This is a genomic window from Desulfobaculum xiamenense (genome assembly GCF_011927665.1).
Lineage (GTDB): Bacteria > Desulfobacterota > Desulfovibrionia > Desulfovibrionales > Desulfovibrionaceae > Desulfobaculum > Desulfobaculum xiamenense.
The window spans coordinates 1-56926 of sequence record NZ_JAATJA010000003.1 but is presented as its reverse complement, the minus strand read 5'-3'; the positions used below and the strand labels follow the sequence as shown (position 1 = coordinate 56926).

At 65.2% G+C, this 56926-nt stretch carries 47 protein-coding genes (1 of these 47 cut by a window edge); 21 read left to right on the top strand and 26 right to left on the bottom strand.

From position 1 onward, the window contains the following. Nucleotides 1-30 carry the final stretch of a Ros/MucR family transcriptional regulator gene (locus GGQ74_RS13125; RefSeq protein ID WP_167942223.1) on the top strand. It extends 378 nt beyond the left edge of the window, so only the last 30 of its 408 coding nucleotides appear in the window; its start codon lies off the left edge, out of view; it ends in the stop codon at nucleotides 28-30. A 105-nt stretch (nucleotides 31-135) separates the two neighbouring features. Here GGQ74_RS13125 and fcl read toward each other — a convergent pair whose 3' ends face one another. From fcl to GGQ74_RS13085, 8 genes are all read right to left on the bottom strand, one after another. Next, nucleotides 136-1074: a GDP-L-fucose synthase gene (gene fcl / locus GGQ74_RS13120; RefSeq protein ID WP_167942050.1), complete on the bottom strand. Its 939-nt coding sequence runs from the start codon at nucleotides 1072-1074 to the stop codon at nucleotides 136-138. A gap of 14 nt (nucleotides 1075-1088) precedes the next feature. Continuing rightward, nucleotides 1089-1346 carry a DUF6899 family protein gene (locus GGQ74_RS13115; protein ID WP_167942049.1) on the bottom strand — a complete coding sequence of 86 codons (258 nt, stop codon included), beginning with the start codon at nucleotides 1344-1346 and terminating at the stop codon, nucleotides 1089-1091. A gap of 13 nt (nucleotides 1347-1359) precedes the next feature. Continuing rightward, nucleotides 1360-4860 (bottom strand): YhaN family protein, encoded by a 3501-nt coding sequence (locus tag GGQ74_RS13110; RefSeq protein ID WP_167942048.1) that lies wholly within the window; start codon nucleotides 4858-4860, stop codon nucleotides 1360-1362. Beyond that, nucleotides 4857-6113: a metallophosphoesterase family protein gene (locus GGQ74_RS13105; RefSeq protein ID WP_167942047.1), complete on the bottom strand. Its 1257-nt coding sequence runs from the start codon at nucleotides 6111-6113 to the stop codon at nucleotides 4857-4859. The genes GGQ74_RS13110 and GGQ74_RS13105 overlap by 4 nt, the downstream gene beginning before the upstream one ends. 553 nt (nucleotides 6114-6666) lie before the next feature. Continuing rightward, entirely contained in the window at nucleotides 6667-7740 is a 1074-nt protein-coding gene (locus tag GGQ74_RS13100) for an SO_0444 family Cu/Zn efflux transporter (protein WP_167942046.1), read from the bottom strand. A 28-nt stretch (nucleotides 7741-7768) separates the two neighbouring features. After that, nucleotides 7769-8146: an ArsR/SmtB family transcription factor gene (locus GGQ74_RS13095; RefSeq protein ID WP_167942045.1), complete on the bottom strand. Its 378-nt coding sequence runs from the start codon at nucleotides 8144-8146 to the stop codon at nucleotides 7769-7771. A 297-nt stretch (nucleotides 8147-8443) separates the two neighbouring features. After that, nucleotides 8444-9352 (bottom strand): DMT family transporter, encoded by a 909-nt coding sequence (locus tag GGQ74_RS13090; RefSeq protein WP_167942044.1) that lies wholly within the window; start codon nucleotides 9350-9352, stop codon nucleotides 8444-8446. A 66-nt stretch (nucleotides 9353-9418) separates the two neighbouring features. Next, nucleotides 9419-9604, bottom strand: coding sequence for a hypothetical protein (locus GGQ74_RS13085; RefSeq protein WP_167942043.1), 186 nt, complete (start codon nucleotides 9602-9604; stop codon nucleotides 9419-9421). Between the two features lie 325 nt (nucleotides 9605-9929). Here GGQ74_RS13085 and GGQ74_RS13080 point away from each other — a divergent pair, with 325 nt between their 5' ends. Beyond that, nucleotides 9930-12095 carry a sensor domain-containing diguanylate cyclase gene (locus GGQ74_RS13080; protein WP_245168309.1) on the top strand — a complete coding sequence of 722 codons (2166 nt, stop codon included), beginning with the start codon at nucleotides 9930-9932 and terminating at the stop codon, nucleotides 12093-12095. Nucleotides 12096-12221: 126 nt separating this feature from the next. Here the strand turns inward: GGQ74_RS13080 and epsC are convergent, their stop codons facing one another. The 10 genes from epsC to GGQ74_RS13030 all read right to left on the bottom strand — a co-directional run bounded on the left by epsC (nucleotide 12222) and on the right by GGQ74_RS13030 (nucleotide 24898). Then, complete coding sequence (gene epsC / locus GGQ74_RS13075; protein ID WP_167942041.1) at nucleotides 12222-13103, bottom strand: serine O-acetyltransferase EpsC; 882 nt, start codon at nucleotides 13101-13103, stop codon at nucleotides 12222-12224. A gap of 14 nt (nucleotides 13104-13117) precedes the next feature. Then, nucleotides 13118-14056, bottom strand: a complete 939-nt coding sequence (cysK, locus tag GGQ74_RS13070) for a cysteine synthase A (protein ID WP_167942040.1) — start codon at nucleotides 14054-14056, stop codon at nucleotides 13118-13120. 13 nt (nucleotides 14057-14069) lie between these two features. Beyond that, complete coding sequence (gene nifS / locus GGQ74_RS13065) at nucleotides 14070-15263, bottom strand: cysteine desulfurase NifS (RefSeq protein WP_167942039.1); 1194 nt, start codon at nucleotides 15261-15263, stop codon at nucleotides 14070-14072. After that, nucleotides 15260-16096 (bottom strand): Fe-S cluster assembly protein NifU, encoded by an 837-nt coding sequence (nifU, locus tag GGQ74_RS13060; RefSeq protein ID WP_167942038.1) that lies wholly within the window; start codon nucleotides 16094-16096, stop codon nucleotides 15260-15262. The genes nifS and nifU overlap by 4 nt, the downstream gene beginning before the upstream one ends. Before the next feature lie 104 nt (nucleotides 16097-16200). Then, entirely contained in the window at nucleotides 16201-18129 is a 1929-nt protein-coding gene (gene asnB, locus GGQ74_RS13055) for an asparagine synthase (glutamine-hydrolyzing) (protein ID WP_167942037.1), read from the bottom strand. A gap of 1 nt (nucleotide 18130) precedes the next feature. Further along, nucleotides 18131-19099 (bottom strand): glycosyltransferase, encoded by a 969-nt coding sequence (locus GGQ74_RS13050; RefSeq protein WP_167942036.1) that lies wholly within the window; start codon nucleotides 19097-19099, stop codon nucleotides 18131-18133. Beyond that, entirely contained in the window at nucleotides 19096-20058 is a 963-nt protein-coding gene (locus GGQ74_RS13045; protein ID WP_167942035.1) for a class I SAM-dependent methyltransferase, read from the bottom strand. The genes GGQ74_RS13050 and GGQ74_RS13045 overlap by 4 nt, the downstream gene beginning before the upstream one ends. Continuing rightward, on the bottom strand, nucleotides 20051-21352 hold the full coding sequence (locus GGQ74_RS13040; protein WP_167942034.1) for a lipid II flippase MurJ: 1302 nt from the start codon (nucleotides 21350-21352) through the stop codon (nucleotides 20051-20053). Before GGQ74_RS13040 ends, GGQ74_RS13045 begins: the two co-directional genes overlap by 8 nt. A gap of 230 nt (nucleotides 21353-21582) precedes the next feature. After that, entirely contained in the window at nucleotides 21583-23481 is a 1899-nt protein-coding gene (gene htpG, locus GGQ74_RS13035) for a molecular chaperone HtpG (RefSeq protein WP_209280202.1), read from the bottom strand. A 157-nt stretch (nucleotides 23482-23638) separates the two neighbouring features. Next, nucleotides 23639-24898 (bottom strand): glycosyltransferase family 2 protein, encoded by a 1260-nt coding sequence (locus GGQ74_RS13030; protein WP_167942033.1) that lies wholly within the window; start codon nucleotides 24896-24898, stop codon nucleotides 23639-23641. Nucleotides 24899-25181: 283 nt separating this feature from the next. On the opposite strand from GGQ74_RS13030, the gene GGQ74_RS13025 reads away from it, so the two are divergent. The 3 genes from GGQ74_RS13025 to GGQ74_RS13015 all read left to right on the top strand — a co-directional run bounded on the left by GGQ74_RS13025 (nucleotide 25182) and on the right by GGQ74_RS13015 (nucleotide 29976). Beyond that, complete coding sequence (locus tag GGQ74_RS13025) at nucleotides 25182-25646, top strand: MarR family winged helix-turn-helix transcriptional regulator (protein WP_167942032.1); 465 nt, start codon at nucleotides 25182-25184, stop codon at nucleotides 25644-25646. 30 nt (nucleotides 25647-25676) lie between these two features. After that, complete coding sequence (locus tag GGQ74_RS13020) at nucleotides 25677-26744, top strand: efflux RND transporter periplasmic adaptor subunit (RefSeq protein WP_167942031.1); 1068 nt, start codon at nucleotides 25677-25679, stop codon at nucleotides 26742-26744. A 79-nt stretch (nucleotides 26745-26823) separates the two neighbouring features. After that, nucleotides 26824-29976 (top strand): efflux RND transporter permease subunit, encoded by a 3153-nt coding sequence (locus GGQ74_RS13015; protein ID WP_167942030.1) that lies wholly within the window; start codon nucleotides 26824-26826, stop codon nucleotides 29974-29976. A 123-nt stretch (nucleotides 29977-30099) separates the two neighbouring features. Here the strand turns inward: GGQ74_RS13015 and GGQ74_RS13010 are convergent, their stop codons facing one another. Continuing rightward, the gene (locus GGQ74_RS13010; RefSeq protein WP_167942029.1) at nucleotides 30100-32097 is read right to left on the bottom strand and encodes a methyl-accepting chemotaxis protein; all 1998 of its coding nucleotides are present in this window, start codon (nucleotides 32095-32097) and stop codon (nucleotides 30100-30102) included. A 121-nt stretch (nucleotides 32098-32218) separates the two neighbouring features. Continuing rightward, nucleotides 32219-32728: a Crp/Fnr family transcriptional regulator gene (locus tag GGQ74_RS13005; protein WP_167942028.1), complete on the bottom strand. Its 510-nt coding sequence runs from the start codon at nucleotides 32726-32728 to the stop codon at nucleotides 32219-32221. A 201-nt stretch (nucleotides 32729-32929) separates the two neighbouring features. Here GGQ74_RS13005 and GGQ74_RS13000 point away from each other — a divergent pair, with 201 nt between their 5' ends. From GGQ74_RS13000 to GGQ74_RS12990, 3 genes are all read left to right on the top strand, one after another. After that, nucleotides 32930-33745, top strand: coding sequence for a tetratricopeptide repeat protein (locus tag GGQ74_RS13000; protein WP_167942027.1), 816 nt, complete (start codon nucleotides 32930-32932; stop codon nucleotides 33743-33745). A 121-nt stretch (nucleotides 33746-33866) separates the two neighbouring features. Continuing rightward, nucleotides 33867-34226, top strand: a complete 360-nt coding sequence (locus tag GGQ74_RS12995; protein WP_167942026.1) for a hypothetical protein — start codon at nucleotides 33867-33869, stop codon at nucleotides 34224-34226. Between the two features lie 131 nt (nucleotides 34227-34357). Next, nucleotides 34358-37033, top strand: a complete 2676-nt coding sequence (locus GGQ74_RS12990; protein ID WP_167942025.1) for a TIGR03960 family B12-binding radical SAM protein — start codon at nucleotides 34358-34360, stop codon at nucleotides 37031-37033. A gap of 90 nt (nucleotides 37034-37123) precedes the next feature. Here GGQ74_RS12990 and GGQ74_RS12985 read toward each other — a convergent pair whose 3' ends face one another. Further along, nucleotides 37124-39577, bottom strand: a complete 2454-nt coding sequence (locus tag GGQ74_RS12985; protein WP_167942024.1) for a tetratricopeptide repeat protein — start codon at nucleotides 39575-39577, stop codon at nucleotides 37124-37126. A 381-nt stretch (nucleotides 39578-39958) separates the two neighbouring features. On the opposite strand from GGQ74_RS12985, the gene GGQ74_RS12980 reads away from it, so the two are divergent. Together GGQ74_RS12980 and GGQ74_RS12975 are read left to right on the top strand one after the other, a co-directional pair. After that, nucleotides 39959-40480, top strand: a complete 522-nt coding sequence (locus GGQ74_RS12980; RefSeq protein WP_167942023.1) for a nitroreductase family protein — start codon at nucleotides 39959-39961, stop codon at nucleotides 40478-40480. Then, nucleotides 40480-41118: an MBL fold metallo-hydrolase gene (locus GGQ74_RS12975; RefSeq protein ID WP_167942022.1), complete on the top strand. Its 639-nt coding sequence runs from the start codon at nucleotides 40480-40482 to the stop codon at nucleotides 41116-41118. Before GGQ74_RS12980 ends, GGQ74_RS12975 begins: the two co-directional genes overlap by 1 nt. Here GGQ74_RS12975 and GGQ74_RS12970 read toward each other — a convergent pair. Beyond that, nucleotides 41115-41324, bottom strand: coding sequence for a hypothetical protein (locus GGQ74_RS12970; RefSeq protein WP_167942021.1), 210 nt, complete (start codon nucleotides 41322-41324; stop codon nucleotides 41115-41117). The two genes, GGQ74_RS12975 and GGQ74_RS12970, sit on opposite strands and share 4 nt — an antisense overlap. Nucleotides 41325-41361: 37 nt before the next feature. On the opposite strand from GGQ74_RS12970, the gene GGQ74_RS12965 reads away from it, so the two are divergent. The 9 genes from GGQ74_RS12965 (at nucleotide 41362) to GGQ74_RS12925 (ending at nucleotide 48460) form a co-directional block, all read left to right on the top strand. Beyond that, on the top strand, nucleotides 41362-42000 hold the full coding sequence (locus GGQ74_RS12965; protein ID WP_167942020.1) for a flavodoxin family protein: 639 nt from the start codon (nucleotides 41362-41364) through the stop codon (nucleotides 41998-42000). After that, nucleotides 42000-42767 (top strand): phosphoribosyltransferase family protein, encoded by a 768-nt coding sequence (locus GGQ74_RS12960; RefSeq protein WP_167942019.1) that lies wholly within the window; start codon nucleotides 42000-42002, stop codon nucleotides 42765-42767. Before GGQ74_RS12965 ends, GGQ74_RS12960 begins: the two co-directional genes overlap by 1 nt. A 126-nt stretch (nucleotides 42768-42893) precedes the next feature. Next, a complete protein-coding gene (locus GGQ74_RS16525; protein WP_167942018.1) occupies nucleotides 42894-43901 on the top strand; it encodes a diguanylate cyclase in 1008 nt (335 codons plus the stop codon). A gap of 80 nt (nucleotides 43902-43981) precedes the next feature. After that, nucleotides 43982-44293 carry a 50S ribosomal protein L21 gene (rplU, locus tag GGQ74_RS12950; RefSeq protein ID WP_167942017.1) on the top strand — a complete coding sequence of 104 codons (312 nt, stop codon included), beginning with the start codon at nucleotides 43982-43984 and terminating at the stop codon, nucleotides 44291-44293. 21 nt (nucleotides 44294-44314) lie between these two features. Further along, nucleotides 44315-44584 carry a 50S ribosomal protein L27 gene (gene rpmA, locus GGQ74_RS12945; RefSeq protein ID WP_167942016.1) on the top strand — a complete coding sequence of 90 codons (270 nt, stop codon included), beginning with the start codon at nucleotides 44315-44317 and terminating at the stop codon, nucleotides 44582-44584. An 88-nt stretch (nucleotides 44585-44672) separates the two neighbouring features. After that, nucleotides 44673-45689: a GTPase ObgE gene (gene obgE, locus GGQ74_RS12940; RefSeq protein ID WP_167942015.1), complete on the top strand. Its 1017-nt coding sequence runs from the start codon at nucleotides 44673-44675 to the stop codon at nucleotides 45687-45689. A gap of 69 nt (nucleotides 45690-45758) precedes the next feature. Beyond that, on the top strand, nucleotides 45759-46895 hold the full coding sequence (gene proB, locus GGQ74_RS12935) for a glutamate 5-kinase (protein WP_167942014.1): 1137 nt from the start codon (nucleotides 45759-45761) through the stop codon (nucleotides 46893-46895). A 189-nt stretch (nucleotides 46896-47084) separates the two neighbouring features. Then, nucleotides 47085-48047 carry a chemotaxis protein gene (locus GGQ74_RS12930; RefSeq protein ID WP_167942013.1) on the top strand — a complete coding sequence of 321 codons (963 nt, stop codon included), beginning with the start codon at nucleotides 47085-47087 and terminating at the stop codon, nucleotides 48045-48047. Then, nucleotides 48044-48460, top strand: coding sequence for an Hpt domain-containing protein (locus tag GGQ74_RS12925; RefSeq protein WP_167942012.1), 417 nt, complete (start codon nucleotides 48044-48046; stop codon nucleotides 48458-48460). Before GGQ74_RS12930 ends, GGQ74_RS12925 begins: the two co-directional genes overlap by 4 nt. 1 nt (nucleotide 48461) lies before the next feature. Here GGQ74_RS12925 and GGQ74_RS12920 read toward each other — a convergent pair whose 3' ends face one another. The 4 genes from GGQ74_RS12920 to GGQ74_RS12905 all read right to left on the bottom strand — a co-directional run bounded on the left by GGQ74_RS12920 (nucleotide 48462) and on the right by GGQ74_RS12905 (nucleotide 53859). Then, on the bottom strand, nucleotides 48462-49892 hold the full coding sequence (locus tag GGQ74_RS12920; RefSeq protein WP_167942011.1) for a DNA integrity scanning protein DisA nucleotide-binding domain protein: 1431 nt from the start codon (nucleotides 49890-49892) through the stop codon (nucleotides 48462-48464). A gap of 119 nt (nucleotides 49893-50011) precedes the next feature. Further along, a complete protein-coding gene (locus GGQ74_RS12915; protein WP_167942010.1) occupies nucleotides 50012-52171 on the bottom strand; it encodes a sensor histidine kinase in 2160 nt (719 codons plus the stop codon). Nucleotides 52172-52312: 141 nt separating this feature from the next. After that, nucleotides 52313-52834, bottom strand: coding sequence for a GNAT family N-acetyltransferase (locus GGQ74_RS12910; protein WP_167942009.1), 522 nt, complete (start codon nucleotides 52832-52834; stop codon nucleotides 52313-52315). 35 nt (nucleotides 52835-52869) lie between these two features. After that, nucleotides 52870-53859, bottom strand: a complete 990-nt coding sequence (locus tag GGQ74_RS12905; RefSeq protein WP_167942008.1) for a YheT family hydrolase — start codon at nucleotides 53857-53859, stop codon at nucleotides 52870-52872. A 218-nt stretch (nucleotides 53860-54077) separates the two neighbouring features. Here GGQ74_RS12905 and GGQ74_RS12900 point away from each other — a divergent pair, with 218 nt between their 5' ends. Next, the gene (locus tag GGQ74_RS12900) at nucleotides 54078-54560 is read left to right on the top strand and encodes an adenosine-specific kinase (RefSeq protein WP_167942007.1); all 483 of its coding nucleotides are present in this window, start codon (nucleotides 54078-54080) and stop codon (nucleotides 54558-54560) included. 124 nt (nucleotides 54561-54684) lie between these two features. Beyond that, nucleotides 54685-56346, top strand: coding sequence for a YcaO-like family protein (locus GGQ74_RS12895; RefSeq protein WP_167942006.1), 1662 nt, complete (start codon nucleotides 54685-54687; stop codon nucleotides 56344-56346). Nucleotides 56347-56926: the final 580 nt, after the last annotated feature.

Sequence of the window (56926 nt, the reverse complement as noted above, 5' to 3'; positions counted from 1 at the left end):
AGGAAGGAAGCCCGTCGCGGCAAGAAATAGCCTCCTCCCGTCGTAGGACACAGGGAAGAAACCCCCGCCATTGGCGGGGGTTTTTGTTTGGACCAGGGACGGGATGCCCCGTGTGGGCTGCTGTGTAGCGGGGGCCTAGGCGCGGGACGCGGCGTTGGCCGTGAACCATGCGTAGGTTTCGGCGAGCCCCTCGCGGAGGTCGCGCGCTGGGTGCCAGCCAAGCGCCGTGAGCCTCGACACGTCGAGGAGTTTTTGCGGCGTGCCGTCGGGGCGGGAGGCGTCGAAGACGATGTCTCCGTCGAAGCCGACGATGTCGCGGATCATCTCTGCCAGTTCGCGGATGCTCATGTCGCGACCGGTGCCGACGTTGACGATGTCCTCGCCGGAGTAGTTGCGCATGAGGAACACGCAGGCTTCGGCGAGGTCGTCCACGTGCAGGAATTCGCGCCGGGGCGTGCCGGTGCCCCATACCGAGGCCTGCTTCGCGCCCAAGGCCTTGGCCTCGTGGAACTTGCGGATGAGGGCGGGCACCACGTGGGAGCTCACCGGGTCGAAGTTGTCGGCGGGGCCATAGAGGTTGGTCGGCATGAGGCTTATGGCGTCGAACCCGTACTGGCGGCGATAGGCCTGACACATCTTGATGCCCGCTATCTTGGCGATGGCGTACCACTCGTTGGTGGATTCCAGCGGTCCCGTGAGCAGGTGCTCCTCGCGCATGGGCTGCGGAGCGAGGCGCGGATAGATGCACGACGAGCCGAGGAACAGGAATTTGCGGACGCCGCTGGCCCATGCCTCGTGGATGATATTTGTTTCGATGGCGAGGTTGTCGCGGATGAATTCCGCCGGGCGGGTGTCGTTGGCGAGGATGCCGCCCACGCGCGCCGCGGCCATAAAGACGTATTCCGGCTTGTGCAGGGCGAGGAAGTCGCGCACGGCGGCCTGTTCGGTGAGGTCGCACTGGGCGTGGGTGGCGGTTATGATGTTGCCGTATCCGGCGCGGCCGAGGGCGCGGACGATGGCCGAGCCGACAAGGCCCCGGTGTCCGGCGACGTAGATTTTCGAGTCCCTGTGCATGGCGGCTCCGTGTGTCAGCGAATGTCGCCGTTTTCGGCGATCTTGCGGTCTTCGTAGGGGGCGAGATGCCTGCGGTACCATTCGAGCTTGGCGTGTTCCATGGCGCTCGAACACATGGCGAGCTTGGCGTAGCTTTCGCCCGTGCGCTCGACCACCAGCGAGGCCAGCCTGTAGATGCAGTAGTTCATTTCCCCTTCGCTCTCGACATTGGCCGCGAGCTGTTCGAGAAGGTCGTCGAAGGCTTCGCGGCGGTCCTGCGTGATGTATGGCATCGCGTGCTCCTTTCTAGCATCCGGGAAGATTCAGTTCGAGAAGAAGATCGTGGGGAACGGCGTCGCGGGCCAGTTCGCACAGGCGCGTGTGGTGGGTGAAGAAGATCACCTGCGTCCGGCGCGCCAGTTCCGCGAGAACGCCAAGCGTCGCGCGGGAGCGGTCGTCGTCGAAATGCACGAGGATGTCGTCCACCACAAAGGGCAGCGGCGGATTGGCGTCCAGATAGTGGGAGAGCGCGGCAAGCCGCAGGCTCAGGTAGAGCTGGTCGCGCGTGCCGTCGCTCATGGCGGCGACCTCGATGCGTTGGTCGCCGTTGCGCGTGCCCATGAGCACCGGCTCGTCGCCCTCGCCGATGTCGGCCCGTAGGCCGTCGAAGGAGCCGAGGGTCAGCGTGCTGAAGAGCTTTGCGGCGCGGGTCAGCACGGGGTTCTGGTGTTCGCGGCGGTAGCGTTCGATTTCGGTGGTCAGCACGGCGGAGGCCAGCCGCAGCCGTACGAGGCGGTCCACGTCGGTCTGCATGCCTGCCAGCACCTGTTCCGCTTCCTCCGCGCAGGTCGCCGCGCGGGAGCGCCCGTCCAGCGCGTCGAGGCGGGTCTTCAGGCTGCCGATTTCGCGGTCCAGCGCGGTGCGCTGTTCTTCGGCCCTGTCGCGCTCCGTGGTGAGGCGGGCCAGTTCGGCGTTGGCGGCGTCGGGGTCGGTGTCTGTGACCTCGTCGGCAAAGGCCGTGGGGTCATCCGTTCCGGTGAAGGTCAGAATCTGGTTTTCCGCTTCGCGCAGGGCCTTTTCAGTCTCCCTGCGGCGGGCGGAGGCTGTTTCGGCTTTGGGGAGCGCGTCGGCGGTGGTCACGTTGGCCTCGGCGCACATGGCGCGAAGGTGCGCCTCGGCGCGGGCGATGGCCGTTTCCGTTTCGCCGAGTGCCGAGCGGGCGTCCGCAAGTTGAGCGGAGAGGAGGGCGCGTTTTTCGGCATTGGCCCGTGTCTGATTGAGGCGCACCCCAAGCTGCGATGCGGCGTCCTCGGGGCGAAGTGTGGTCAGCTCCGGCGCGAGGGCTGCGGTCAGCGCGTTCACCTCGGTGGAGAATGCGGCGAATTCCCGGTCGATGTCGTCGATGCGCGTGCGGCGCGAGGCCGCCTCGTCCAGCGCTACGAAGAGGTCCGTGATGTCGTCGAGGGCGGCGAAGGCCTCGCGCGGTGCGGGGATGCTGGCGAGGCCGAGGGGAGCAATGGCCTGTTTCCAGTCCAGACGGGCTTTTTCGTGCAGAGTCGCGGCGTCCTCGGCTACGGCCTTGGCAGTCTGCGCTTCGGCGGCGAGGCGACGGATTTCCCGCTCCATGTCGCAGCGCGTCTGGCGTGTGGTTTCGGCGTCGCGCACGAGCGCCTCGGCGCGGGCGATGGCGTTTTGGAGGCGCGTATCCGCGTCGAGGGGCTGGGCGAGGGCCGTCATGCATGCGGTGATGTCGTCGATGCAGGCGCGGACGGTGTCCCCGATGCCGTCCATGGTCTGGCGTCTGGAACGCAGGGTTTCGGCGTGGCGTAGGGCTTCGGCGCGCATGCCCAGCCAGCCGCGCATGCCTGCGGGGTCGAGGGGCGTTATGCCGCAGGGGTTCCACAACGCGGCCCAGCGCGCGGTGAAGTCCTCGCGTTCGCGCTCAAGCCGTTTTTTCTGGTCAGTGAGCTGCGTAAGTTCGGCGTCGATGCGGCGCAGGTCGCTCTGGGCGGTTTCGCGCAGGGTGACGCGCTCGGCGTGGCGGAACATGTCGTCCGCGGTGGCGTCGCCCTCGTGCAGGCGGCGGTCGAACGTGTCGGCAAGGGCTGTGGGGGTTTCGAATTCGGCACGGTAGGCGTCGCTTTTCTCGCACCACGCCTCGCGCACGAGCCGCCATGTCCGGTCGCGCTCGCTGCGGGCGGCGGCGAGTTCGGCGTGGTCGGGCACCGTGCCGCCGGAACTGGCCTGTTCGAGGTCGGCCGCGCGGCGCAGGCGTTCGTGGCGCAGGCGGTCGATGTCCGTATCGAGAGTGCGGGCCGCATCGTCGAGGCGCTGTGCGTCGGCCTCGGCGGTGCGGACGGACTCCTCGGGCGGGACGGGAAGGGCCGTCAGTTTGTCGATGTCTCCCTGCCATAGGGGGAGGCGATCGAGGAGCGTTTGCACGTCCTTTTGGGCCGTCTGATGTTCCTTGAGGGCCTCGGCGTAGCGCGTGCGCAGGTCGCCGAAGGACTGGGCGCGGGTGATGGTGGCCGCGAGTTCAGTGACGTCGGGAGCGGCGGGAAGCGCGTCGAGAGCCGTGCGGGCCGTGTCGAGGGCGCGGGTGGTGTCCCGCTGGGCCTGTTCGGCCGCGCTTTGGCGGTCCGTGGCGCGGGTGAGCTGTTCCCCGGCGCTACGGATGGTTTCGCGCTGGGGTCTGTTCAGGCGCAGGCATCCCGCGTCGGCGAGGTCGAGGTCCGGGCGCAGTCCGGCCAGCAGGCGCGTGGCACGGGTGCGGAATTCGGCACATTCGCCCTCGATGCGGGGGCGGTCCAGCTGGGCCTTGCGATGGGCGCTTTCGGTCGTCGCCACTTTTTCCACGCGCGCGGCCATGTCGAGAAGCGCCTCGGGCACGTCGAGGGCGGCGATGTCGGTGGTGAGCCGTGACACGTCGCCAGCGAGCCGCGCGCGAAGGGCGCTCTGCTCGGCGAGGGCGGTCTGCGCGGCCTCCCGGCGTCTGGCAAAATCGTCCGCCAGCAGGGGGGCGTTTGCCACGTGCGCCTGCTCGGCGAGGAGCGCGTCCCTGCGCAGGATGATCGGCCGCGCCGAGCACAGGCGGTCCAGACGGCTGACGCGGCGGGTGAGGTCGTCGATGTCGCGCTGGATAGCGTTGCGTTCCGCGCTACGCCGGTCGAACTCTTCGCGAAGTTCCTCGAAGACGCGGGGCGCGGTGGCCAGATCGCGGGCCTCCTGCACCTTGGCGGCATGTTGGGTCAGCGCGGCATTGAGGCGTTGATTTCTGCCGCGCGGGGTGAACAGGGCGTCCTGCTCGGCGCGAAGGGCGTCGAGAATGTCGCGCAGGTTGGCGATGCCGGACCCCGCCGCGAACAGGCTTTCGCCAAGTCCGCCGCCGGAGCGCAGGATGTCGCGCCCGCCCTCGGACAGGGTGCGGTGGCTGATGCCGAAGAGCGTTTCGAAGGTCTCGCGGCTGACGCCGGAGAGGTGCGAGGCGAGCGCGCCCTCGTCCATAGGCTGGCCGGTGGCGTCGAGGAGCGTGTTCTTGCGGCCCTTGCGGCGGATAATGTCGAGGGTTGCGCCGTCGTTTCCGGCGATGCGCGCGCCGATGCGCAGGTGCTTCGTCTGATGGATGAAGTCGTCCTGCGTGCGTTCGGGGATGCCGTAGAGCAGGTTGGTCAGGGCGCGCAGGGCGGAGCTTTTGCCTGCCTCGTTGGGACCGTAGACGACGTGCAGGCCGAATCCGTTGGCGGAGAAGCGCAGCGCGCTGTTCGTGAACGGGCCGTAGGCTTCGAGGTTGAGCGTCAGGAATTTCATGCGACGTCTCCGGAGTGGGCCACGATGCGCGCCAAGAGTAGCTCACGCGCGTCGCGCACAAGGGCCGAGCGCACGGCTGGGTCGCTCGTGTCCGGGAGGTCTATGGCGGCGGGGAGCTTGGTCCGCAGGTCGGCAATGTCGAAGCCCAGATCGTCGAAATTTTCGTCGCCGGATTCCAGCCGGTCCAGATAGCGCAGCAGTTCGCCCTGCGGGGTGTTCGAGGAGCGTAGCGCCGCCACATCCACCGGGGCGCTCGTGGCGAGGATGATCTTTTCCACCCATGCCCGTGCGGCGCTGGCGTCCGTGGCGGCGTGGCGGATGAGCGCGGCGGTTCTGTCCGGGTCCGCCGACAGTTCGGCGTGGGCCGCGCAGGCTCCGGTGATGGTCAGGCGCACGGCCAGCGGGCGGCCCTCTGCGGCGCGCAGTTCGTCCCCAAGGGCGGTCGCGAAACGCTCGGCGATGTCGTGCGTCGTGGCGGCGTCAGTGGCGTCCACGGCGACGGACGCCCAGCGCATGACATCCATCGGGACGAAGGTGTGGACGGCGTGGCCCGAGGCGTCGACATCCACGCGCACGCAGCCCTTGGGACCGGTCTCGCGGATGTGGCGGCCTTGCAGGCAACCGCAGTAGACCACCGGCGGCTCTGTGCCGAGGATCTTGTGGTCGTGGACGTGGCCCAGCGCCCAGTAGTCGTAGCCCGTTGCCGCGAGGTCCGCCATGCTGCACGGGGCATAGTTGGCGTGCCCCTCGCTGCCGCTGGCAGCGGTGTGCAGCAGGCCGATGTTGAAAAGTCCGGCAATTGCTGTGGGATAGTTCGCGGCGAGGTTTTCAGTGACCGCCGGGGTAGGGAAGCTTTGGCCATGCACGGCGACGGTGAGGTCGTCGAAAACGACGGTCTGCGGCTGGCGCGAGTCGAGCACGGTGACGTTTTCCGGCAGGGGCAGGTGACGGGTGATGGAACTGGCGGCGTCGTGATTGCCGTGGAGCATGACCACGCGCACGCCGCCGTGGCGCAGGCGCGTCATTTGGCTGGCGAAGAAGAGTCCGGTCTGGAAGTCCTTCCAGTCTCCGTCGTAGATGTCGCCCGCGAGGACGACGAGAGGGATGCCTTCGTCGAGGGTGTAGGTGACGAGGGTGTCGAGGGCGCGGCGCGTGGCGGCGCGGACCTCTTCGGCCGGTGCGCCGTCGTAGCGCTCAAGGCCTTTGAGGGGGCTGTCGAGATGGATGTCCCCCGCGTGGATGAAGCTCGGCATGTGCAGACTGTCCCGGTGTTGTGCTGTCGATGTGTCCAGCGCTTTGGGTACACCAAAAAGGGAGGGGAATCCATACGATGTATCGCATGGCGGTGGGTGGGGCAGTGGGTGGAAGGAGGGGCGTGAGGGCGGTCCGGGAGGGGGGGGCGCGGGCAAAAGGAAACCCGCCGATGCGCTTTTATCGGTTATCCGACTGAATCCCGGAGCCAGTCACTGGCTTCAGCCCTAGGGAAACATCTTGCGCGGCAGGGTTTCGCGGGGCGTCTCGATACGCCCGTTATGGTGCAATGGCTCTTGTCCCACATACCCTCCTGCTGGCGGTGCGCCATGTCGGCGTGTATCGCATCAGGACCATTCCTGTTGACTAATAATACTGCCGCAAGTGGAAATGTCAAGTGCATCGGCAAAAATGCCCGGTATAGGCCAAAATGTGGAGATTGGGCCATGCGTTGCGTTGCTCATGCGTGTGGTGCTGGCGTCGGTGTTTTGTGGTGTGTCGTCGCGTTGGCCTTGGGATGACGCGCGGACGGTGGCCCGTCCGCGCGTCGGATGGTCAGTGGGAGTGGTTGTGTCCGTGCTTTCGGCCCATGATCACGCTGCGGGCGATGAGTGCGAGAAGGAGCACCGTACAGACAATGGAGAAGACGGAGGTGGATTCCGTCCCCGCCTTGTGAATCCACGAGGCGATGTCGAGGCCGAGGGCGGCGTAGAGGCGGTTGGTCAGCCAGCCCAGCGCCAGCGAGCAGACGGCGATGGTGCCGATGTAGGCCACCACGGCCTTGCGCCCGAGGATGTGCGAGACCACGGCGATGGTGGCGGTGTTCGTGGCCGGTCCGGCCAGCAGAAACACGAGGGCCGCGCCGGGGGACAGGCCCTTGAGGGCCAGCGATGCCGCGATGGGCGTGGAGGACGTGGCGCAGATGTAGAGCGGCACGCCAATCACCAGCATGACCACGAGGGAACCGAGTTCGCCGCCGAGAGAATTCTCGATGAATCCCGCAGGAACCAGCGCGCTGATGAGCGCTGCGGCCACGGTACCCGCCAGCAGCCACACGCCGATGTCGGCGAGCATTTCGCCGAAGGCGTGTCGGAAACCGTCTTTGATGCGCTGGGGCAGGGGCGGGCGAGTGGTTTCGGCATGCGCCGGTGTTGCGCAGGCTCCGCCGCATCCGCAGGAGTGGGCCATGGGCAGCGTGCGCTCGGCCGGGGTCTTTTCGTCGGGCAGCGCGTTGACGATGAGCCCTGCGGCGGTGGCGGTGATGAGGGCGGAGAGGGGGCGCAGGATGGTCATCACCGGGTCGAGGAGCGCCCACGTCACGGCGATGGAATCCGCGCCGGTTTCGGGGGTGGAGATGAGGAAGGCGGTGGTCGCGCCCTTGCTTGCGCCCTGCCGCCGCAAGCCCGCGGCCGCAGGGATGACGCCGCACGAGCACAGCGGGAGCGGGACGCCGAGGATGGAGGCCTTGAGCACCGAACGGTACGAGTTGCGGCCGAGGTGTCGGGCCACGAGGTCGTCCGGGACCAGCGCCTTGACCAGCGCGGCCACGGCGAAGCCGAACAGCACGTACGGCGCGGCTTCGTTCAGGATGAGCCAGGTTTCCCCGGCGAAGGTTTCGAGAAAGTTCATGGTGCGTGTCGCCTTTGGAAAGTGGTGATCAATCGGTCCGCCCGGAGCGGTCCTCCAGCACATGCGCGAGGCCCTGATCCATGAGCAGGCGGACATGGTCGTCGTCTAGCGCGTAGTAGACGGACTTGCCGTCCTTGCGGTTGCGCACCAGCTTTGCCTGCCGCAGCAGCCGCAACTGGTGGGAGACGGCCGACGACGTCATGCACAGAAGCGCCGCGATGTCGCACACGCACAGCTCCGTGACCGACAGCGCATGCAGGATGCGCACGCGGGTCGGGTCGCCCAATACCTTGAACAGGTCGGCAAGCTCGGAGAAGCGCTCGGTGGCGTGGGAGTGTCGTCGGACTTTCTCTATGGCGTCGGGATGCTTGCAGGTGGCATCGCAGGTGTCGCGGTGGCCGTTCATGGAAACCTCATCATGTGAATGGTTGTTCATATGTTTAACCGTTCAATAATGCGGATGCGGCGCATCGTCAAGGGGGACTGGCGAGAAAGGGACGAAGGATAATGATTTCAAGTGGATAATATGGTCAGGGATGGGGTGCGGGAACAGTGGGTGCGGAGCGTGGGCGATGGTGACGGAAAGACGAGGGGCGGCTACGGGGTGCGTAGGGCAAGCGAGGTGTGGTACGAAGGGAAATGCGGCCGCCGAGCGGCTGCGGGGCGCACGCCGGGTGCGTGCGCCGGGGAGGATGACGGTTCGCTAGGAGCGGGCCGCGGCTGTTGCGGGCTGGCGCTCGGGCCACAGCTGGGCGGCGAGCATGCCTGCGAGCATGAGGGCGCAGCCGAACATGGCGCGAGTGGTCAGGGTTTCGCCGAGGATGAGCCAGCCACCGAAGGCAGCGAACACGGCTTCAAGGCTGAGGATGATGGCCGCGTGGGTGGGCGGGGCGTCTTTCTGGGCGATGATCTGGAGCGTGAAGGCCACGCCCACGGGCATGATGCCGCCGTACACGATGGGAATCCAGCCCGCGGCGATGCCAGCGAGGGTAACGTCCTCGAAGGCGAGGGCGCTTGCGGTACACAGGACGGAGCACACGGCGAACTGGCCGAAGGCGAGGCGCACGCCGTCGAGCTTCGGGGACAGCCAGCCGAGGACCTGCATGTGCCCGGCCCAGAGCACCGCGCCGATGATGACGTAGGTGTCGCCGGGGGCGATGGTGAAGTCCTTGGTGACGGAGACGAGGTACAGGCCTACGGCTGCGGCGGCAGTGCCGATGAAGCCGCCGACTCCCGGCCGCTGCCCGAGGGCGAGGCCGAGGAAGGGCACGATGACCACGTAGAGTCCGGTGATGAAGCCCGCTTTGGCGGCGGGAGTGTGGATCATGCCGATCTGCTGGAGGCTCACGGCGCAGAATAGGGCGGTGCCTGCGGCCAGAGCGCCGAGGAAGATGAAGTTTGGCTTCACTCCCGGAGAGACGGCAGGGATGCCCTTGCGGTCGTGCCAGATCAGAAGTGGCAGGAGCGACAGCGCACCTATGGCGAAGCGCACGGCGTTGAAGGTCATGGGACCGACGTAGTCCATGCCGGAGCGCTGGGCGACGAAGCCCGAGCCCCAGATGGCGGCCGTGACGAGCAGCAGAATGTTGGCTTTGAGAATGCGGGCGTTCATGGCCGCAAAGCAATATCCCGCTTCCGTTTGGAAGGCAACATCCTGCGGCCTGATCTGGGCGATGCGCTATTCGACGACGACCATGCCGCCATTGAAGATGTGCACGCTGTAGCGCCGCTGGCACTTGAGACAGATGTCCGAATACCTCTTGCGTTCCCGGTAGGGGTGAGTGGCCGTGTGGCCGCAGGTGGGACAGCGGACTTCGATGTCTTCGCGGGGGAGTTCACTGGCGTCGTAGAAGTGGATAGTCATGTCTGTTCTCCGTGGAATTCGAGTGTTGCCAGCATCATTGTGTTGGAAGTTATTTTTTCCAGACAATTGAACGTTGTCATGGCTGTTGAAAAAATGCAATAGAATGGTGTCCGTTTTGTCATGGTGGTGTGACGGTCGCGTCGTGTTGGTTGAAACGTGATGTTTCGATCCTTTTCGTTGGTGGAAAATGCAAGGATTGACTTTGCGTTGTCATGGGCCGATGCTTTCTGCATGATTCGAGAAAACAATCGGCTTGCGGTGAAACGATACGGAGCATGCGATGGCGGCGAATGGACAGAGCGTTTCGAAGGAAAATGGTGCCGTGATGCGGAATCTGGCCGCCATGGGGCTGCATTTCGTGAAGATATTCGTGCCGCTCGTCATGGCGCTATCCGCCGTGGCGCTGATGCTGTACTTCAAGGAGTCCCAGCGTACGCTCGAATCCCTCATCGACATGGAGCGCAATCGCATTGTCACTGAGAAGGCCATCGTGGAGCGCAATCTGCAAATGGTCGTCTCGGATCTGCTGTTTCTGTCCGGTATGTATGCGTTGACCGAGGATGGTCTGAGTCCCGAAACGCATGTCGATTCCACACGCCTTGGCGAGGCGTTGGCCCGCTTTGCCCGCACCCGTGGCGTGTACGGGGAGATTCGGTTCATCGACGACGCGGGGCGGACCATCGCTGGCGTGTGGGCGGATCGGGGGGGCGTGCGAAGCATTGGCGCGAGCGACGGCATGGAGCGCTTTGTGCGGGAGGATTATCTGCATGCGCGCGACCTCGGGCGTGGCGAGTTGCTCGTGTCGCGATTCGATCTGGGTAGCGCGCGTGGCGAGGCGCGGGTGCCGCTCCAGCCACGGCTGCGGCTTATCGCGCCGGTTTTCGCCCGCTCCGGAAAGCCCGTTGGGCGAGTACTCATTGCGTTCAACGGCGGACGGCTGTTCGACGAATTACGCGTGCGACACGTCAACTCGCCGGGGCAGATCATGATGCTCGACGAGGATGGCTATTGGATGCTTGGTCCCAATCCGGAGCAGGAATGGGGATTCATGCGTGAGGACGGCAAGAGCCTGACCATGGCCGTGGAGAACCCCGAGGTATGGTCGCGCATTGGCGTCGATGGGACGGGGCAGTTCCGGGATGCCGCAGGCCTGTACAGCTTCGACACCATCGACCCGGTGGCGGTTGCCGGGCATGAGGCCCAGCGGATGTTTCGCGTCGAGACGGCCGGGGCGCGTGGGCTGCCGGGACGCACGGTGCGGTGGGTGCTCGTGTCCCATGTGCCGGAATCCGTGCTGGCCGGGCTGCTGTCCGCTCAGAATCGGTCCTACCTGTTCGGCTACGGCATGCTGCTTCTGCTCGTGTCCGCTGGAGCGTGGATCGTGGCCCGCGCCAACGGCGAGCGTACCGCGGCCTACGCCGAACTCGCGCGGACCAACGACGATCTCAACACTGTGGTCGAGCGCCTCGAACGGCGCAACCGCGCCACCGTGCGCATCAACACCATGGTCGATTTCCTTCAGGCCTGCCGTAGCGAGAACGAGATTTTCTCTATCGTGGCCTCCAACGCGGCGAGCCTGTTGCCCGGAACCTCGGGCATGCTCAATATCCATAACGACGAGACGGGGCTGCTTGAATGCGTGGCCTCGTGGGGCGAGGGCTTCTGCGGACGGTCGCTGTTCACGCGGGAATCGTGCTGGGCTTTGCGGCGCGGGCAGACACACATCGTGGCGCGGCCCGGCGAGGGGCCGCCCTGTCAGCATTTCCAGCCGGAGCCGACCACGGGTGCCATCTGCGTGCCGCTCATCGCCCATGGCAAGGTCACTGGGCTTTTGAGCGCATTGTTCCCGCCCGATACCCAGACCATGGATCAGGAACGCCTGCAACGCTACGCCGTGACTGCCGAGCAGCACCTCGTGGTTGTGGCCGAGCATGTGGCGCTCACCCTGTCCAACCTGCGCCTGCGCGAGTCCCTGCGCGAGCAGTCTATCCGCGATCCGCTGACGGGCCTGTACAATCGGCGTCACATGGAGGAATCCCTCGTGCGGGAGTTCAGCCGAAGCGAGCGTCATGGACACAGTCTGAGCGTTATCCTGCTCGACGTGGACCATTTCAAGCGCTTCAACGATACCTACGGGCACGAACTGGGCGACGAGGTGTTGCGCAGGCTCGGCGAGACCCTGCGCACCCTGAGCCGCGCCGAGGACATCGCCTGCCGCTTCGGGGGCGAGGAGTTCATGCTCATCCTGCCTGGGGCGACGGCTGGCAATGCGGAGCGCCGTGCCGAGGAGATTCGCTCGGCGGTGGAGAATCGCATGAAGATCCGCCATGGCGATCAGAAGCTGAACGTGACCATTTCCCTCGGCGTGAGCGAATATCCGGCCCATGCCTCCAGCGTGGATGCGCTCATCGCCACCTCCGACGCAGCACTCTACGCGGCCAAGGAAGCCGGGCGAAACCGGGTGATGTTGGCGAGCCCCCTCGATGTGTGATCCGCTCTGAACGGGCGATGTACAGAAAAGAAAACGGGGACCGGATGCGTAAGCGTCCGGTCCCCGTTCTTATTCATGTGGATGGGGCGTGCGGGATGGGTGCCGTGCGCCGTGAGCCGCGCCGAGCTATTCCTGATCGGCGGGCGTCTGGAGTACGCGGGTGCCTGCGGGCACGTCGCGGGTGAGCCACACGTTGCCGCCGATGACCGCGCCCTTGCCGATGGTGACGCGGCCGAGGATGGTCGCCCCGGAGTAGACGATGACGTCGTCCTCCACGATGGGGTGGCGGGCGATGCCCTTGATGAGCACGCCGTCCTCGTCCTTGGGGAAGCTCTTCGCGCCGAGCGTCACGCCCTGATACAGGCGCACGTTGCGGCCGATGACGCAGGTCTCGCCGATGACGGTGCCTGTGCCGTGGTCGATGAAGAAGTGCTCGCCGATGTGCGCTCCGGGGTGGATGTCGATACCCGTGGCGGAGTGGGCCATTTCCGTGATGATGCGCGGAATGAGCCGTACGCCGAGGCTCTGGAGCGCGTGGGCGATGCGGTAGTTGGTCACTGCGTGGATGCTGGGGTAGCAGAAGATGGTTTCCCCGGGGCCGACGGCGGCGGGGTCGCCCTCGTAGGCGGCCATGACGTCCGTAGCCAGCAGGCGACGCAGTTCGGGCAGGGCTTCGATGAACCTGCGGCAGGTCCGCTCGGCCTCTTCCTCGCAGCGGGTACAGTCGAGGTCCTCAAGGGCGCACACGAAACAGTGCCCGCGGTTGATCTGCTCAGTGAGCAGACGGCGGATTTTGTCGAGGTTGGTGCCGATGTGGTAGCGCATGTTCTCCGGCTCCACCTCGGAATGTCCGAAGTAGCCGGGGAACAGCACGGCGCGCAGCCTGCTTACGATCTCGGTGAGAATCTCCACCGAGGGCATGGGGGCGTGGCGCTTGGGGCTGTGGTACACTGATTCGTAGGAACCCGGTGCGCACAGTTGGTCGATGACGTCGTCCATGAAGCCCATATTGCGGTTACTCCTCAGGACTGTCCGCGCGCGTCGGCGAACAGTGCGGTGCTCAGATACCGTTCTCCGGTATCGGGGATGATGACCACGACGAGCTTGCCCGCGTTTTCTGGGCGGCGGGCCATCTCCACGGCGGCGTGCACCGCCGCTCCGGCCGAGATGCCGCACATGATGCCTTCCTCGCGCATGAGGCGGCGGGCCATGGCCAGCGCGTCCTCGGTGGCGACGGGGAAGGCCTCGTCAACGAGGCTCGTGTCGAGGTTTTTGGGGATGAATCCGGCGCCGATGCCCTGAATGCCGTGCGGGCCGGGTTTGCCGCCGGAGATGACGGGAGAGTCGGCGGGTTCCACAGCCACCACGCGCACTTCGGGTTTTTTGGCCTTGAGGGCGCGCGCCGTGCCGGTGAGTGTGCCGCCGGTGCCGACTGCGGAGATGAAGATGTCCACCTCGCCGTCGGTGTCGTCCCAGATTTCGCTGCCGGTGGTGCATTCGTGGATGGCCGGGTTGGCCGGATTGTCGAACTGCAGCGGCATGAACGCACCGGGAGTTTCCGCCACGATCTGCCGCGCCCGCTCGATGGAGCCGGACATGCCCTCAGCAGCCGGGGTCAGCACGATCTGCGCGCCAAATCCGGCAAGCAGGGTGCGGCGTTCGATGCTCATGCTCTCCGGCATGGTCAGGATGAGCCTGTAGCCGCGCACGGCGCACATGCAGGCCAGACCGATGCCGGTGTTGCCGCTGGTGGGTTCCACCACCGTCGCGCCGGGGGCGAGAAGTCCCCGACTTTCGGCGTCGAGGATGAGGTTCACGCCCACGCGGTCCTTCACGGAACCGCAGGGGTTGAAGAATTCGAGCTTCGCCGCAACGCGTGCGGGTGCGCCCTCGGTGACCTTGTTCAGGTACACCAGCGGGGTGCCGCCCACGAGGCGGGTGATGTCGTCCGCGATGTTCATTGCCGTTCCTTGTCTAACAGGTGCAGGGCGGCAGTTCCGGACCGTCGCCGTTCCTGAAGGGGCTGATCTCCCGCAGCCGTTTGATGATGGCGGGCATTTCCGCCAGCACGAGGTCCACATCCGCGTCCGTGTTGTAGCGGGACAGGGAGAAGCGGATGGAGCCGTGGGCGAAGGTAAAGGGCACGCCCATGGCCCGCAGTACGTGCGAAGGTTCCAGACTGCCCGACGTGCAGGCCGAGCCGGAGCTTGCGCAGATGCCCAGCCGGTCCATGAGCAGCAGGATGGCCTCACCCTCTACATACTTGAAGGAGATATTGGCCGTGTTGGGCAGCCGGTGTTCCGGGTCGCCGTTGAGGCGCGTATCCGGGATGGCGCTCATGAGGCCCTTTTCCAGCCTGTCTCGCAGTGCCTTCACGCGGGTGTTCTCCTCCTCGATGTGCGAGGTGGCCAGTTCCATGGCCTTGCCGAGGGCCACGATGCCCGCGGTGTTCTCCGTGCCCGCCCGGCGTCCGCGCTCCTGATGCCCACCCAGGAGGAAGGGCCGAAAACGCGTGCCGCGCCGCACGAACAGCGCTCCCACGCCCTTGGGCGCGTGTAGCTTGTGCCCGGACAGGGCGAGGAAATCCACGGGCAGTTTCGCGAGGTCGATGGAAATCTTACCCACGGCCTGCACGGCGTCCGTATGCAGGAGCGCACCGCGTTCCTTAACGATTTGAGCGATCTCCGGCAAGGGATAGACGTTGCCCACTTCGTTGTTGGCGTACATGACGGACACGAGGGCCGTGTCGTCGCGCAGGCTGTCGCGCAGTTCGTCGAGGTCGAGGCGGCCGTGCTCGTCCACGCCGAGGTAGGTCACGTCATAACCGCGTTTTTCCAGCTTCTGGGCCACGGTGAGCACGGCGGGGTGCTCCACGCGGGTGGTGATGATGTGCCGCTTGTCCGGCTGTGCGGACAGGGCGGAGTGGATGGCGGTGTTGTCGCCCTCGGTGCCGCAGGCGTTGAAGAGGATTTCGCCGGGCTCGCAGCCGAGCCCCGCCGCCACGCGGGCGCGGGCCTCGTCGATGCTGTGGCCGACCTGACCGCCGAAGGCGTGCATGGAGGACGGGTTGCCGTAAAGCTCCGAGAAGAAGGGAAGCATCTCTTCCAGAACTTCCGGGGCGACCTGCGTGGTGGCGTTATTGTCGAGGTAGACGGTGCGCTGGCTCATGCGGAGACCTCCTTCACCACGATGTCGGGATCGACCAGCTCGCGCAGGGTCTTCTGCACGAAGTCGGTGAGGGTGAGCTGGCTTGCCGGACAGTTGGTGCACGCGCCGCGCAGGGCCACCTGCACCACGGTGCCCGTGATGTCCACGAGCTCGATGTCGCCCTTGTCCTTGCGCAGGCTGGGGCGGATTTCCTCGTCGATGACCTGCATCACCAGTTGCATGCGCTGGATGTTGGTCAGGGGCTTCTTCTCCGCCGGTGCCTCGGTGTGCGCCTGTCCGCGCACCTCGTCGAGGAGTTCCTGAATGCGGGGGACGCAGTCGCCGCAGCCGCCGCCGGCCTTGGTGAAGTTGGTCACGTCCTCAACGGTCTTCAGGTCGTTCTCGCGGATGGCGCGGCGGATGAGTTCGTCGGTCACGCCGAAGCAGTGGCAGACGAGTTCGCCCTCAAGCTCGACCTTTTCGACCTTCTCGCCATAGTAGTTCTTGATGGCCGCTTCGAGGGCCTCCTGACCCATGACGGAGCAGTGCATCTTTTCCTTGGGCAGACCGCCGAGGAAGTCGGCGATGTCCTTGTTGGTGATCTTTTGCGCCTCGTCGATGGTCTTGCCCTTGAGCAGTTCGGTGAGGGCGGAGCTGGAGGCGATGGCGCTGGCGCAGCCGAAGGTCTGGAACTTGGCGTCGGTGATGACGCCGTCTTCGATCTTGAGGAACAGCTTCAGCGCGTCACCGCAGGCGAGGCTTCCCACTTCGCCCACGGCGTTGGCGTCGTCGATGGAGCCGACGTTCTTCGGCTCCAGAAAATATTCCTTAACCTTGTCGGTATATTCCCACATGAGCGTGTCTCCTGGCAGCGTATCGCCCGAGAGGTGCATTTCTCCCGGGCGTTTTCATATCCGAGAGTATAAGTCCGAATTCCCCGGGAGGGAAGTGACGCAGGTCAAATTTCATCGGATTTGTCCGCCGGTTGCGCGGCGGACGGCGCGCGGGCCGCGTCGTGCCACGCCTGGAGCATCAGCATATCCCAAATGCACGAGTGCCACGAGGTCTGTCCGGCAAGGTAGGCGTCGCGGATGCGGGTGACGGCGGGCGGGTCCAGCAGGCCTGCGGCGCGCACGGCGTCCTGCGCGAGCATGTCCGCGCACCAGTCGCGCAGTTCTGCGGACAGCCAGTGCTCCACGGGGACGGTGAAGCCCATCTTGGGCCGCTCGGTCAACTCCGGTGGCACGTGGCGGCCCAGCACGTCGCGCAGTGGGCGCTTTGTGCACTGTCCGTCGCGCTTGAGGTGCGTGGGGAGCGTGGCCGCGAACTCGACGAGATGATGATCGAGCAGCGGCACGCGGGCTTCGAGGCCCACGGCCATGCTCGCTCGGTCCACCTTGGTTAGGATGTCGTCGGGCAGGTAGTCGCCGAGGTCGCGGCGGCTCATGGCGTGCCATGGGTCGCCGGGGGCGAGGGGTGGCACGAGCGGCGGGGACGCACCGGGAACCAGCTCGTGCGGGCGCGGATGGTGCGCGAGGAACCGGTCGTAGACGCTGGCCATGTCTGGGGCGGCGATGGCGTCGGCCCGCCATGCGATGGCCTTACCCCGGCGGCCGAGGTGTGCGTGGATGGCGCCCGGCAGGGCGGCGAGGGCGTGGGCACAGGCGCTTCGCAGGGAACGCGGGATGCGCGAGAGGGCCGCCCATGCGCGGGCCGTCTCGCCGTAGCGCGTGTAGCCCGAGAACAATTCGTCGCCGCCGTCGCCGGACAGGCACACCGTGACGTGCTCCCGTGCGAGGCGGCACAGGAGCAGCGTCGGAATCTGCGAGGCATCGCCGAAGGGTTCGTCGAAATGGCGCGGGATGTCGGGCACGGCGGCCAGCAGGTCTGCGGGGCCGAGGCGGAAGGACGTATGCCGCGTGCCGAGGTGTGCGGCCACGCGCGCGGCGTGGTCCGATTCGTCGAAGCCCGATTCCGGGAAGCCGATGGAGAAGGTGCGCACCCGATCCGGCGCGGCGCGGCACATGAGGGCGACCACTGTGGATGAATCGATTCCGCCGGAAAGGAAGGCTCCGAGGGGGACGTCCGAGATGAGGCGGCAGCGCACCGCGTCGGTGGCGAGATCCTCAAGCATCCGGGCGGCGTCCTCGGCAGAACCTGCGAAGGGCGTGTGTGCGCCGCGTTCCCAGACCTCGTCCACGCTCCAGTAGGCGTGCGTTTCGCTGCGGCCCGTGGCGGCGTTCACGGTGAGCATGGTGCCCGGCGCGAGCTTGCGCACGCCTTCGTGGATGGACAGTGGGGCTGGAATGTAGCCGAGGCGCAGGTAGCGCACCAGCGCGTCGCGGTCCACGCCAGCGGCGAAGTCCGGGTGCGCGCGAAGGGCCTTGAGTTCGGAGCCGAAGATGAAGGTACCTCCGCACTGGCCGTGATAGAGCGGCTTGATGCCGAGTCTGTCGCGCACGAGGGTCAGGGTGCGTTCGTGGGTGTCCCAGACGGCCATGGCGAACATGCCGCGTAGGCGGGGCAGCGTGTCGCGGATGCCCCACTGGGTGAAGGCAGCGAGCATGGTCTGCGTGTCGGAGCCACCGGAAAAGCTGTGCCCGAGCGGTGCCAGCTCGCGGCGCAGGGCGAGGTGGTTGTAGATTTCGCCGTTGTAGACCACCACGTAGCGCCCGCAGCGCGAGCGCATGGGCTGGTGCCCGGCGGGCGAGAGGTCGAGGATGGACAGTCTGCGGTGCCCGAGGCCCACGCCGGACGCGGCATCGACCCAGACGCCCCGGTCGTCCGGTCCGCGATGGGCGAGGCTGTCGGCCATGGCACCGGCCACGGCCTCGGCGCTGGCCGCGTCCACGGGGTGGAAGGCGAGGAATCCGGCGATGCCGCACATGTCAGCGGACCTCCTCCATCTGCCTGCGCCTGGCACGGCGTTTGAGCCACGTTGTGGGCGAGGCGAGGGACAGCAGAGCACCCATGGCCGCCCCGCCGCGTCCGTGCGCATGGAACTGGGCGATGGCCCGGACCAGTGCTGCGGGGCCGCCTCGGGCGCATTCCGTATGCAGGATGCCGCGCGCTTCGATGGCGAGCATGCGCCTGCGCCAGCCGTTGGCCTCCTCGCTTGTGAGGACGCGTCGGCGCAGGGCCGCATCGGCCACGGAATCGAAGATGCCGAGGTTGGCGATGCGCTGGGCGAGGGGCGCGCCAAGTCCCGCGCTGCCCGGATGCCTGCGCCAGTCCCCCGCGATGTCCGGGATGAAGGCCACGGAGCCTTCGAGGGCGAGGCGGTAGAGGGATTCCCAGTCGCTACTCAGAACGTCCATGCCGTAGAAGCCGATGGCGAGGGCCGTTTCGCGTCGGTAGAGGGTGGCGAGGTGAAGCACGTTGACGCGCTGGTCCGGCAGGACCAGCAGGAAGTCCCGTCCGCTCATGAGCGGCGGTGCGGATGCGTTGACCGGCGGAATCCTGCGGGAGCCATCGGGGAAAAGCTCCGCGTGACGGCCGCAGACGAGCATTACGTCCTGCGCGGTCCGCGCGGCGGCCACCGCGTGGGAGATGAAGTCCGGCGCGGTGAGCCGGTCGTCGCCGTCGAGATTCAGCACCCATTCGCCGTTGGCGCGTTCGGTCAGTGTGTGGCGATAGTTGCCCACGCGGCCCAGATTGGTCTCGTTGACGAAGAGGCGAAGGCGCGGGGCGTCCGCGAGGGGGGCGAGGGCTTGCGCGGTTCCATCTGTGGAGGCGTCGTCCGAGACCACGACCTCAAGATTCGGATAGTCCTGCGCGAGGGCGCTTCGGACGGCGTCGCCCACCAGTTCCCGCTGGTTGCGGGTGGGGATCATGATCGTGACCAGCGGATGGGTCACGTCCGTTCGTCCCTGCGCGCCCATACGGTCATTCGTCCGGTCTGTCCGCAGGCGGCGGCCAGCGCGGCCAGCGGATACAGAGCGTGGTTGAGGATGCCGGGGGTTTCCGTCCTGCGCAGCAGGAGACGGCCGAGGGCGCTGGTGCGCGGAGTGTCCAGCAGCGCATTGCCCATGCTGCCCAGCAGATTGGCGAGGGTGCGTTGGTGGATGACGCGGGTGGTGGTCCATCCCGCTGCCGCAAGCAGGCGGGCGATGGACTCCGGGGTGAAGTGGAGGAGATGGGTGGGATCCTGCAGTGGATACCACGTTTCGCCGAAGATTTTGAATTCGAGGGCGGAGATGTCCGGCACGGAGATGGCCAGCCATCCGCCGGGGCGCGTCCAGCCGTGCAGCAGGCGCAGGGTGCCGACGGGGTCGAAGAGGTGTTCCACCACCATCCACGCCGTGACGAGATCGTAGGGCGTGTCCGGTGCCGGGGCGTCCTGCGGGGTTCCCGTGTGCACGTTTAGCCCCTGGCTTCGCGCATGGGCCGAGGCGCTGGGCGAGGGTTCGATGCCCGCTACGTCCCAGCCCTGCGCGGCCATGAACTGAATGTATGCGCCGGATGCGCAGCCCACGTCGAGCAGACGGCCCGGTTGGCACGGGGGCACGGCCTGCGTGTCGAAGCGGAAGACGGAGCGCAGCGCCCTGCGCCATGGAGCCATCTTGCGCGCGATGGCCGTGTCGTCCATCCGCGTTCCCTCGTAAGGACTGTAGTCGTCGGGATAGAACAGGGGCATGGCCTCGGGCGTGGGGCGCGGCGAGGTGCGGGCCACACCGCAGGTGTTGCAGCGCAGCACGCGAAACGTGTCGGGCATGCCGTGCGAGCGGTCGCGCCCCGTGAGCAGGACCGTGTCCCCGCTGGTGCAGCCCAGCGGGCAGGGCGCTTCGGTGAAGATGGGTGCGGACGGTTCAGACATGTGGTGCCTCATGGAACCCCCGAGTGGTGAGTGTGTCCGCCGCGTGGAGCGTTCGGCGCAGGAACCATGCGAGGAGCGCGGCGTTGAGAAGATAGTACAGGCTTGTGCCGATGGCGATTCCCGTCACCCCCGCGATGAGGAATCCGGCGACCTTGGCCCCGAGGCCGATGGTGAAGCCGAAGACGCCGATGCGGGTGGGCGTTGTGGAATCCCCCCGTGCGTAGAAGCAGTTGGCGAGAATCTGCCCCGCAGCGCCGCCGAGCCACACGCCGCCAAGGGCCATGAGCAGCACCCATAGCCGTAGCGTGTCATCGGACGTGAACTGGCGATAGCCGAAGGTCAGGTCCAGCAGTGGCCGGCCCGCAAGGGCGAGGAGCGCGAAACAGCCGAGGGCCACACCCGTCGCGGCGGCGAAGCGGCGTCCCCCGATGCGCCGGAAGTCGTCTTCCCGGTGCGCTTCGGCGGCGTGGGCCAGCGCGGGAAGCGCCGGGGCGGAGATGCCCTTGTCCAGAACGATCTGCCCCGCGCTGTATATCTGCGTGCCCATGTGCAGGAGCGACATGTCGCCCGCCGGGGCCATGGAGGCCAGAATGCGGTCCACGCAGGTTCCGGACTTGTAGTAGGCGTTGCCGAGGATGAGCGGGCGCATGCGCAAAATGGCGGTGGCAAGCCCCTCGTCGGAGCGTTGGGGACGGCGGTAGGGACCGAGGACGTGGGCGAGGAGCAGGGTGTGGACCAGCGGTTTTACGGTCATGGTCCATGCGGCGGGCACCACGCCGTGATGCGGCAGCACCCACGCCATGAGAGACAGCATCAGCGTGCCCGCCAGCAGGCCTGCCAGCTCCACGCGATAGAAGCGCTGGCGGGCGTGGTTCATGCTCATGGTCATCCACGTCAGCGCGGCGAGGAAGGTGGCCGCGAACTGCGGCGGAGCCAGCGCCACGGTGAGGGCGCGCGCTTCGGCGTCGAAGCCGGGCACGATGAGCGCAGTCCACAGCGGGGCTGAGAGGGCAAAGACAGCGCACAGCGCCGCAAAGGCCAGAGCGCCGTACAGGAAGACGCTCCACGCGGTGCGGGAGAAGTCGTCGCCCTCGCGCACGGCCAGCACCGGGACGAGCACCGGAATCAGCGCACCGCTGACCACGCCGATGATGAGCTGCGGCACCACGAGGCTCGCGAAGAACGCGTCCGCCTCGCGTCCCGCGCCGAGGGTGGTGACCACCAGCCACTGCGCGGCGAAGAGTACGACGATGTTCATGCCGCCCAGCAGGCCGAGCAGAAGGGCCTTTCGCATGGATTCCCCGGTGTTCGGTGAGGTCGGGAAGGCCGCGGCGCGCTGTCTGGGGCGGGCCGCGGGTCTGGTCTTTCGGTTCAGTATGGGAAAATACGTGACATTTCGATGTGGTGTCAATGCGTTGGGAAAATGTCGCGGTCGTCGTGGGGCGGGGCGGGGGAAAGGAAACGGGGTACCCGTCGCCGTGTGCGACGGGTGCCCCGTGATGGATGCGTGGTTCGCGGTGCTGGCTAGACGTGCCGGATTTCGGCGTACCAGCCGCTGGACTTCTCCAGCAGCTCGTTCATGCGCGCCACCAGCGCGTGGGGATCGTCGAGGTAGCCCTCCTGAAGCAGGGCGGATTCGAGGATGTGCTCGGTGGCGGAGCGGAAGAAGGCGTCGTCGCGGTCCTTCTTGAAGATGCGCAGCAGATTTCTGGCCATGGCGTGGTCGCGGTTGATTTCGAGGATCTTCACCGGGGGCGTGGTGTCCTTGGACATGATCTGGAGCATCTTCTGCATCTGGGAGCTCATGCCGCCGTCGGGGCTGACGAGGCAGGCCGGGCTGTCCTTGAGGCGGCGGGAGATGCGCACATCCTCCACCCGTTCGCCGAGGATGGACTTCATGGTGGCGATCATGTCCTCGAAGGTCCTCTCGTCGTCGGCACCGAGGGCCTCGGGCGCGGCGGCGGTGTCCTCCGCATCGGCGAAGGCGTCGAGGGCGGCCATGTCGGCCTGCTCGGCGGCCACGAGGTCGTGGTCCTTGTACTGGCGCAGGGCGTCGAGGATGAACTCGTCGATGGGCTCGTAGAGGTAGAGCACCTCAATGCCCTTGCGGCGGAAGATTTCGCCGTGGGGGTTCAGGCGGATGGCCTCGCGGCTGGTGCCGGAGATGAAGTAGATGTCCTTCTGGCCGTCCTTCATGCGCGAGACGTAGTCGGCAAGCGAGGTCAGGCCCTCGGCGTCCGCGTCTGCGGAGGAGTTGAAGCGCAGCAGGTCCGCGAAGGCGTCGCGGTTGGCGTAGTCGCCGTAGCCGAGCTTGAAGACCTTGTGATGGTTGCGCCAGAAGTTGGCGTAGGCATCGGCGTCGTCCTGCGCCAGCTTGGTCAGCCGCGCGAGCACCTGCTTGGTGACGGTGCTGCGGATCTTCCCGATGAGCAGATTCTCCTGAAGCGTCTCGCGGGAGATGTTGAGGGGCAGGTCCTCGGTGTCCACCACGCCGCGCATGAAGCCGAGGTACTGCGGGATGAGATCCTTGTGGCGGCGGGCGATGAGCACGCGGCGCACGTAGAGGTCGAGGCCGTATTTCTCCGGATCGTTGAAGAAGTTTCCGGAGGTCATGTCCGGGACGAAGAGCAGCGCGTTGAACTGCACGGGCGCGTCCACGGCGATGTGCAGGGTGTCCTGCGGGGCCTTGGAGTCGTAGGTCAGGAACGTGTAGAAGTCGTCGTACTGTTCCTTGGTGATCTGGAACTTGGGTTCGCGCCACAGGGCGGGCTGGGTGTTGACCCGTTCGCCGTCCACGAAGATGGGGAACGACACGAAGTTCGAGTGCTCGCGGATGATGGAGCGCAGGCGCTCGGGATCGGCGAACTCGGTGGCCTCGTCCTTGAGGGTGATGCGGATGGTGGTGCCGCGCGGGTTGTCGCCCTCGGCCTCGGCGATGGTGTAGCTGCCGGTGCCGGTGGAGGTCCAGACCACGGGGGTGGCTCCGGGCTGGCCGGAGCGGGTGGTGATGCTCACCTCGCGGGCGACCATGAATACGGAGTAGAAGCCCACGCCGAAGCGGCCGATGATGGAGTCGGCCTTGGTGCCGTTCTTGGCGGCCTCGGCCATGAAGGTGGCGGAGCCGGAATGGGCGATGGTGCCGATGTTTTCCACCAGCTCCTCGCTGGTCATGCCGATGCCGGTGTCGGCGACGGTGATGACGTGGGCGTCCTTGTCGCAGGTGATGTCGATGCGCAGTTCGGCTTCGGCGTCGGCGAGCTCCGTTCCGCTGGCGGACAGGAAGCGGACTTTGTCCATGGCGTCAGACGCGTTGGAGACGAGTTCGCGCAGGAAGATGTCGCGATTTGTGTAGATGGAGTTGGTGATGATGTCGAGAAGCTGGGTGATCTCGGCTTTGAACGTATGCGTAGAATTGGTGGCCATGATGTCCTCCTCGATTGTCGGAAAATTTGGCAGAAAGCTAAGTCTGTGCGGTGGGATGTCAAGAGGGGGAGGGACGGTCGAGGTCCATTGCGGACGACGGGCGTGGCGGGAGAGCGGGCGTAAGGCCCGTGCCGAGGGGAGCCGGGTGTGAGGGGCGTCAGGGTGCCGATGCGGTGGCACAACCGAGGTTTGCGGTGATCCAGTTCGCGTAGAGCGCGGCGTTGCGCTGGTCCTCCATTCGTTCGTAGAGCGTGGACAGGGCGCGCGCCGTCTGGCGCAGGGCTGTCGCGTCGGCCTCGCGGGCCGCTATTTCGTCGCGTGTGGCGGCGGCGGCCTGCGCGATGTCCGTCTGGCCGAGGCGCGTGGCCAGTTCGGCCAGCGCCGAGGCGTTTTTGCCGTGGGGCATGAACAGAAGCTGCGTGAGGCGCACGCAGAGTGCCGCGTCGAGGTCTCCGCTGGATTCCAGCCGCCCTATGGCCAGTTCGTAGCCTTCTTCCCAGAATATTTTTCGTTGTAGTACGTCCAGCAGGGCGGACATGGAGCTTTCTCCGTATTCGCGCATGAGTTCCGTGCTGCGCGTGGCGGGAAGCGCCGGGTAGGGGTCCAGCGCGGAGGTGAGGCGCATCTCGAAGCCGTCGCGGGCGATGAGGGTGTGGAAGTCCGGCCGGAAGCAGTCGTCGCAGCGGTTGGCGAGGAGCATGCCGTTGTGCAGTTCGTTGTCGAATCGTCCTTCGGTGCGCCCGCCGATATGCAGGATCACGCTACCGGGCATCACGCGCAGGTTCAGCCCGCGCTGGCGGATGCGGCAGCACAGCTCCATATCCTCGAAACCATTGCGGTATTCCTCGTGGAAGCCGCCGATGTCTTCGAACAGGGCGCGCGGGATCATGAGCGCGGCGGCGGTGAGGGCCTGAAGCGGGCGACGGACCTGACATAGCGGATGGTCGCCCGGAATGTGCGAGTAGAGGTGCTCCGGCCCGCCGCCCGGATGGATGGCGATGCCGAGGTGCTGCACCGTGCGCGTGCCGGGGTAGAGAAGCAGTGGCCCCACCGCGCCCACGCCGTTGTCATGATCGAAGGCGCCGATGAGCGGGGCGAGCCACCCGTCCTCGGGAATGGTGTCGTTGTTGAGGAAGAACAGCAGGTCCGAGCGGGCGTTCTTCGCGCCGATGTTGCAGGCCGGGCCGAAGTTCGCGTTGCGCCCGAGGGCGACGAAGGTGGATGAGCCGGGAAACAGCGTCACGAGCCGTTCGCGGCAGGCGCGGACGTTGTCCTCGCGCGAGCCGTTGTCCACGACGATGACGTCCATGGCCGCGTCGGCGGCGGTGGCGCGAAGCGCGTCGAGGCATTCGGCCGTTTCGGTCGGATTGTCCCGCACGGGGATGATGACGGAGACGCTGTGGTCGGACATGGACATGTCGTCCTCCGGGGCGTGCGCTGCATGTGCCCGTCGATCAAAGGCAAATGATTGAGTAATGAAACAGTTGTTGTCGCAATCATCATTTGCTATAAGGCTCGCCTGTCGCACGAAGTTGCGCTTCGCCCCGTGCCGGACGGCCCCCACATTGGGAAATATATCGCAAATATGGATGGGGGGAAACCGATTCGTGCGCGGGGACCACTGTCCGCGCCTGAAAACCATTGACACACAAGCGTTGCGGGGATAGTGGGTGAGCACTCACTAGAGGGGATGTTGCACTATGCTTATTGAAGAAAAATACTTTCTGTCTAATTATCCTGGCTATGTTATCGCTCGCACGGGCAAGGCCATCAAGTTCGAATTGAGACGATATCTTCGTGAAGCCGGTATCGACGTGACCAGCGAGCAGTGGGCTTTGCTGTGTCACCTGTGGGAGCAGGAAGGCCGCTCGCAGAAGGAGCTCGCCGAACTGTCCTTCAAGGATACCGCGAACATCACGCGCATGATAGACGTGCTTGAGGGGAAAGGCATTGTCTACCGCGAGAAGGATCCGTCCGACCGTCGGACCTACAAGATCTATCTCACGCCGCGCGGCCGTGAACTGCGGGGCGAAATCATGCCCTTCGTCATGGATCTGGCCACGAAGGCATTTTCCTGCCTGAGTTCGCAGGAGCAGGAGGAACTGGTGCGCATGCTCAATACGCTGTGCAACCATATCCTCGACATGCGCGAAACCGCCAGCTAGGTGCCGCCGAGAGGGCGGCTGGAGGTCTCCATGCTGCGTCTGATGCTCCCAGTGGTATCCGCCCTCGTTCTGCTTTTTGCCCCTCCTGCCCTTGCGCAGGAGGGCACGGATCGCCAAGGCCCGCCTCCGGCGAAGGTCGTGGTGGTCAAGGCCGTGTCCAGAGATGTCGTCCCACGGGCGGCATATCTGGGGACGGTGTATTTTCCCGAGGTGTCCGACGTGGCTGCCGAAGTTGGCGGCCGCGTTGTTCGCGTGCGCGTCGAGGACGGCGCGCGCGTGCGCCGCGGGGAGCTGCTCGTGGAAACCGACACGAGCCTGCTCGAAAAGAGCCTCGCCGCATCCCGCGCGGCGCTGGCCGAATCCCGTGCGGCCCTCGAACGGGAACGCCTCGAATTCGCCCGCCTTTCCAGCCTGTTTGAAAGCAGGTCCATCTCCGAACAGGATTACGACAACTCCCGTTACCGGGTCGTGGAGCTTGAGCGTCGTGCCGACGCCCTTGCGGCCGATGTGGCGCGCATGGACATCGAGCTTGCCAAGGCCGCCGTTGCCGCACCGTATTCCGGTGTGGTGCTCTCGCGCCGCGTGGATCGCGGGGAATGGCTCGCGCCCGGTGTCGTGGTGGCCGTGCTTGCCCGGGACGACGCCGTGGACGTGCGCGTCAACGTGCCCGCGGCCACGCTGGCCCACCTGCGCGTGGGGATCGAGGTTCCCGTGCGTGTCGCTGGGCGCGACCATGTCGGGCGCGTCATCGCCATCATTCCCGAGGGCGACGTGGCCACGCGGACCTTCCCCGTGAAGGTGCGCGTGGAGCATCCCGAGGGGCTCGCGCAGGGCATGGAGGCCGAGGTTCGCTTGCCGGTGGCCGCTCCCGTACGTTCCGTCGTGGTTCCGCGCGATGCCGTGCTCGGCTCCGCGCAGGGGCAGATGCTCTTCGCCGTGGCCGATGGCGCGGCGCGGCCGGTGCCGGTGACCGTCACCGAGTATTTCGGCCTCGAGGCCGCCGTGAGCGGCGAGGGGCTGGCCGAGGGCATGGATATCGTGATCAAGGGCAACGAGCGCCTTCGTCCGGGCCAGAGTGTGACCGTGGTTCCCCGCTAGCCGCTTCTTCGTGCGCGCTTCGCCTCGGCGGGCGCGCCCCTTCCGTTCATCCGCCGCAAGGGCGCACTCGGAGAGACGCATGGACTTCATTCAGTATTCCATCAGAAAGCCCGTGACCGTTCTCGTGGGCGTCATCCTCGTCGTGCTGTTCGGCCTCATCGGCCTGTCTGGAATGCCCTATCAGCTCACGCCGACGGTGACCGAACCCGAGATCACCGTGACCACGGATTGGATCGGCGCGACCCCCTACGAGATCGAGCGCGACATCATCGAGGAGCAGGAGAAGGTGCTCAAGGGCGTGGTCGGTCTCGTGGAGATGGAAAGCCGTTCCCTGACCGGGCAGGGCCGCCTGTCCCTGACCTTCCGTATCGGCACCGACGTGGACGATGCGCTGTTGCGTGTGTCCAACAAGCTCAACGAGGTGCCCTCCTATCCGCTCACGGCGGACAAGCCCATCATCAGCGCCACCGGCGAATCCGCCAACCCCGTCATCTGGATGATGCTCAAGAATCTGCCGGGGAACGAGACGCCCATCGACACCTACCGCACCTTCTTCGAGAACGATGTGCGCCAGTATCTGGAACGCGTCGAGGGCGTGGCCGAGCTCTTCGTCGGCGGAGGCACGGAGCGCGAGATGCACGTGGTCATCGACCCGGCGAAGCTCGCCGCCCACGGGTTGACCGTGGAGCGGCTCATGGCTGTGCTCGCGGCCGAGAATGTGAGCGTTTCTGCCGGCAACATGGAGCTTGGGCGCAGGGAGTACCGCATCCGTTCCATCGGCGAGTTCCACACGCCGGAAGAGATTGAGGACATGGTGGTCAGTTCCACGGGCGAGCGGCGCATCCGTCTGCGCGATGTGGGCCACGCCGCCTACGGCTACGAGAAGCGCGTGGCGTCCATCATGCACAACCGCAAACCCGGCATATCCATTGGCGTGAAGCCGGAGCCGGGGGCCAACGTGCTGCGCCTCACCGACGCGGTGTGGGACACCGTGCAGACCCTCAACGCCGGGAAGCTGCGCGACAACGGCGTGTTCCTCGATTGGGCCTACGACCAGCGCCCCTACATCCTCGGTGCCATCGACCTCGTGAAGCGCAACATCCTCATCGGCGGCATGCTCGCGGTGGCCGTGCTGCTGATATTCCTGCGCAGTCTGTCGTCCACGGTCATCGTGGCCGTGGCCATACCCATCAGCATCATCGGTTCGTTCATCTTCATGGCCGCCTTCGGGCGCAACCTGAACGTGGTATCCCTCGCGGGCATCTCCTTCGCCGTGGGCATGCTGGTGGATAACGCCATCGTGGTGCTGGAGAACATCGACCGGCATCGACGCCAGCTCGGCAAGTCGCCGCTGGCCGCCGCCTACGACGGCACCCGCGAGGTGTGGGGCGCGGTGCTCGCCTCCACGTTGACCACTGTGGCGGTGTTCCTGCCGGTGGTGTTCATGGAGGAGGAAGCGGGGCAGCTGTTCAAGGACATCGCCATCGCCGTGACCTGTGCGGTGAGCATTTCGCTGTTCGTGTCCGTGTCCGTGATTCCCATGCTCTGTCACCAGCTCTTCGGCCTGTCCGAACGCCGCAGGGCGCGAGCGGGGGAGGGGGGCGGCATCAGTCGTCACGGCAGGCTGTGGCGGTTCTTCGACGTTCTCGGCTCGTCCGTGTCCGGCTTCATGATGGCGCTCACCCGCGCCGCGCTGACCAACCGGACGACGCGCGCGCTCACCGTGACCTCACTCACGCTGTTCGCGGTGCTCGCCGCGTGGGTCTTTCTGCCCAAGATGGAGTACCTGCCGCAGGGCAATAGGAATCTGCTGATCAACATCCTCATTCCGCCGCCGGGTCTTTCGGTTTCGGAGAAGGACGACATGGGTAGGCGCATCTTCGAGGGCGTGGGGCCGCTTCTGGACCACAAGGAATGGGAGGGGCTACCGGGCATCCACAATCTCTTCTACGTCGGCGCGCCGAGCTTCAACATCTTCGGCGTGGTCTCGCATCACGAGCAGCGGGCCGGGGAACTGCTCGGCCCAATGACGCGCATCGTCAATTCCATCCCCGGCACCTTTGGCGTGAGCCTTCAGGCGGGCATCTTTCAGGATCGCCTCGGCGGCGGGCGGGCCATCGACCTCGACCTGTCCGGCGACAGTCTGGAGCAGCTCACCGCTGCGGGCGGGGCGCTTTTCGGGGCTATCAGTCAGGCCATTCCGGGCACGCAGATTCGCCCCAACCCGTCCCTTGAACTGACCTTTCCCGAGGTGCGGCTGACGCCACGGCGCGACAGGGTGCGCGCCGCGCAGATGACCGCCGCCGAGGTGGGCACCGCCGTTGACGTGCTCATGGACGGCCGCAAGATCGGCGAGTTCAAGGAGGAGGGAAAGAAGAAGATTGACCTTGTACTCAAGGCCTCGGAGGAGGACATCACCACGCCGGAGGCGCTCGTTGCGGCCCAGCTGGCCACGCCGGGCGGGGCGCTGGTGCCGGTGTCGTCGCTCATGGACCTTGAACGCACGCTTGGCATTACGGAAATTCGCCATCTGGAGCGCCGCCGTACCGTGACCCTCGAAGTCACGCCGCCGGAGACCCTGCCGCTGGAGCAGGCCATGGAGACGCTTCGTGACGGCATCATCCCAGAGATTGGCAAGACCGGGCTACTTGCGGGCGTGGACGTGCGCCTCGCGGGCGCGGCGGACAAGCTGACGGTGACGCGTCAGGCCCTGCAATGGAACTTCGTGCTGGCGGTGGTCATCATCTATCTGCTCATGTCCTCGCTGTTCTCGAATTTCCTGTATCCGCTGGTCATCCTGTTCACGGTGCCGCTTGCCGCCGCCGGGGGCTTCCTTGGCCTGCGGTTGGAGAACGCGTTGGTGGCCTATCAGCCGCTGGACGTGGTGACCATGCTCGGCTTCGTTATCCTCATCGGTGTGGTGGTGAATAACGCCATCCTCATCGTGCATCAGAGCCTGAACAACATGCGCGAGGGCGGGATGGAGGCGCTGGACGCGGTGGTGGAATCCGTGCGTACGCGGTTGCGCCCCATCTATATGAGCGCCATGACGTCCATCTTCGGCATGCTGCCGCTGGCTGTTGCGCCGGGGCCGGGTTCCGAACTCTACCGGGGCCTCGGCTCGGTGATCCTCGGTGGCCTTGCCCTGTCCACGGTGTTCACGGTGTTCGTCATTCCGAGTCTGTTCATGTTCTTCGTCGGCTGGGAGAAGCGGCGGCGCGAGATGCGCTGACCTGTCCTGCGGCGCGAATGAAAGCGGCCCGGCCGGGATTCCCGGTCGGGCCGCTTGTCGTTTTTGTGTGGGGGACGCCGCCGTGTGCGGCGTCATCGGAGGGTGCCGCTTTGGCAGCGCGGGTCAGTGCTCGTTGAAGTGGATTTCGGCGCGGGCGGTTTCCTTGTCCAGCGGCTTGAGCTTCACGGTGACGGATTCCTTGTAGAAGGCCGCCGCGCCTTCGATGATGCCGTGGAAGTAGCTGAACAGCGCGCGCTTGGACTTGTAGTTCATGAACAGCACTTTGCCCTTGTCCTCGAAGGTGAAGCGTGGGGGGATGACACCGGGCATGTCGCGGATGACATCGGCATGGGTGTCGTTCATGGACATCAGGAAGTCCTTGAGCGTCTTGGCCTTGAAGTAGCGGCGATAGAGCTTGTGGAAGCCGCCGATGGTGAAGAGGCCGAGCTTGCGCAGCACCTCGTCGCGCCGCATGCCCGTGGCCTCGGCGGCTGCGTCGGCCATTTCGACGAGCAGATGGTCCGGATAGCTCTCCGTAGGCAGGAAGACGATATCGCCGAGTTTGGTCTCGACGGCCTTCAGGGCCTTGTCTCCCAGCTGTTCCTTGACGAAATCATGCATGAGCTTGGGCAACACGCCCTTCATCATGCCCTCGCCCTTGCGGCGGGCATGGTGCGCGGCGTCGCGCGCGCCCCCGACGCTGGACAGCGAGAGCAGCTCGCTCGACAGCTTGGCCAGATCGCGCGTGGCAAAGGCCTGCTGCGCTGCGCCCTCGTCGGCGTCGCGGGCGATGTCCGCGATGTCGTCGACGCTGCGGGAGATTTCCTCCGCGTGGGAGGACTGCTCGTCCGCCGCCGTGGCGATGTGGGCCACGCGCCCGACCATGTCGTCGATGCTGCCCATGACCTTTTCGAGGGAATGTCCGGCCCGGTTGGAGAGGTCCGTGCTCTCCTCGACCTGCTTGCCGGTGACGGTCATGGAGTCCACGGCGGACTTGGCGGAATTCTGGATGGTGCGGATGGCCCGTTCGACTTCCTTTGTGGCGTCCATGGTCTTTTCGGCGAGCTTTCGGACCTCGTCGGCAACCACGGCGAAGCCGCGCCCGGCGTCGCCCGCACGGGCGGCTTCGATGGCGGCGTTGAGGGCCAGCAGGTTGGTCTGGTCCGCGATGTCGTTGATGACGCCGATGATGCGGCCGATCTCGCCCGCGCGGGTGTCGAGTTCGGCAAGCTCCTTGGCGAGGCCCTTGGCTGATTCCGAAAGGGCATTGATGCGCGCGACGGCTTGCTTGACCAGCTCCACGCCGTCCACGGCCTCGGTCCGCGCCTCTTCGGCGACCTCGGAGGTGGCCGTGGCGTTCTGGGCTACCAGCAGCACGGCTTCCATCATCCGCTCCACGGCGTGGGCCACGGCCTGGGTCTGCTCCTTCTGGCGCTTGGACCCGGCGGCCTGCTCGTCGGCATGGGCGCTCATGAGCTCGGACGAACTGGCCAGCCGCTGGGCGAGCTGGTTGATGGATTCCGCAGCCTTCTTGAACTGTTCGCGTTCCTTGGCGATTTCGTCGCAGGCGTTGGCTTCCTTCTTCATGTCCGCAAGCTGGAGGACGAAGACGCCGGTGTCGCGGTCGCGGCCGATGTGGATGCGCACGGGTGCGCCGGAGGCTTCGAGTGTTCCCTCGATGACGCCATGCCCGCCCTGTCTGGCGATGTCCATGGCGATGCGTTCACCGAAGACCTCGCGCAGGGACAGCCCGCGCAGTTCGGAGGCCGAGTGCGCTCCGATGGTCTTGGCCATGGATGTGCTGGCGGCCCACAGGGTTTCCGCGTCGGCGCAGACGGCCATGGGCAGGTCTGCCGCTTCGAGCGCGCGGGAGAGCAGGACTGATTCCTGTCGATAGGCTTCGATGTCGCGGTGGAGGAGTTCGAGCTGGTCGCTTGTGCTGCGGTCGTTGGCTTTTGCCCGCAGGAAGAGGGCCAGTGCGAGGACGAGACCGATCAGCGCGGCGACGCCGCCCGCAAGGAGACTGCCTGCCGCGCCTGCCGCGATGCACAGTACCGCGATGGCGGCGGCGAGGATGAGAATGGATGGTCTGCTGGCCGGGATGGCGACAGTCGTGCCCATGATCGGTTCTCCCGTGTTGCGCAGGTTGGGGTGGTTTTGTGGCGCTGTATGAAGCCTCGTTCAGAGCTATCCGCAATTGCTGTGAAAGGCAATGCGGGCAGGCCGTTTTAGCCATGATGCATCATGGACTGTCCACGATGCGCCTGCGCAGGACGGCCATCTTTTCCTTGGCCTGCGCCAGTTCGTCACTGGTCTGTCGCAGGCGTTCCGCGAGAATCGTCGCGAAGAGCTTGTAGAAGAGAGTGTAGCACGAGGCCCTGTCCACGTCTTCCATGCGGTCGAGAAATGACGCGTCCACACAGAGAACCATCACGTCCGAGTGGGCCACGACAGAGGCCGAGCGCTCGGTGCCGTCGATGATCCCCATCTCGCCGAAGACCGCGCCGCTGCCCTGCAGTTCGCCGATCTTGCGTCCGTCGCGCTCTACGCGCACGCTGCCGCTGATGATGAAGTAGATCCAGCTTTCGAAGGAACCCTGCGTGATGATGGGTTCGCCCTTCGAGTAGGTGCGTATCTTACTGAGGGAAAGAATGGTGGCGAGCTGCCTGTCGCCAAGCGGGGCGAAGGCCTGCATCTTCTTCATGCTGTCGAGGAGGTCTAGACGCCCCTCAAGGTACGGAGATTCCTTCATGGCAGATTCCCTTGCCCGTGTGATGTGCGCAGGGAACCAGTGTATCCGGAAAATGGCCGCCACGGCAACAGGTCTCGCCAATTGGCGGGGGTGCATCGGAAATCTTCAAAAACTCCTTCAAAATTGTTATGGAAACATGTGGGCGCGTCGTGGCATCGCGAACCGATGCGTCATCCTGTGCAATTCCTCGAACAAAAAGGGATGTCTATGTCCAATGTGGCCAAGCTCGTCGAGCAGCACCTGAATCGCTGCCGCCTTTCGTATCGCAAGGGTGAGGAACTAAAAAGCCTCATGTCCCTCGCCGAGGCGCTCACGCTCATGCTCAAGCACACCATCCATTCGGTGGACATGCAGCGCATCGGCAACCTCTTGCGCGAGAACGTCGGCAACGTCGCCGGGCTGGAGGCGGTCAAGCGCCTGCACGCCAAGCCCCTTGCCTGGACGCGAGGGCAGGAGAAGCAGCTCCTCGCCGCCATTGTGCCCATTATCAAGACCATCCAGGGCGAGGCGGACAACGAGGCCATGGAGGCCATGCGCGAGCGCAAGCTCAAGCTGGACCGCGCGCTGCTCGCCGGAACCCGCCATCTTGAGCGGGGCATGATTCAGGAGGCGCAGCAGTCCTTCCGCGAGGCCGTGGACCTGCATGTGGACGAGAACGCGCTGTTCATGATGATTGCCGAGCGCCTTCAGGCCGCGAATTTTCATTCGGAGTCCTTCGAGTACTTGCGCCGCGCGCTGGAGATCGACCCCGATGGCCGCCGTGCCTGCGAGATGCTCTGCGACGCCGCGATAAAGACCAAGGACTTGAAGCGCGGTCTGGAGTATTTCCAGCGCGAGCAGAAGAAGGGCGGCGATACGCCGAACATGCTCTTCGGCATGGCGCGCCTGTTCGCAGCGGGTAAGCGTTTCGATCAGGCCGTGACGCTCTCGCGCAGGGCGCTGGAGCTTGACCCCACGAACGTCACCATCCGCAAGTTTCTGCGCGGCGTCGAAGAGAAGGCCGGGGCGGCCGCCTGAGATTCTCCAATGTCGCCCGCAGGCTGGGGCGAAGGGCGCGCCGCGCGTCGCTGCGGCGCTTGACAGGGCTGGTGCGAGTCCCTACGTTCCACGTGAATTCTGATCAAGGAGACACCTCATCATGGCTTACGACATTCGACTGGTGAAGCTCATCAACGGCGAAATGCTCATCGGCAAGTACGATGGCGAAGCTCGCCTCATGCGTGACGCCGCCGTCCTGCAGTCCGTTCCCACGCAGCAGGGCGTGCAGATGCTGCTTCTGCCCTTCGGCTACCCCTTCGACACCGACATCGACGCCGAGATTTCCCTCGACCACGTCATCTACGAATACAAGAACTGCCCCGAGGAACTGAAGACCAAGTACCTTGAGGCTTCCTCGAACCTGACCATCGCTCGCCCCGGTGACCTGCACGGTCTCGGCGGCATGGGTGACGGAAAGGGCGGCAAGATTTCGGACCTGTCCCAGCTGTTCAAGAAATAGCGGACCCGGCCCGACGTTTTTCCGGGGCGGCCTACGGGTCGCCCCTTTTTTGATGCGTTGCGCGGATTGGCGTGTGTCCCGCGCGCAGGGAATCATCAGAGGCGGTCCGCTGCGGCCCGCCGGAGGCATAGATGCGAGCTTTACTCCCGCTTTTTGAAGGCCCCAGCCGCTATCTGGGAACCGAGCCCGGAAGCGTGCACAAGGACCCCGGCGCGGTTTGCGTGCGGATGGCGCTGGCCTTTCCGGACCTCTACGAAGTGGGCATGTCCTACCTCGGGCAGAAGATCCTCTACGGAATCATAAACGAGCGCGAGGACTTCTGGGCCGAGCGTGTATTCGCCCCCGGCGACGAGGTTGCCGCGCTGTTGCGCGAACGCGGCGAGGCGCTGTGCACCCTTGAATCCGACACGCCGCTGTCCGCCATGGACGTGGTGGGCTTTCACGTCACGCACGAGCTGTGCTTCACCAACATCCTGTACATGATGGATCTTGGCGGCATTGCGCTGCGGGCCGAGGATCGGTTGGACCTGCCCCTCGGCAGCGCTCCGCTGGTGCTGGCTGGCGGCGGCTGCACCTTCAATTCCGAGCCGATCGCGCCGTTCATCGATTGCATGATTCTGGGCGACGGCGAGGACGTGCAGATGCGCCTGCTCGAACGCGTGGCCGAGGCCAAGCGCACGGGCAAGTCGCGCCGCGAACTGCTGGAGGATCTGCGCAGCCTGCCCGGCGTGTACGTCCCGGCGTTCTTCAACAGCCCCGGCGGCACGGAGGCACCCCGCCCGCTGTACGAGGACTATCCCTTTGTGGAGAAGGCCATCGTGGCCAGCATGGAGGACACCCCCTTCCCGGTGCGTCACATCGTGCCCTTCGCCCAGCCCGTCCATGACCGGCTGGCCGTGGAGATCGCTCGAGGCTGCACGCGCGGCTGCCGTTTCTGTCAGGCGGGCATGATCTATCGTCCCGCCCGCGAGCGTGACCCGCACACCCTCGACAGCCTCATCGCCGATGGTCTGGCTGCCACGGGCTACGAGGACCTGTCCTTCCTGTCCCTGTCCACGGGCGACTATTCCGCCCTCGAACATCTTTTCGAGCAGAGCTTCAGCCGCTGCCGCCGCGAGCAGGTGTCCATCTCCCTGCCGTCGCTGCGTGTCGGCTCCGTGAGCGAGCGGATCATGGAGCTTATGTCCTCCATCCGCCGCACCGGCGCGACCATTGCGCCCGAGGCCGGAAGCCAGCGCCTGCGCGACGTCATTAACAAGGGCATCACCGAGGAAGGCCTCGTGACCCACGTGCGCAAGCTCTTCGACCGCGGCTGGCAGCAGGTGAAGCTGTACTTCATGCTCGGCCTGCCCACCGAGACCTTCGAGGACCTCGACGCCATCGTCGATCTCTGCCTCAAGGTGCGCGACTGCGCCGGGCGCGACGTGAAGCGCCTGCAGGTCACCGCCGCCGTGTCGCCCTTCGTGCCCAAGCCGCACACCCCCTTCCAGTGGGAGCGCCAGCTCACCATGGACGAGGTGCGCGAGCGCGTGGACTACCTGCGCAAGGCCATGGCTCCCTACAAGCGCCTCAAGCTGCGCTGGCATATGCCGCAGATGAGCTTCCTCGAAGGCGTCTTCTCGCGCGGCGACAGGCGGCTGGCTCCCGTGGTGGAACGCGCCTACGCCAAGGGCGCGCTGTTCACCAGTTGGACCGACCATCTCGATCTCGACAAGTGGATGGAGGCCATGGCCGAGGAAGGTCTGGACCCCATGGACTTTCTCGCCGCGCGTGACGTGGATGCGCCCCTGCCGTGGGATCACCTGCACCCCGGCGTGCGCAAGGAGTATCTCGCCACCGAGCGCAGACGCGCCCTCGAAGGCCGTCTGACCCCGGATTGCCGTTATCATGTCTGCCGGAATTGCGGCGTGTGTAACCACGACGGCCGGACCTCGGAACTTGTCCGCCAGTCGGCCGAGGTCGAAATCCGTCCCCGCGTGGTCTTCTCCCAGCGCGACCAGAGCGATGCCACCGAGGAGGCCAACGCCCACGCCACCACCGCCGATCTGCGTGTGGAGGACATTGCCGACGGCGCGGTGACAGAGGCCGCCGCCGAAGTCCCCGAGACCCCCGAAAAGGAGGTCCGGCGCGGACGCCCCATGCCGCCGTCCATCGGCAAGCTGGCGGACAAGGCTGTCAACTACCGCATCTGGCATGCCAAGAAGGGGCTGGCCCGCTTCATCAGTCAGGTGGAGATGCAGCTCATGCTGGAGCGCGTGCTGCGTCGCGCGCGCGTTCCCGTCAGCTTCTCCGCAGGCTTCCACCCGCTGCCGCGCATGTCCTTCGGCATGGCGCTGCCCGTGGGCGTGGAGAGCGAATCCGAATGGTTCAACCTCGTTCTGCGCGAGAACATGCCCATGGACGAACTGGCCCGCTGTCTGTCGCGCGAGCTGCCCATCGGCTTCGACCTCGTGCGCATCGAAACTCTGCCCCTGACCGGCAAGACGCAGCAGGCCGCGGCGGAGGACTACGAACTGTGCTTCCTCGCCGACGATGCGCCGCAGTGGATTGCCCGCTGGGCCGAGGCCATGGAGCGCACGGAAATCCTCTGGACGCGGGACACCAAGAAGGGCCCGCGTACCGTGGACATCCGGCGCTGCGTGGCACGAAGCGCGGCCGAGGGCGAGTCCGCCGTGGCTATCCGCTTCGACTGGAGCGTGAAGTACGTGAACCCCCTCAAGCTGGTGCTGGAGGTGCTGCCCGGCCTCACGCAGGACCGTTTCGTCCTGCGTAAGCTCCACCAGTGGATGGACGCGCCGCAGGACTAGTCCCGTCCGCGTCGCCGCATCGGACATTGAAATGAAAAACGCCGGAAGGGTTGCCCCTTCCGGCGTTTTTTATTGTGCGATGACGGATGGCTAGAGCGCTTCGGCGCGGGCGAGGGCTTCGTGCGCCTCTTCGGTGCGGCCCTGCGCCGTGAGTGCGCGGGCCAGTTCCTTCCAGAAGGCGGGCTGCTGCGGCACGAGGGCGGCGGACTGGCGGGCGAGGGATTCGGCCACCTGCGGATCTTCGCCGTTGTCGAGGTACAGCCGCGCCATGAGGTGCAGGGATACGGCGTCCTTGGGGTCGTGGATGAGGGCCTGATGCAGGTGCTCGCGGGCCTCGTCGGCACGGCCCTGCGCAAGGGCGAGGCGGGCGAGGTAGCGACGGGTCAGGCCTTCGCCACCCCGGATGGCGGCGGCGCGGGTGTAGCGCTCGCGGGCGTCGTCGAAGCGGCCTTCGCGCTGGAGCAGCTCGCCGAGGCGGACATGGCTGAAGATGTGCTTCGGGTCGAGGCGCAGGCACTGCTCGTAGGCGTCGCGGGCGTCGTCGTACTGTTTCATCTTCTGGCAGGCGTAGCCGTAATTGTAGTGCGCGAAGAGGTCCGTGGGGTCGTTGGTGAACACGGTGCGGAACTGGCGCTTGGCCTGCGACAGCTCGCCCGCGCGGGCGAGGCAGATGCCAAGCGAGTTGCGGGCCACGGCGTTGGTGCGGTCCGCCAGCAGGGACAGCTTGTATTCCTCGATGGCGTCGTAGAGCCGGCCCTGCGCGAACATTCTGTCTGCGCTAATGTTGAGCGCCACGGAATCCGTGAGCGCGATGCTCGGCGCGGGGAGCAGTTGGGCGTAGTCGAGCGCTTTGCGCACGTTGTCCAGCGTGTCCGCGCGCGAGAAGGTGAGATACGGGAAGGTGGCCACGCCGAAGGCGGGCGGCGTGTCGATAGAGCGTTCCAGACGCTTGCGCACGGCGCGGCATAGCGAGGCGGCCTTGCGCCCCGTGATGTCGGGCAGGAACCAGATGACGCTACCGATGCTGAAGCGGCCGCCTACGGCACGCGGGCCGAAGACGGACGCGCAGGTGGCGGATACGTCGCGCAGGTGGGCCTCGGTGCGGACCTGTGCGTCGTCGCCATTCTGGTCGGGGAGCCGGACGAGGACGAGGGAGAAGCGTTCGAGACCGTCGCGTGCGCTGGCGAAGGCCTCCTGAAAGTCGGCGTAGAGGAGCTGCCCGGTGAGCATATCGCGGTGGGGACCGTCGTCCGCGCGGGCGAAGCGTGCGCATTCCGCCTCCGGCGCGAGGGTCAGCCTGTCCCCGGCGGCGATGGTCCACGCCGGGTCGGAGAGGTGCATGATGTCGGCCAGCGCGGAATCCGGGCGGATTTCCATGAGTAGCACTTCGCCCTTACACATGGGCGCGGTGTCCGGCCCGCCGCCGTGGTCGTCGGACCACACGAGGAAGCGCTGACCTTCGGCAGCGCCCACGTTGCGCCCGAGGTTGATGGTCAGGCGGTTGAGGGGCAGCACCTCGCGAACACGTCCGCCTTCCTGCACGATTTGCCCGAAGCCGAGGGCCTTGCCGCGCAGGGCGCGCTGGGCGGCGCGTGTGGCCTTGGCCGTGAGGGCTCCGGCCTGTTCGCGCACGGGCTGGTGCAGGGCGCGGTCGGTCATGTCCACGGGGTAGTGGACCACGCCCACCAGTGCCGACAGCGCAAGCTCCTGATCGAGGACCGTGTCCGTGATGGTGAAGGTCTCCAGCCGTGCGGCGAGGCGGTTGGCCAGCTTGCGTCCCGCGTCGGCGGCGGCACCCGGCCACAGCACGGCGAGGGAATCGTCGGACAGGCGAGCGGCGAGCGCGTCCTCGGGCAGGGCCTTCGAGACCACGCTGGCCGCAGCCGCGATGGCGCGGTCACCGAAGGCGTAGCCGTAGCGGTCCTGCCAGCGATGCATGTCCGCGAGCAGGATGTGCATGACGCAGAAGCCGCCTGCGGGCCCGGAGCTGTCGCCGCGCATGCAGGAGCCGGAGCCGGGAACCATGCAGTCGCGTAGGGCCGAAACTTCGTCGCCAAGGGTGCGCAGGAAGTGCGCCGCGTTGGCCAGCCCGGTCAGCGGGTCGGTGATGCTGGCCTTGTAGAGCTGGAGCTTCTGCATGCACATGCCTGCCATGGCGGCAAGGGAGCTGGCCAGCGAGGGCGAATCCTCGATCTTCACGCCGCGCGCGGCGAAGACGCCGAGCATGCGTTCGTCCAGCACCAGCGGGAGGAAGACCTTTTCCTCCTCTGGCAGATGCACGGCCATGCCGCTACGCAGGCCTTCCCACGCGCCGCCGCCGTCGAGGCTGCGCGGGAAGAAGAGGCTGTAGGACGTGAAGGGGAGGAACGCGGCGATTTCCTTTTGCAGCAGGTGCTCGAAGGAGATGAGGTCGCGGCGGTCCAGTGCGGGGCCGTTGTCCGGAAGAAGTGAAGTGTGCGCGCTCATGTCCGGGGCATACCGCGCCTCGGGCGGGAGTTCAAGCGGATGCGGCTGATTGCGTTGCCCGGTGTGCGCTCGTGCCATTGTGCGCAGTCATGGTGCGCGTCGCAGCGGGGTGTGCGGAGCATTTTCGGGGGTGCGATGTCCGTTTGCCATGTAGCGTGGTCATGCAAGCCGTATGACCGATGGGTGAGTCGCGATATGTTATGCCGATCATGCTGGGGCCGTGTGCGGTTCGACGTCTGTAAACCTGTGGCGCGGCGGACGAGCTGTCGGGTGGATGACGCATATATCATGCGGAAAATTCGCTATGGCTTTACTTGTGCGTTGTCGTTGCTTCCTCGACGAGTCTCGTTGCCTGCGCAATCGCTTGTATGGACAAAGATGATGCTCTGGACAAGATGCGGTTCTTCGGTCAAAGTCTGGTCGCCCCATGCCGGATATTCGAACAGGGGCGGAGGAATCATGACTGAGAGGGACAACGTTGTGCTGCAGGCCATCCGCGAGCGCCGTAGTGTGCGCCGCTTTACGGGCGAGCCTGTGACGCGTGAAGATGCGCTGACCATCGTCGAGGCGGGGCGCTTCGCGCCGAGTGGTCTCAACAACCAGCCGTGGCGCTTTCTGTGCCTGTGGCCCGGTGATGCGCGCGTCCATGCGCTGGCCGGGTGTACGAAGTACGGGGCCGTCGTCGAGGCCTGCGGGCTGCTGGTGGGCGTGTTTCTCGATCGCGACGCCATGTATTCTCCGCTGAAGGATCATCAGACCGCAGGGGCCTGCATCCAAAACATGCTGCTGGCCACGCATTCCATCGGACTTGGCGGCGTGTGGCTGGGCGAGATCGTCAATCAGGCGGATCAGGTGCTCGACGCGCTGTCCCTGTCTGGGGAGCGCTACGAGCTGATGGCCTTTCTCGCCATTGGCCATCCGGCACATCCGGGCGCGAGTTCGCGCCAGCCGCTGGAAACGCTGCTGTTGGAGGCGTTCTGATGCTGATTCGGACCTTCGAGCTTGGCCCGCTCATGACCAACGGCTATCTGCTCTCCGAGGGTGGGCGCGCTCTGTTCGTCGATCCCGGCGGCGAGCCCGACGAGGTGCTCGCGGTCCTCAAGGCCGAGGGCCTCGTGTTGGAGCGGGTGCTGGTCACGCATCTGCATTTCGACCATATTTATGGAGTGGCGGCCCTTTCGGCGGCCACGGGTGCGTCCGTGTGCGCCAGCGCCGATGATGCCTACCTGCTGGAAACGGAGGTGGGGCGCGGCGGAGCCATGGGCTTCCCCCGCGTGGACGATTTCGCCTTCGAGCCGCTGACCGAGGGCGAGACCGAATTCATCGGCCAGCGCTGCAATGTGCTGGCCACGCCCGGACACACGCGCGGCAGTCTGACCTTTCATTTCCCCGAGGCCGGTGCGGCCTTCGTGGGCGATCTCATCTTTTCGCGAGCCGTCGGGCGCACGGATTTTCCCGGCGGGAGCATGCCGACCCTCGTTCGGTCGGTGGAGCGGCGCATCTTCACCCTGCCGCCGGAGACGGTGCTCTATTCCGGGCACGGTCCGGCCACCACGGTGGGGGACGAGATGGTGCACAACCCCTTCTTTCAGCCCGACGGACCGGGCATGAGGTACTAGCCATGCAGGAAGGACAGGGGAATCGGATTTTTCTCGATCTGCGCGACAAGTGCTGAGGCGTGGGACTTGAGGTGGGGTGGTACCTTCGCCTGTCTCGCGCCTCGGTGATCGAGGTTCTGGTCCAGAGCGGGGCGCTCGCCTCCCTTGAGGACCAGCGCCGCATGAACGACGTCTGGCGGATGAATGTGTCCGAGGACGGCGAACATGTTCGCGTCGTATTCGTACACGCAAAGAGGAATGGTAATGATTCAATCGAATGACAGGGCAGGGGAGGCTGGCCGTCCGGCCATCATTTCGTGCAGCCCCCGACCCGGTGGAAACAGCGACCGCGCCGCGGCCCTCTTCACGCATGGGGCGATGGCGGCGGGTCTTGAGCTGCGGGTTGACTATCTGCGTCGGTTCCGCGTGGAGCCGTGCGTGTCCTGCTACCGTTGCAAGCATGACCCCAAGCGGGCGTGCTATCTGGCCGACATGGACCACAGCGGGCGTCTGTTTCAGATGATGCTGAATGCGCCCTATGTCTTCCTCGCCTCGCCCATCTACTTCTATCACGTCCCGGCGCAACTCAAGGCGTGGATCGACCGCAGCCAGTGCTACTATATGCGCAGGCAGGACGGCGACCCCGTCATGGCCGCCCTGCCTCGGCGCAAGGCCTATGTCTGCCTCATTGCCGGACGCTCGCAGGGGGATAAGCTTTTCGAGGGAAGTCTGCTTACGCTCAAGTACTTCCTCGATGTGTTCAACTTCGAGTTGCAGCCGCCACTCCTGTTCCGGGGGCTGGACGAGGCCGGTGATCTCGAAGCCAACGCCGAGGCCGTGGCCGCGCTGGAGAACCTTGGCCGCGAGGCCGCCCGCGAGGCGCTTGAACGCGCCGAGGCCTAGTGCTGCGAAGCGGCCGGTGCGCGTGGGGCGGACTTGGCGGATTGCGCCGCGCCCTGCGCACGTTGTGGGCGCGATGTGCGGCGTGCGGCGCTGCCCTCGGTTCTGGCGGGGGAGAGCTGTGTCCGCGCTGCGCCGGAGAACTTGCGCCGAGGCTTGGCGGGCACTGCCCGTTGTGCGGCGCGCTCTATGCCGACGCCGAGGCCCCGGTGTACCTGTGTGGCGCATGCAGACGCGCGCCTAGACCTTGGGCGGCGTTTCACTTCCATGGGGCGTATGCGGGGGCGCTGAGGCGGCTGGTGCTGGAGTTCAAGTTTTCGTCGCGACTCGGGCGCTCTGCGTTGCTTGGGCGTTTTGTTCGGGAGGCCTGCGTCCGAGATGGCTGGCCGGGGAGCCTCGATGATGCTGGCGCTTTTGGCGGATGGCTGGTAGTCCCCGTTCCGCTGCATCCGCGACGGCTCCGCCATCGAGGCTACAATCAGAGCCTCGAACTGGCGCGCGCCGTGTGCCGCCCCGGCTGCGAGCTTGCGCCACAGGCGCTGACACGGCGGGTGGAAACCGTTCCGCAACTCGGGCTTTCCGCCGCGCGGCGGCGCGAGAACGTTCGTGGGGCCTTCGAGGCTGACGCATGCGTCGCTGGGCGCGCCATTTTGCTCGTCGATGACGTGATGACTACGGGCGGAACGCTGGAAGCCGCGACGCGGGCGCTTCTTCGCGCAGGAGCTGCGCGGGTGGAGGTGCTGGTGCTGGCCCGGACTCCGGAAGCGTGAAAAAGCTGGTGCCTCGGGGCATAGTTGGTTAAGATGACCGCTGGCTCCGTTGCGCCGGACCCTTGCCGTAAGCCCTGAACGTCCACCGATTAGCCAATGCCGCCCCTCGCGGGCCAAGAACAGAGCGTGAGCAAAGACTGCATCTATCCCGACCAGCACCGGTTGTGCCACCTTCTGGCCAAGGCCGGCGTTCCGTCGCATCCGAAGTGGCACTCGCTCATTCTGTACATGCGCAGCCTTGAGTACAACGACACCTTGTCCGATGCGCAGAAGGCGGCAATCCATGAGCTGTTTCTGGAGCTCGTCAAACGGCGGGACTTCAGCGATGCCGCCTACGCCGAGGTTTCGCGGCGCCAGGAGGAGATCGTCACCTCTCCCTACCGGGAAAAGCTCAAGGCGGCCTTGCAGGAATCAACCACGCTGCTTGAGGAGTTCGGCTCCGTGATCAGGCGGCGTTCCGGCGAGGTGCAGGATTTGGGCGAAGAGACGGTGCAGACGGTGCAAAGCGGCATGCCGCCGGACCGGATGGTGGAGCGCCTGCGCGATTCCTTTCGGCGCGTGGTCAGCGCCATGGACGAGGATGCGCATACACTGCGACGGCTCGCGCATACCGACGCGCTGACCGGGCTGGCCAACCGCCGCGCCCTCGATGAGAGGCTGGCGGAGCTGTGTCCGGACACGTGCGGAGATACCGTGTCGCTGCTCATGCTCGACATTGATTTTTTCAAGCGGATAAACGATACCTACGGCCACCAGATCGGTGACCAGGCGCTTCGGATCATCGCGGAACTCATCCGCAAGGGCACTGCCTCGCGCTGCGGCGATGGTTGCCTGCCCGTCCGTTACGGCGGAGAGGAGTTCGTGGTCATGGCGCCGGGACTCGACCGGAAGGAAGCCCTCGACCTCGCGGAGCATATCCGCAGGAGCGTCGAGAAGTACCGGTTCGAGGTCAAGAGCATAGATGGCGAGGTTCTGGCCAAGGACCTCAGGATGACCATATCCGTGGGTGTGGCGGAGATACTGCCCTCGTGGGCTGATCACCACGCCGAGCGCCTTGTGCAGGCCGCGGATTCGGCTCTCTACGAGGCCAAACGCAATGGCCGCAATCAGGTGCGCATTCACGGTGCATCGTAAAAAACTTGGGGATGGGGGCTTGACTTTCCGTCGGTTTGTCGGGTATCAACCCCTCTCTCTTTCTTTGGAGGTAACAGGTCATGTATGCAATAGTTGAGACCGGCGGCAAGCAGTTCCGTGTTGAGGAAGGCCGCACGATTAACATTCAGAAGATTCAGGCAGAGGCCGGTTCCGAGCTGGTTCTGGACAAGGTTCTGCTGGTGGATAAGTCCGGCGATGTGACCGTTGGTCAGCCTTTCGTTGGCAACGCGAAGATCTCCTGCGAAGTCGTTGGCCACGGCCGCGACAAGAAGATCATCGTTTTCCACAAGCGCCGCCGCAAGGGTTTCATGAAGAAGCAGGGCCACAGGCAGGACTTCACCACGATCAAGATCAAGGCCATCGAGGCCTAAGGTCCGAAAAGGAGTACTGAAATGGCTCATAAGAAAGCAGGCGGCAGCTCCAGAAACGGTCGCGATTCCATCGGTCAGAGAAGAGGCGTCAAGCGCTTCGGCGGTCAGCAGGTTCTGGCCGGCAATATCCTCGTTCGCCAGCTGGGCACCAAGTTCCATGCCGGCCCGAATGTTGGCATGGGCAGGGACTACACCCTGTTCGCCCTCATCGACGGCGAGGTGAAGTTCGAGAAGTACACGCGCCACAAGAAGGTCAAGACCCGGGTTTGCGTGATTCCCGCCGAGGCCTAGGCCTTTCGCGGTAGAGCATTTTCCGAGGCGGACGGCGCTTGCGTCGTCCGCCCGTTTTTTATGTGCGGTTTTCCGCAGGGAGTCGAGTATGCGCTTCGTTGATGAAGCAAGGATCACTGTTCGGTCGGGGCATGGTGGCAACGGCTGCGTTTCGTTTCGCCGCGAGGCCCACGTGCCCAAGGGCGGTCCCAATGGCGGCGACGGCGGCAAGGGCGGCGACGTCGTTTTCCGTGCGTCGTCCAAGCTTCTCACGCTGTACGACTTTCGTCTCAAGCGTCTCTACGAGGCCAAGAACGGGCAGCCCGGCATGGGCAGCCAGTGCTGCGGCCGCAACGCCGAGGATCTCATCATCGAGGTTCCTGTGGGCACCATGCTCTTCGAGGCCGATGAAGAGGGCGGCGAAAGGCTCGTGGCGGATCTCGCCGTCGACGGGCAGGAGGTCGCCGTCTGCAAGGGCGGACGTGGCGGCTTCGGCAACGAGCATTTCAAGACGTCCACCATGCGCACGCCGCGCTTCGCCCAGCCCGGTGGCGAGGGCGAGGAGAAGAGCCTGCGCCTTGAGCTGAAGATTCTCGCGGACGCTGGCCTGCTCGGCCTGCCCAACGCGGGCAAGTCCACCTTCATCTCCGCCATTTCCGCGGCGCGGCCCAAGATCGCGCCGTATCCGTTCACCACGCTTACGCCGAACCTCGGCGTGCTCATCGACGACATCGGCGAGCACTTCGTGGTGGCCGACATTCCCGGCCTCATCGAGGGCGCGCACGAAGGTCAGGGCCTCGGGCACCGCTTCCTCAAGCATGTGGAGCGCACCCGCTTCCTCGTGCATATCCTTTCCGCCGAGGACATCGACGTGGAGAACCCGTGGGCTGGCTTCGACCTGCTCAACGAGGAACTCGCCCGCTACGCCGAGGAGCTTGCCGCGCGCCATCAGGTGCAGGTGATCAACAAGATCGACCTCATCGACGAGGACGCCCTTGCGGAGCTGCGCCGACGCGCAAAGGCCGATGGACGATCCATCTTCTTCATCTCCGCCCTTGGCGGAGTGGGTGTCGAAGCCCTTGTGAAGGAGATGTGGCGGCTGTACCATGGCGGCGACCCCCGCTAGACGGGGCGATGGAGCAAGGACCCAGAAAGTTTTCGCAATCTGACTCCTCATCTTCCGGAAGGCGTGAACATGGACTGGATGGCCGAACGCACGCGCGTTCTTTCTGAAGCGAAACGGGTGGTGGTCAAGGTCGGCAGCGCTGTCCTGACCGGCGAGGATGGTCTGGACCTGCGGGTCGTGAACCGTCTGGCCGATCAGCTCGCGACGTTGCATGATCGCGGGCTGGATATCGTGCTGGTCAGTTCCGGTGCCGTGGCGGCGGGGCGCAAGGTGCTCCACGCCGAGATCACCGGTCTTCCGGCGCGGCAGGCGGCATCGGCAGTGGGCCAGAGCCGCCTCATGCACGCCTACGACGAGGCCTTCGCGCGCTACGGCAAGGTGTCCGCCCAGATTCTCCTCACCCGCGACGACCTGCGCAGTCGCAGCCGATTCCTCAACGCCCTCAATACATTTCGAACGCTGCTCGACTGGAAGGCCATTCCCGTGGTCAACGAGAACGACACCGTCGCCGTGCAGGAACTCAAGTTCGGCGACAACGACTCGCTCGGGAGCCTTGTCGTCAACCTCGTGCAGGCCGATCTGTTCGTGAACCTCACCTCTGCCTCCGGCGTGTACGACGCCAATCCGGACAAGGACCCCGAGGCGCGCTGCCTCGAATGCATCGAAAACATTTCCTGCCTCGATTTGGACACCACCTGCGACGGTAAGACCTCCGTGGGCACGGGCGGCATGTATTCCAAGCTCCTCGCTGCCCGGCGCGTGGCGCAGCTTGGCGTGCCGACGCTCATCGTCTCCGGCAGGGAACGCTACGTGCTCGACCGCGTGTTCTCCGGCGAGCCGATAGGCACGTGGGTGGTGCCGGAGGCGCATCCCATCTCGCGGCGCAAGTTTTGGTTGGCCTACAACAAGACGCCCTCGGGCAGCGTTGTGGTGGACCCGGGTGCGGCCAAGGCCCTCACCACGCAGGGCAAGAGCCTTCTTCCCGCTGGCATCGACAGCGTGGACGGCAACTTCGGCCCCGGCGCGCTGGTGTTCATCAAGGACGAATCCGGCGATACCCTCGGCGTTGGCCTGTCCAACTACGATTCCGCAGACCTTCGGCGTATAACCGGCCGTAGAAGTGGCGACATCGCGGACATCCTCGGCGATTGCCCGTATCCCGAGGCCATCCACAGGGACAACATGCTCCTTGACGCCGCCGTGTGATCCTCCACGTTGCGCTGTGATTTTTCGAAAGGCCCCGTCCATTGGACGGGGCCTTTTGCGTTTGTGGCGTGAAAAGGCGGGAGAGGCGGCGGAGAACCGGGCAGGCGTTGCGCAAAAATTCTGCACAGGGTACAAGGGACGGTGGAGAGTAGCGCCGCCGGTCCGCCGGCTTTTCAAGGGAGGAAAGGCATGGCCAGAAGCGACATTTTGCTGGAAACGGGGACGAACGAGCTTGAGATCCTCGAACTGTTCATCAACGAGACCGTTCCGGGGAGCAAGGACCCCGTTCCGAGTTATTTCGGCGTCAACGTGGCCAAGGTGATGCAGGTCATCGAAAGTCCGACCCTCGACCCGCCGGAGTCGGCATCGAACCCGTGCTACATGGGCACCATCTCGCTACGCAAGCATATCGTGCCTGTGCTCGACCTCGCTGTATGGCTCGGCATCGACCGCAACGCCCACGAGTACGAGGTGGTGATGGTGACGGAGTTCTCCAAGGCCGTGACGGGATTTCTCGTCTCCGGCGTTACGGAGATCCACCGCGTGGGCTGGCAGGATGTCGCCCCGCCCCACGAGTTCGTGACGCGCATGGGCACTTCGTGCATCATCGGCATGGTCCGGCGCGAAGACCATTTCATCCAGCTCCTCGATCTGGAGCAAATCCTTTCCGCGTTGGAACCGGCGAGCCTCAAGCCGGACGAAGCGCCGCGCGTTGTCGCGTCCCGCCGTTACCGTGCCCTCGTCGCTGACGATTCCCCAACAATCCGCCTCATGCTGCGCAAGAATCTCGAAGCCGCCAACTTCGATCTGCATGTCGTCAGCAACGGGCAGGAGGCGCTGGACCATGTCCGGCGGATGGGCAAGCAGGCCAAGGAGCAGGGCAAAGGCATCCTCGACGTGCTCGACATCGTCATCGCCGACATTGAGATGCCGCTCATGGACGGCTTCACCCTGACCAAGAGCATCAAGGATGACGAGCAGCTCAAGGCGCTGCCGGTCATCCTCTATTCGTCGCTCATCACCAGCGAGTTGCGACACAAGGGCGAATCCGTCGGTGCCGTGGATCAGATTGCCAAGCCGGACATGGACAGCATGGCCGAACGCGCCATCGCCATCCTCGAAGGTCACAAATCCGGAGACGCCGGGGCATGATGGATTTCCAGCAGGATCAGGAGGTCATGGAGGCCTTCGTGGACGAGACCCGTGATCGGCTCGTGGAGTTGGAGACGGGTATCCTGCATTTGGAGCATCTCGATGGGGCTTCCGTGGAGGAGGTCGTCAACGAGATATTCCGCGCGGCGCACTCCGTGAAGGCCGGTGCCGGGCTACTCAAGCTGCATAGCATGGAGCGCCTGTCGCACTGGCTGGAGAATATCCTTGGGCGCATCCGCACCGGGGAGATTCGGCCGGACGCGGACCTTGTGACGGCGCTACTCGATGGAATCGACGTGCTGCGCGATCTGGCCGAGAACGTTCCCGACTGCGCCGACGTGGACGTGAGCGAACACATGATTTCCCTGCGCGACGCCCTTGAACTGGCGCGGGCGAGACGGCGCAAGGTATAGGCTATTCGCTGATCCAATCCTCAAGGCGCGGTGGCGTGCCGCAACTCCCTCGAAGCGGGAGGAGCGGGCAGGCCGCCGTGACCTCCACGCCGCCCTGTATGATGGACACCGGGCGGTCCGATGACACCACGATGACCACGAGGTCGTCGTGCCCCGTCGTGAAGCGCAGCGCGGAGTTGTAGCGAGCCCCGCGCGAGCGGTCCTCTCCGACCACGCGTTGGCCGTCGAGCAGACATCCGAATCCGTACAGGCGACGGTCCGCGCCGATGTGCAGCGCGCCGTCCACCTTGGCCAGAGACTGGGCCACCGGCAGCAGCCCTTCGAGTTCGAGATCGATGGGCGTTTCGAGGTGCTGCCCGGCGATGGGCACGATGGGCGTTTTGAAGTCGAGGACGATGGTGCACCCGTGCTTGCGCTCCTGGGTGCTGCGCACAATGTCCGTGACGATGCCGAAGAGGCTGTGGCGTTCCTCGTCGCCGAGGTTTGTCTCGATGAGCATTTCCTCAAGCTGGACGAGGTTCGGCTTGCGGTTGGTGGAATGGAATCCGCCGTCGAGCACGCTGCACACCGTCTCGCCGTCGAGCTGGAGAAAGCCGTGGTTGCCGTGGAAGCAGGCCGTCAGGTGCGATCCGGGCATCATGCCCGAACCGATGCCGACGATGTGCCTGCCGTCCGAGACGAGGGCGTGCGGCGTGTCTTCCACGGACTGCATGAGCTTGCGCACATGCTTGTGGTGTTGCAGCAGGGGGCGCTCCATTTCCGTGAATCGGGCCAGGAAGTGCACGCGGTCCATGAGGGATGGCTCCACGAAACACAGCCGCCCGCGCGGCCATGCGCCTTCCTCCAGCGTTTTCGAGATGCCGAGGATGGCGTCGAGGGTGGGGTAGATGCGCAGTTGGGTGTCCATGCCCATGCGCTGTGCGCGCGAATCGACGATGTGGTTGCGCACGGCGTGCGTGGCCCAGCCCTGTAGGACCGATCCGGCGATGTCGAGTTGGAGGACGTTTTCCGAAGCGAAGGCCTGCGAGAGCATCCACGCCGCGTGTTCCAGCCAGCGCTCCGTTGGCCCGGTGGAACACAGGTCCGGGTGGTGCTCCGTGAACCATGATTGGTGGTGGATGGCGCGGGAGCGCGAACTGTGCGTGATCAGCCCCGCCATGGACAGGGCTTCGCACGGTTCCAGCTCGAAGGGAGCGATGCGTTCGCCGGGGTGTTTGCAGCGCCGCCATGCGTCGTCGGCGAGAAAGACCTTTTCGAGTATCGGTTCGTGTCCGCGCAGCAGGTTCTGCGGATCGTGGACGCGCACGGTACTCTGTGGGCCTTCCGCGTAGACGAGGGCCGCCCGCGAGAGCTGCGAGTAATGCGAAAGCCCGTCGCGCAGGCCGTCGTGGACGTGGTAGATGCACAGATTTCTGTAGGCTTCGTTGAGCATTGCGCCGCCCCTTGCTGTCCGTTCCGTTTGTTCCGTTTTGGCACAAATCGGAAGGAAATCAAATGGGATATGTCGCACGAATCGTGGCGCCATGTTCGTGCGGCCATGGAGGGAGCGGGTCAGGCCGATACGGAATCGTATGCACGCGCGGGGGCATCGGCCGCAGGAAAGACGACGTCGATGCGCGTTCCGTCCTCCACGCGAATATCGAGGGAGCCGTGGAGCTGGTAGGTGACGATGTTGGAAACCAGCTTCATGCCGAGCGTCGTGGTTGCGGCGTCGTCCGGAAAACCGCGGCCGTTATCCGAGACGCATATCCGCACGCAGCCGTCATCGCCGCGCACGCTGAAGCCGAGAGAACCGCCCTGACCGTCGGGATAGGCGTGCTTTATGACGTTGGAAAACAGTTCGTTGAGCACGATGCCGCAGGGAATGGCGTGCTGGATGGACAGGTGGATGTCCTCGGTGTCGAAGTGTGGCGCGATGTCCTGTGCGCCGTAGGACCGGACGAGGTTGCGGCACAGGGCGCGGCCATAGTCGGCGATGTTCACGCTCTCGAAGCTGTCCGAGCTGTATATTTGATTATGGATCAGCGCCATGCCCTGAATCTTGGTGGTGATGTCCATGAGCACGGCGCGGTCTGTCGTCGACGAGATGCGCGCCATGGCAAGCTCCAGTAGACTGCTGACGATCTGGAGGTTGTTCTTGACCCTGTGGTGGATTTCCTGAAGCAGGGTTTCCTTTTCCAGCAGGGATTCCTGGATGCGGGTTTCGTACACCTTGGCGGTGGTCACGTCGCGCCCTATGGCCACCACGGAGTTCGTCTCGCCATCCGCGCCGTGGACGACGCGACCCGTCCAGGCCAGCCAGCGCGGGCCGGCTGGGGTGCTCGCCTGGAATTCTATGGAGAGTGGATCGGTGGCGGTGATGGCCTGTCTGAATACGTCCGCGATGGCGCGGCGTTCGGGTCGGGGAACGATTTTCAGGACCTTGCAGCCGCGCACCCGGTCTTCGGGCAGGGCGAAAAGCGAGCAGAAGGACGGGCTGGCAAAGAGGATGCGTCCCGAAGGCGAGACGTTCACGACCATGTCGCTTTGGTGCTCCACGAGCAGGCGGTATTGCTCCTCGCTGCGGCGTAGGCGTTCTTCGGAAAGGCGCAGGGCGGTGACGTCGCGCGCGAAGCTGAGCACCGTGCGCACCACTCCGCCGGAGGAGAACTCCGGCGAGAGCCGCCAGTCGAAGTGGGTGCGGCCATTCGGACCGTCAAAGACGAGGCGGGTGCGCACCAGACTTCTCGTACGGAAGGCTTCCTCGATGCGCGCATCAATGGTTGCGCAGAACTCCGGGCAGAGGCCGAGCTCGCGGGGTGTCTTGCCGACGATTTCCTCGCGCGGGGTGTCCACGTATTTCGAGATGCGCGAGTTGACGTAGAGGTGGCGTGCGGATCGGTCGAAACGCGCGATGATGTCCGGAGAGTTTTCGACGAGCGCCTTCAACTGCTCGCGGTTTTCGCGCAGTCTGCGTTCCGCCAGAATCCGTCGAGCGAGTTGGCGCTTGAGCTCTCCATTGGCGTTGGAGAGGTCGCGTGTGCGCCTTTCGACGAGTTCGCCGAGGGTGTCGTTCATCTTGCGGCTGAGCTCTAGGCGGTGATGGTTGGCGCGGAACAGGGCGATGACGAGAACCGTCATCGCCAGCGCGCCCAGAATCGAGGGGAGAATTCGCGAGGGACTGGCCGTGTGCAGGAGAATTTCGCTGTCCGGCGTGGAGATGCCGAACGTCCATGTGGTTCCTGCGGCGTCGAAGGTGGCCCATGCCGCCCGCTCCCGGCCGCGTTCGGTCGACAGCGTAAAGAAGCCCTGTCCGCTTGTGCGGCCCTCGATGGCGGCGCGAAGCAGTCCGAGGCCCTCGGTATCGGTCGGGCATCCCCGCATGGCGCACAGTTCGTCGATGCGCATGATGGAATCGGCAGGCATGGTCTCATCGAGCCCGGCAACGAGGGTGTTGTCCCTGAACAGCCATGCGTGGCCGGAGTCGAGCAGGCGGATGGGGGCGGCGAACTTGCGGAAGGTCTCGTGCGCTGCGGCATTGACGGGGAGCCCCTGCTCCTCCACCAACAGCTCCAGCCACACGCGGCTTGATCTGGCCCCCTGTTCGGCGATGTTTTGCTGGATAGTCGTCCACTGGTTGAGAATATCCGCCCGATAGACGGCCATGTCGGCACCGACGGTGAGCCAGACGACGGCGATGATCAGGGCGGGTAGCGAGCGGGCGGACTTCATGCATACTCCCTGGCGTGCGGAGGAAGGCCTTGCCGATGGGCCGGGCCGGAGTGCCGGGGCGGTGAATCCGTCCCGGCATCCTCATGGGCTAGGGAGAAATGTCCGCTTTGTCAAATATGTCGTGATGTTGACCAGAAAAGGTCAATGCGCGGCACTGGCCGGGGCCAATTCCTTGACCAGCAGGGAGACGGCGACGGTGCCGCCCTTGGTTTCCTGTGTGCCCACCTCGCGGAACCCGCAGTGGGCGTGGAAGGCCAGCGAGTCGTCGTTTCGGGGGCGGATGTTGACCTCGCAGGTCACGGTGCCGGTCGTCTCGCTGGCGAATCGGGAGATGTTGTCGTACAGGGCGGTGCCGATGCCCATGCGCTGGGCGAATGGCGCGATGACGATGCGGTCGATGTAGACGAAGGACGGATAGTGTCCCTTGAACCACTGGAAGTTTTCGCTCTCGTAGGAGGCCTCGGGCGTGTAGCCGATCATGAAGCCGGCCACGCGTCCGGGCTGGGCGCTTTGTTCGACGACGCGGAAGTAGGCGGCGCGGTCCATGGACGTGCGCATGAAGCCTTCGTCCACGCTATTGACGGCTGGGACGGCATGTTCGTTGAGGGCGACGATGTCGGGCAGATCGGAGATGAGGACGTCGCGGATGATGATTCTGTTCATTTGATCGGAATGTGGTCGGGTTGAGGGTTGGCCGGTCAGGCCGGCGTGTGTTCGTTGAGGAATGCTGCGCTGCGCTTCTCGGACCAGAATTCGCCAGCCGGGTCGAGTAGGATAAACCCGACGTGGCCGCCGGATTCGGGCGTTTCCAGATACAGGTTCGGGTTCTCGCGGGCTTCGTCCTCGGGATAGCAGCGCGGCCCGAGGAAGGGATCGTCCTTGGCGTTGAGGATGAGCGTTGGTACGCGGATGTCGCGTAGTACCGGGCGGGAGCTGGCCTTGCGCCAGTAGTCCTCGGCGTTTTCGAAGCCGAACAGCGGAGCTGTGTAGCGTTCGTCGAACTCCCTGAAGGTGGAGATGGCGTCGAGACCCGTGATGTCGAAGATATCCGGGAACATGGCGTGCTTGGCCCGCACCTTGGCGCGCAGGCTGTGCAGGAGATACTCCACGTAGATGCGGCCGGCCGGAAGCGATTCGAGCTTGCGTACGGAGTCGGCGAGGTCGCAGGGCGCGGAAACCGCGACGGCGGCGCAAATCTCGCGGGGGACGCGGTCCGGATCGAGCCCGAGATACCGCAGCGTCTGGTTGCCGCCCATGCTGAAGCCGACCAGCGCGATTTGCCGATAGCGCCCCACGGCCAGCGCGTGGTGCACCGTCGCGTGCAGGTCCTCGATTTCGCCACTGTGGTAGAAACGCGGTAGGCGGTTCATTTCCCCGCCGCAGCCGCGGCAGTTGCGGGCCAGCACGTCCCATCCGGCACGGTTCAGGGCGCGGGCCATGCCGCAGACGTACTTGCGCCGCGAATGGCCTTCCAGCCCGTGGGTCACGATGACCAGTCGCTCGGAGCCGCCGGGACCGGACGCGAAGCTCCAGTCCAGCAGGATGAAGTCGCCGTCCTTGGTGTCCATGCGCTCGCGCACGTAATCCACGTGCGGTACGGGGCGGATGAGCGAGGGGGCGATGCTTTGCACGTGGCCGTTGGCCAGCATGGCCGGTGGCGAATAGTCGGGTATGGGGAGAATGGGCATGTGTGGCACCTCGTTGGATAAGCCTACCCCCCTTGCGGACGTGCGGCAACCGTGCCCGAGGCCGATTTTCGAGCATGGAGGCCATGCGCTCGGACGTCGGGACCGGGGATTGCGGGATTTGCCCTGCGCGAAAAGGTTTCGTACTATGCGCCCTTCATGATTCGTAAAACGCACGAACACTTCATCACATATCCCGCCCATGGCGGAGGAGCGCGAACATGCAGCTGACCACCATTGCCATCGAGAAGCCCGCAGATATGAACTTCATCCTTGGCCAGTCCCATTTCATCAAGACCGTCGAGGACATTCACGAGGCCGTGGTGTCCGCCGTTCCCTTCGCGAAGTTCGGTCTCGCCTTCTGCGAGGCCTCGGACAAGCGCCTCGTGCGCTGGAGTGGCACCGACGAGGAGTGCATCGAACTGGCCAAGCGCAACGCCATGTCGCTGGCCTGCGGGCACAGTTTCATTATCTTTATGAAAGACATGTTCCCCATCAATATCGTCAATGTCATCCAGAACGTGCCCGAAGTGGTGCGCCTGTTCTGTGCCACCGCCAACCCCACGCAGGTCGTGGTGGCCGAGACCGAGCAGGGCCGGGGCATCATGGGCGTCATCGACGGCTTCGCCTCGGCGGGCATCGAGGATGACGAGGAGATCGCGAGGCGCAAGGGCTTCCTGCGCGCCATTGGGTACAAGTTCTAGGCCGCTTTCGTCGGCATGCGGCAGGCGGCGCGTCCCTTGGGGCGCGCCGTTTTCTGCATGCGGTGTCCGGGCGGGGGCTTCGGTTCTCGGCCAAAGTCGCATTATAAGGAGAATGGCTCGCGAGATGACCATGGAATACGAATTCAGAGTGCTTGATACGCAGGCCACGGTGGGGTTTGCCGCATGCGTGCCGAAGGGGGATGTCGATCTGGACGCGGCGCTTGCCCATCTGCGCGCGTGCCCCATGGACGATTACATGCATGTCCATGCCCTGACCCTCGTGCAGCGCCTCGACGACGCGGCCTTGCGCAATATGCTCGATCTCCATGGCGATGATCCGCTCGTGAGTGGATTGGTCCGGGAATGCGTGCTTGGACAGCCGGAGCGTGCGCGCGCTCTGGGGCTGGATGGCCCCGCGTCCGAGGGCGAGTTGTCCGCGTCTCCGTTGGTAGAGCTTCGCGCCGCGGCGCGCCCCGGTCAGGATGTGCATGCCGCGTGGGGAGCCATTTTCAGGGAGAACAAGGTCGCGCATGCTCCAATGCCGACGTCGGCGCAGGCCGGGCTGGCGCTGCCGTTTTCGCCGGAGGAGATCGCAGCGGCCAACGAGGGATTCGTCAGCGTGACGGATATCGCTGCGCAGCGTGTGAAGCGTGCGCGCAAGGGCGGTGGGCCGTCCGCTGAAGCCACGGCTCGGGAGGCCGAGGGGCGGCTTGAGGCCGCGGGCGTGGCCATGAGTCAGCAGGCCCGGCATACGGATTCGCTGTCGCCCGTGGGGCTGGTCCGCCAGTGGAAGCGGCGGGTAACGGTGCGAAACGGCAGGTTGGATTACGATCTGGACGGCGTGTTCATGTCCTACGGTAAAGGGCTGACCTTCGACGTCGCGTGGGCCTCGGTGGTCATGGAGGTTGTGGAGCGCTATTCGAGCTGGGTCGATGTGGACGGCCTTGCGTTGCCCGATCTCGCCGCCGGGCGCGACCTCGTCTGTGCGAGGCTGTCGGAACTGCGGCGTGATGGGCGCGATGCCCTCGATCCCAATGCGCTCCCCGTGGATGCTCCGTATGCCGACGAGCCGTTGCATTGGTTGCCCTGCGACAGGCCGGGTGGCGGGACGCTTCTCGTTCCGGCGCAGTTCGTCTTCCTCTTCTGTAACCTTGATGAGCCGTCGCTGTTCGGCGGATTCGGTTCGACGGGGCTTGCCTCGGGCAGCACTATGGCGCAGGCGCGGCTCGGCGCGCTGCTCGAAGTCGTGGAGCGGGACGCGGAAACCGTGTCCACGGTTGCCCCCGAGCGGTGGTTCAGGATTGAGAGTCGGGATCGGCAGGTGCGCGAGCTGCTGGAGAACTACCGTAAGCGTGGGCTGGATGTGCTGTTTGCGGAGTGTACCTCGGCCCTTGGCATTCCCTGTTATCGGGCCTTTGCCACGGGACCGCAGGGGCAGGTGGCGAAGGGGGCTTCGGCAGGGCTGTGCGGGGCGAAGGCCATCGTCTCGGCCATGTTGGAGGTGCCTTATCCGTTCCCGTTCGGGCCCGCGTCGTTGCCGGGGCCTGCCGAACTGCCTGTCGTGTGCATCGAGGATTTGCCGGATCATTCCACAGGGAGCATCGAAGGGGACCTACGTCTCGTGGAGCAGACCCTTTCGGCCAGCGGACGCGAGCCGCTGTATGCCGATCTGATGCGCAGGGACCTGCGTTATCCGGTGGTGCGGGCGATTGTGCCGGGCTTGGAACTGCTGCCGGACTTCGACAGATCGTCGCGTCTGTCTCCGCGTCTGTTCGTCGGGGCATGATGGCTGGGGCGGAGAGGGTGATAATCGTTTAGAAAAAGACCAATGATTTCAATGGGCCTTTGGAAAGATCGTAAAAAGTGAGAAAAGCTGTTGACGTGGGAGGGCGTTTTGCCTAGAACCGCCCTCCGCCGCACGGAAAAGGCAACAGCCGCTCCGAAACGGCAATTTGAAAAAAAGTGATCTTGAGGGTTGACTGCTACGACGAGTCGGAGTAGTCACCACAACCGCGCCAACGACGATAACCGTCCGGCGCGATTGAAAAAAAGATTGCATGAGGGCTTGACGGACGCAACGCGGACGAGTAGAGCACTCAACACCGCTTCGGCAACACGCCGAACGGTTTGAAAAAAAGTTTCACGAAGGGCTTGACGGAGCAAAACGCTTCCGATAGAAGGCTCTCCGCGGTTGGCTGAAAGGCCAACCAAATGCCCGAAAGGGCCTTGACGAGCCGAGTTACGCTCGGTAAGTTGAACTTCGCTTAAACAGCGGATTTGGTCTTTGACAATTAAATAGCGAGTCGTGTCGATCTTGAACGAATTGCCTTAAAAGTCAGCTTTGCGGTTCGATAAAATCGGATCGC

Excerpts from the sequence above, each read along its gene's own strand:
- GGQ74_RS13010 (WP_167942029.1), bottom strand. The coding sequence starts at position 32,097 with ATGGGCACGACTGTCGCCATCCCGGCCAGCAGACCATCCATTCTCATC.
- GGQ74_RS12995 (WP_167942026.1), top strand. The coding sequence starts at position 33,867 with ATGGCTTACGACATTCGACTGGTGAAGCTCATCAACGGCGAAATGCTC.
- GGQ74_RS12985 (WP_167942024.1), bottom strand. The coding sequence starts at position 39,577 with ATGGCACGAGCGCACACCGGGCAACGCAATCAGCCGCATCCGCTTGAA.
- htpG (WP_209280202.1), bottom strand. The coding sequence starts at position 23,481 with ATGGCCACCAATTCTACGCATACGTTCAAAGCCGAGATCACCCAGCTT.
- GGQ74_RS13025 (WP_167942032.1), top strand. The coding sequence starts at position 25,182 with ATGCTTATTGAAGAAAAATACTTTCTGTCTAATTATCCTGGCTATGTT.
- GGQ74_RS12900 (WP_167942007.1), top strand. The coding sequence starts at position 54,078 with ATGCAGCTGACCACCATTGCCATCGAGAAGCCCGCAGATATGAACTTC.
- GGQ74_RS13100 (WP_167942046.1), bottom strand. The coding sequence starts at position 7,740 with ATGAACTTTCTCGAAACCTTCGCCGGGGAAACCTGGCTCATCCTGAAC.
- GGQ74_RS13110 (WP_167942048.1), bottom strand. The coding sequence starts at position 4,860 with ATGAAATTCCTGACGCTCAACCTCGAAGCCTACGGCCCGTTCACGAAC.
- GGQ74_RS13085 (WP_167942043.1), bottom strand. The coding sequence starts at position 9,604 with ATGACTATCCACTTCTACGACGCCAGTGAACTCCCCCGCGAAGACATC.
- GGQ74_RS13080 (WP_245168309.1), top strand. The coding sequence starts at position 9,930 with ATGCGGAATCTGGCCGCCATGGGGCTGCATTTCGTGAAGATATTCGTG.
- cysK (WP_167942040.1), bottom strand. The coding sequence starts at position 14,056 with ATGAACATCGCGGACGACATCACCCGCCTCGTGGGCGGCACCCCGCTG.
- GGQ74_RS13040 (WP_167942034.1), bottom strand. The coding sequence starts at position 21,352 with ATGCGAAAGGCCCTTCTGCTCGGCCTGCTGGGCGGCATGAACATCGTC.
- rplU (WP_167942017.1), top strand. The coding sequence starts at position 43,982 with ATGTATGCAATAGTTGAGACCGGCGGCAAGCAGTTCCGTGTTGAGGAA.
- fcl (WP_167942050.1), bottom strand. The coding sequence starts at position 1,074 with ATGCACAGGGACTCGAAAATCTACGTCGCCGGACACCGGGGCCTTGTC.
- GGQ74_RS13015 (WP_167942030.1), top strand. The coding sequence starts at position 26,824 with ATGGACTTCATTCAGTATTCCATCAGAAAGCCCGTGACCGTTCTCGTG.
- GGQ74_RS12910 (WP_167942009.1), bottom strand. The coding sequence starts at position 52,834 with ATGAACAGAATCATCATCCGCGACGTCCTCATCTCCGATCTGCCCGAC.
- GGQ74_RS12895 (WP_167942006.1), top strand. The coding sequence starts at position 54,685 with ATGACCATGGAATACGAATTCAGAGTGCTTGATACGCAGGCCACGGTG.
- GGQ74_RS13115 (WP_167942049.1), bottom strand. The coding sequence starts at position 1,346 with ATGCCATACATCACGCAGGACCGCCGCGAAGCCTTCGACGACCTTCTC.
- GGQ74_RS13005 (WP_167942028.1), bottom strand. The coding sequence starts at position 32,728 with ATGAAGGAATCTCCGTACCTTGAGGGGCGTCTAGACCTCCTCGACAGC.
- nifS (WP_167942039.1), bottom strand. The coding sequence starts at position 15,263 with ATGAGCCAGCGCACCGTCTACCTCGACAATAACGCCACCACGCAGGTC.
- GGQ74_RS12915 (WP_167942010.1), bottom strand. The coding sequence starts at position 52,171 with ATGAAGTCCGCCCGCTCGCTACCCGCCCTGATCATCGCCGTCGTCTGG.
- GGQ74_RS12980 (WP_167942023.1), top strand. The coding sequence starts at position 39,959 with ATGACTGAGAGGGACAACGTTGTGCTGCAGGCCATCCGCGAGCGCCGT.
- GGQ74_RS13020 (WP_167942031.1), top strand. The coding sequence starts at position 25,677 with ATGCTGCGTCTGATGCTCCCAGTGGTATCCGCCCTCGTTCTGCTTTTT.
- GGQ74_RS13030 (WP_167942033.1), bottom strand. The coding sequence starts at position 24,898 with ATGTCCATGTCCGACCACAGCGTCTCCGTCATCATCCCCGTGCGGGAC.
- epsC (WP_167942041.1), bottom strand. The coding sequence starts at position 13,103 with ATGGGCTTCATGGACGACGTCATCGACCAACTGTGCGCACCGGGTTCC.
- GGQ74_RS12965 (WP_167942020.1), top strand. The coding sequence starts at position 41,362 with ATGATTCAATCGAATGACAGGGCAGGGGAGGCTGGCCGTCCGGCCATC.
- GGQ74_RS12920 (WP_167942011.1), bottom strand. The coding sequence starts at position 49,892 with ATGCTCAACGAAGCCTACAGAAATCTGTGCATCTACCACGTCCACGAC.
- rpmA (WP_167942016.1), top strand. The coding sequence starts at position 44,315 with ATGGCTCATAAGAAAGCAGGCGGCAGCTCCAGAAACGGTCGCGATTCC.
- GGQ74_RS12930 (WP_167942013.1), top strand. The coding sequence starts at position 47,085 with ATGGCCAGAAGCGACATTTTGCTGGAAACGGGGACGAACGAGCTTGAG.
- GGQ74_RS12975 (WP_167942022.1), top strand. The coding sequence starts at position 40,480 with ATGCTGATTCGGACCTTCGAGCTTGGCCCGCTCATGACCAACGGCTAT.
- asnB (WP_167942037.1), bottom strand. The coding sequence starts at position 18,129 with ATGTGCGGCATCGCCGGATTCCTCGCCTTCCACCCCGTGGACGCGGCC.
- GGQ74_RS12905 (WP_167942008.1), bottom strand. The coding sequence starts at position 53,859 with ATGCCCATTCTCCCCATACCCGACTATTCGCCACCGGCCATGCTGGCC.
- GGQ74_RS13090 (WP_167942044.1), bottom strand. The coding sequence starts at position 9,352 with ATGAACGCCCGCATTCTCAAAGCCAACATTCTGCTGCTCGTCACGGCC.
- obgE (WP_167942015.1), top strand. The coding sequence starts at position 44,673 with ATGCGCTTCGTTGATGAAGCAAGGATCACTGTTCGGTCGGGGCATGGT.
- proB (WP_167942014.1), top strand. The coding sequence starts at position 45,759 with ATGGACTGGATGGCCGAACGCACGCGCGTTCTTTCTGAAGCGAAACGG.
- GGQ74_RS12970 (WP_167942021.1), bottom strand. The coding sequence starts at position 41,324 with ATGTTCGCCGTCCTCGGACACATTCATCCGCCAGACGTCGTTCATGCG.
- GGQ74_RS13105 (WP_167942047.1), bottom strand. The coding sequence starts at position 6,113 with ATGCCGAGCTTCATCCACGCGGGGGACATCCATCTCGACAGCCCCCTC.
- GGQ74_RS13045 (WP_167942035.1), bottom strand. The coding sequence starts at position 20,058 with ATGTCTGAACCGTCCGCACCCATCTTCACCGAAGCGCCCTGCCCGCTG.
- GGQ74_RS13095 (WP_167942045.1), bottom strand. The coding sequence starts at position 8,146 with ATGAACGGCCACCGCGACACCTGCGATGCCACCTGCAAGCATCCCGAC.
- nifU (WP_167942038.1), bottom strand. The coding sequence starts at position 16,096 with ATGTGGGAATATACCGACAAGGTTAAGGAATATTTTCTGGAGCCGAAG.
- GGQ74_RS13000 (WP_167942027.1), top strand. The coding sequence starts at position 32,930 with ATGTCTATGTCCAATGTGGCCAAGCTCGTCGAGCAGCACCTGAATCGC.
- GGQ74_RS12925 (WP_167942012.1), top strand. The coding sequence starts at position 48,044 with ATGATGGATTTCCAGCAGGATCAGGAGGTCATGGAGGCCTTCGTGGAC.
- GGQ74_RS12990 (WP_167942025.1), top strand. The coding sequence starts at position 34,358 with ATGCGAGCTTTACTCCCGCTTTTTGAAGGCCCCAGCCGCTATCTGGGA.